57 protein-coding genes (1 of these 57 cut by a window edge) are annotated in these 56,377 nt (G+C 71.5%); 31 read left to right on the top strand and 26 right to left on the bottom strand.

The features are described from left to right. Together AB0E05_RS29815 and AB0E05_RS29820 are read left to right on the top strand one after the other, a co-directional pair. On the top strand, nt 1-803 hold an 803-nt coding region (locus AB0E05_RS29815; protein WP_361969109.1), incomplete at its 5' end, for a nucleic acid/nucleotide deaminase domain-containing protein. 19 nt (nt 804-822) lie between these two features. Beyond that, a complete protein-coding gene (locus AB0E05_RS29820; RefSeq protein WP_361969111.1) occupies nt 823-1,389 on the top strand; it encodes an SUKH-4 family immunity protein in 567 nt (188 codons plus the stop codon). Nucleotides 1,390-1,460: 71 nt separating this feature from the next. Here AB0E05_RS29820 and AB0E05_RS29825 read toward each other — a convergent pair whose 3' ends face one another. Both AB0E05_RS29825 and AB0E05_RS29830 read right to left on the bottom strand, forming a co-directional pair. Continuing rightward, nucleotides 1,461-1,928 carry a hypothetical protein gene (locus AB0E05_RS29825; RefSeq protein ID WP_361969113.1) on the bottom strand — a complete coding sequence of 156 codons (468 nt, stop codon included), beginning with the start codon at nt 1,926-1,928 and terminating at the stop codon, nt 1,461-1,463. Beyond that, nucleotides 1,894-2,136, bottom strand: a complete 243-nt coding sequence (locus tag AB0E05_RS29830) for a CU044_2847 family protein (RefSeq protein WP_361969115.1) — start codon at nt 2,134-2,136, stop codon at nt 1,894-1,896. Before AB0E05_RS29830 ends, AB0E05_RS29825 begins: the two co-directional genes overlap by 35 nt. 582 nt (nt 2,137-2,718) lie before the next feature. On the opposite strand from AB0E05_RS29830, the gene istB reads away from it, so the two are divergent. Both istB and AB0E05_RS29840 read left to right on the top strand, forming a co-directional pair. Further along, nucleotides 2,719-4,029 carry an IS21-like element helper ATPase IstB gene (gene istB, locus AB0E05_RS29835; RefSeq protein ID WP_361969359.1) on the top strand — a complete coding sequence of 437 codons (1,311 nt, stop codon included), beginning with the start codon at nt 2,719-2,721 and terminating at the stop codon, nt 4,027-4,029. 214 nt (nt 4,030-4,243) lie between these two features. Then, on the top strand, nt 4,244-4,945 hold the full coding sequence (locus AB0E05_RS29840; RefSeq protein ID WP_361969117.1) for a pyridoxamine 5'-phosphate oxidase family protein: 702 nt from the start codon (nt 4,244-4,246) through the stop codon (nt 4,943-4,945). A 31-nt stretch (nt 4,946-4,976) separates the two neighbouring features. Here AB0E05_RS29840 and AB0E05_RS29845 read toward each other — a convergent pair whose 3' ends face one another. After that, entirely contained in the window at nt 4,977-5,798 is an 822-nt protein-coding gene (locus tag AB0E05_RS29845) for an SAM-dependent methyltransferase (protein WP_361969119.1), read from the bottom strand. Nucleotides 5,799-5,973: 175 nt separating this feature from the next. On the opposite strand from AB0E05_RS29845, the gene AB0E05_RS29850 reads away from it, so the two are divergent. Continuing rightward, the gene (locus AB0E05_RS29850) at nt 5,974-8,388 is read left to right on the top strand and encodes a tetratricopeptide repeat protein (RefSeq protein WP_361969121.1); all 2,415 of its coding nucleotides are present in this window, start codon (nt 5,974-5,976) and stop codon (nt 8,386-8,388) included. A gap of 259 nt (nt 8,389-8,647) precedes the next feature. Here AB0E05_RS29850 and AB0E05_RS29855 read toward each other — a convergent pair whose 3' ends face one another. Beyond that, on the bottom strand, nt 8,648-10,015 hold the full coding sequence (locus AB0E05_RS29855; protein WP_361969123.1) for a hypothetical protein: 1,368 nt from the start codon (nt 10,013-10,015) through the stop codon (nt 8,648-8,650). Further along, complete coding sequence (locus AB0E05_RS29860) at nt 9,922-10,458, bottom strand: hypothetical protein (RefSeq protein WP_361969125.1); 537 nt, start codon at nt 10,456-10,458, stop codon at nt 9,922-9,924. The genes AB0E05_RS29855 and AB0E05_RS29860 overlap by 94 nt, the downstream gene beginning before the upstream one ends. A gap of 138 nt (nt 10,459-10,596) precedes the next feature. Here AB0E05_RS29860 and AB0E05_RS29865 point away from each other — a divergent pair, with 138 nt between their 5' ends. The 6 genes from AB0E05_RS29865 to AB0E05_RS29890 all read left to right on the top strand — a co-directional run bounded on the left by AB0E05_RS29865 (nt 10,597) and on the right by AB0E05_RS29890 (nt 15,177). Further along, entirely contained in the window at nt 10,597-12,087 is a 1,491-nt protein-coding gene (locus tag AB0E05_RS29865) for an FAD-dependent oxidoreductase (RefSeq protein ID WP_361969127.1), read from the top strand. Between the two features lie 197 nt (nt 12,088-12,284). Then, nucleotides 12,285-12,491 carry a hypothetical protein gene (locus AB0E05_RS29870; RefSeq protein ID WP_361969129.1) on the top strand — a complete coding sequence of 69 codons (207 nt, stop codon included), beginning with the start codon at nt 12,285-12,287 and terminating at the stop codon, nt 12,489-12,491. Next, a complete protein-coding gene (locus AB0E05_RS29875; protein WP_361969131.1) occupies nt 12,475-12,999 on the top strand; it encodes a DUF6879 family protein in 525 nt (174 codons plus the stop codon). Before AB0E05_RS29870 ends, AB0E05_RS29875 begins: the two co-directional genes overlap by 17 nt. Beyond that, nucleotides 12,983-13,819, top strand: coding sequence for a helix-turn-helix transcriptional regulator (locus AB0E05_RS29880; RefSeq protein ID WP_361969133.1), 837 nt, complete (start codon nt 12,983-12,985; stop codon nt 13,817-13,819). The genes AB0E05_RS29875 and AB0E05_RS29880 overlap by 17 nt, the downstream gene beginning before the upstream one ends. Nucleotides 13,820-13,944: 125 nt before the next feature. Continuing rightward, a complete protein-coding gene (locus AB0E05_RS29885) occupies nt 13,945-14,427 on the top strand; it encodes a hypothetical protein (RefSeq protein ID WP_361969135.1) in 483 nt (160 codons plus the stop codon). Between the two features lie 87 nt (nt 14,428-14,514). Beyond that, complete coding sequence (locus tag AB0E05_RS29890; RefSeq protein WP_361969362.1) at nt 14,515-15,177, top strand: class I SAM-dependent methyltransferase; 663 nt, start codon at nt 14,515-14,517, stop codon at nt 15,175-15,177. A 111-nt stretch (nt 15,178-15,288) separates the two neighbouring features. Here the strand turns inward: AB0E05_RS29890 and AB0E05_RS29895 are convergent, their stop codons facing one another. The 3 genes from AB0E05_RS29895 to AB0E05_RS29905 all read right to left on the bottom strand — a co-directional run bounded on the left by AB0E05_RS29895 (nt 15,289) and on the right by AB0E05_RS29905 (nt 16,752). Then, complete coding sequence (locus AB0E05_RS29895; protein WP_361969365.1) at nt 15,289-15,507, bottom strand: DUF397 domain-containing protein; 219 nt, start codon at nt 15,505-15,507, stop codon at nt 15,289-15,291. Between the two features lie 202 nt (nt 15,508-15,709). After that, entirely contained in the window at nt 15,710-15,925 is a 216-nt protein-coding gene (locus AB0E05_RS29900; RefSeq protein WP_361969137.1) for a DUF397 domain-containing protein, read from the bottom strand. Then, nucleotides 15,922-16,752, bottom strand: a complete 831-nt coding sequence (locus AB0E05_RS29905) for a helix-turn-helix transcriptional regulator (RefSeq protein WP_361969139.1) — start codon at nt 16,750-16,752, stop codon at nt 15,922-15,924. The genes AB0E05_RS29900 and AB0E05_RS29905 overlap by 4 nt, the downstream gene beginning before the upstream one ends. A gap of 612 nt (nt 16,753-17,364) precedes the next feature. Here AB0E05_RS29905 and AB0E05_RS29910 point away from each other — a divergent pair. From AB0E05_RS29910 to AB0E05_RS29950, 9 genes are all read left to right on the top strand, one after another. After that, nucleotides 17,365-17,640, top strand: coding sequence for a hypothetical protein (locus AB0E05_RS29910; RefSeq protein ID WP_361969141.1), 276 nt, complete (start codon nt 17,365-17,367; stop codon nt 17,638-17,640). Between the two features lie 312 nt (nt 17,641-17,952). After that, the gene (locus AB0E05_RS29915) at nt 17,953-18,498 is read left to right on the top strand and encodes a YciI family protein (protein ID WP_361969143.1); all 546 of its coding nucleotides are present in this window, start codon (nt 17,953-17,955) and stop codon (nt 18,496-18,498) included. A 216-nt stretch (nt 18,499-18,714) separates the two neighbouring features. After that, entirely contained in the window at nt 18,715-19,521 is an 807-nt protein-coding gene (locus AB0E05_RS29920) for an ABC transporter ATP-binding protein (RefSeq protein ID WP_361969145.1), read from the top strand. A gap of 48 nt (nt 19,522-19,569) precedes the next feature. Beyond that, nucleotides 19,570-20,571 (top strand): iron-siderophore ABC transporter substrate-binding protein, encoded by a 1,002-nt coding sequence (locus AB0E05_RS29925; RefSeq protein WP_361969147.1) that lies wholly within the window; start codon nt 19,570-19,572, stop codon nt 20,569-20,571. Next, nucleotides 20,571-22,664: an iron ABC transporter permease gene (locus AB0E05_RS29930; RefSeq protein WP_361969149.1), complete on the top strand. Its 2,094-nt coding sequence runs from the start codon at nt 20,571-20,573 to the stop codon at nt 22,662-22,664. The genes AB0E05_RS29925 and AB0E05_RS29930 overlap by 1 nt, the downstream gene beginning before the upstream one ends. Before the next feature lie 684 nt (nt 22,665-23,348). Continuing rightward, a complete protein-coding gene (locus AB0E05_RS29935; protein WP_361969151.1) occupies nt 23,349-23,840 on the top strand; it encodes a TM2 domain-containing protein in 492 nt (163 codons plus the stop codon). Further along, a complete protein-coding gene (locus AB0E05_RS29940) occupies nt 23,833-24,252 on the top strand; it encodes a DUF2752 domain-containing protein (RefSeq protein WP_361969153.1) in 420 nt (139 codons plus the stop codon). The genes AB0E05_RS29935 and AB0E05_RS29940 overlap by 8 nt, the downstream gene beginning before the upstream one ends. Nucleotides 24,253-24,549: 297 nt before the next feature. After that, nucleotides 24,550-24,813 (top strand): TM2 domain-containing protein, encoded by a 264-nt coding sequence (locus AB0E05_RS29945; protein ID WP_361969155.1) that lies wholly within the window; start codon nt 24,550-24,552, stop codon nt 24,811-24,813. Between the two features lie 153 nt (nt 24,814-24,966). Beyond that, nucleotides 24,967-25,845, top strand: coding sequence for an aminoglycoside phosphotransferase family protein (locus tag AB0E05_RS29950; protein ID WP_361969368.1), 879 nt, complete (start codon nt 24,967-24,969; stop codon nt 25,843-25,845). A 231-nt stretch (nt 25,846-26,076) separates the two neighbouring features. Here AB0E05_RS29950 and fabG read toward each other — a convergent pair whose 3' ends face one another. The 3 genes from fabG to AB0E05_RS29965 all read right to left on the bottom strand — a co-directional run bounded on the left by fabG (nt 26,077) and on the right by AB0E05_RS29965 (nt 30,758). Continuing rightward, entirely contained in the window at nt 26,077-26,859 is a 783-nt protein-coding gene (fabG, locus tag AB0E05_RS29955) for a 3-oxoacyl-ACP reductase FabG (protein WP_361969370.1), read from the bottom strand. A gap of 203 nt (nt 26,860-27,062) precedes the next feature. Next, a complete protein-coding gene (htpG, locus tag AB0E05_RS29960) occupies nt 27,063-29,003 on the bottom strand; it encodes a molecular chaperone HtpG (RefSeq protein ID WP_361969157.1) in 1,941 nt (646 codons plus the stop codon). Nucleotides 29,004-29,153: 150 nt separating this feature from the next. Then, a complete protein-coding gene (locus AB0E05_RS29965; RefSeq protein ID WP_361969159.1) occupies nt 29,154-30,758 on the bottom strand; it encodes an MFS transporter in 1,605 nt (534 codons plus the stop codon). A 250-nt stretch (nt 30,759-31,008) separates the two neighbouring features. Here AB0E05_RS29965 and AB0E05_RS29970 point away from each other — a divergent pair, with 250 nt between their 5' ends. The 3 genes from AB0E05_RS29970 to AB0E05_RS29980 are packed head-to-tail and all read left to right on the top strand — an operon-like array spanning nt 31,009 to nt 35,233. Further along, entirely contained in the window at nt 31,009-32,832 is a 1,824-nt protein-coding gene (locus AB0E05_RS29970) for an IucA/IucC family siderophore biosynthesis protein (protein ID WP_361969161.1), read from the top strand. Next, nucleotides 32,829-34,619, top strand: coding sequence for an IucA/IucC family protein (locus AB0E05_RS29975; RefSeq protein ID WP_361969163.1), 1,791 nt, complete (start codon nt 32,829-32,831; stop codon nt 34,617-34,619). The genes AB0E05_RS29970 and AB0E05_RS29975 overlap by 4 nt, the downstream gene beginning before the upstream one ends. Next, a complete protein-coding gene (locus AB0E05_RS29980; protein WP_361969165.1) occupies nt 34,616-35,233 on the top strand; it encodes a GNAT family N-acetyltransferase in 618 nt (205 codons plus the stop codon). Before AB0E05_RS29975 ends, AB0E05_RS29980 begins: the two co-directional genes overlap by 4 nt. Nucleotides 35,234-35,361: 128 nt before the next feature. Here AB0E05_RS29980 and AB0E05_RS29985 read toward each other — a convergent pair whose 3' ends face one another. The 9 genes from AB0E05_RS29985 to AB0E05_RS30025 all read right to left on the bottom strand — a co-directional run bounded on the left by AB0E05_RS29985 (nt 35,362) and on the right by AB0E05_RS30025 (nt 44,575). After that, nucleotides 35,362-36,570 (bottom strand): Ig-like domain-containing protein, encoded by a 1,209-nt coding sequence (locus AB0E05_RS29985; RefSeq protein ID WP_361969167.1) that lies wholly within the window; start codon nt 36,568-36,570, stop codon nt 35,362-35,364. Between the two features lie 81 nt (nt 36,571-36,651). Then, a complete protein-coding gene (locus AB0E05_RS29990) occupies nt 36,652-37,431 on the bottom strand; it encodes a L,D-transpeptidase family protein (protein WP_361969169.1) in 780 nt (259 codons plus the stop codon). Then, on the bottom strand, nt 37,431-38,270 hold the full coding sequence (locus AB0E05_RS29995) for a hypothetical protein (RefSeq protein WP_361969171.1): 840 nt from the start codon (nt 38,268-38,270) through the stop codon (nt 37,431-37,433). Before AB0E05_RS29995 ends, AB0E05_RS29990 begins: the two co-directional genes overlap by 1 nt. Further along, nucleotides 38,257-38,799 carry a SigE family RNA polymerase sigma factor gene (locus AB0E05_RS30000; RefSeq protein ID WP_361969173.1) on the bottom strand — a complete coding sequence of 181 codons (543 nt, stop codon included), beginning with the start codon at nt 38,797-38,799 and terminating at the stop codon, nt 38,257-38,259. Before AB0E05_RS30000 ends, AB0E05_RS29995 begins: the two co-directional genes overlap by 14 nt. Before the next feature lie 259 nt (nt 38,800-39,058). Continuing rightward, nucleotides 39,059-39,661: a dihydrofolate reductase family protein gene (locus tag AB0E05_RS30005; protein ID WP_361969175.1), complete on the bottom strand. Its 603-nt coding sequence runs from the start codon at nt 39,659-39,661 to the stop codon at nt 39,059-39,061. A 128-nt stretch (nt 39,662-39,789) separates the two neighbouring features. Further along, on the bottom strand, nt 39,790-41,133 hold the full coding sequence (locus AB0E05_RS30010) for an MFS transporter (protein ID WP_361969177.1): 1,344 nt from the start codon (nt 41,131-41,133) through the stop codon (nt 39,790-39,792). After that, nucleotides 41,130-41,786, bottom strand: a complete 657-nt coding sequence (locus tag AB0E05_RS30015; RefSeq protein ID WP_361969179.1) for a winged helix-turn-helix domain-containing protein — start codon at nt 41,784-41,786, stop codon at nt 41,130-41,132. Before AB0E05_RS30015 ends, AB0E05_RS30010 begins: the two co-directional genes overlap by 4 nt. A 122-nt stretch (nt 41,787-41,908) precedes the next feature. Further along, nucleotides 41,909-43,369: an amino acid permease gene (locus AB0E05_RS30020; protein ID WP_361969181.1), complete on the bottom strand. Its 1,461-nt coding sequence runs from the start codon at nt 43,367-43,369 to the stop codon at nt 41,909-41,911. Nucleotides 43,370-43,627: 258 nt separating this feature from the next. Then, nucleotides 43,628-44,575 (bottom strand): amidohydrolase family protein, encoded by a 948-nt coding sequence (locus AB0E05_RS30025; RefSeq protein ID WP_361969183.1) that lies wholly within the window; start codon nt 44,573-44,575, stop codon nt 43,628-43,630. A gap of 288 nt (nt 44,576-44,863) precedes the next feature. Here AB0E05_RS30025 and AB0E05_RS30030 point away from each other — a divergent pair, with 288 nt between their 5' ends. Next, nucleotides 44,864-45,724 carry a hypothetical protein gene (locus AB0E05_RS30030; RefSeq protein WP_361969185.1) on the top strand — a complete coding sequence of 287 codons (861 nt, stop codon included), beginning with the start codon at nt 44,864-44,866 and terminating at the stop codon, nt 45,722-45,724. 3 nt (nt 45,725-45,727) lie between these two features. After that, nucleotides 45,728-46,174 (top strand): signal peptidase I, encoded by a 447-nt coding sequence (gene lepB / locus AB0E05_RS30035; RefSeq protein WP_361969187.1) that lies wholly within the window; start codon nt 45,728-45,730, stop codon nt 46,172-46,174. A gap of 12 nt (nt 46,175-46,186) precedes the next feature. Here the strand turns inward: lepB and AB0E05_RS30040 are convergent, their stop codons facing one another. Continuing rightward, complete coding sequence (locus tag AB0E05_RS30040) at nt 46,187-46,927, bottom strand: serine protease (protein ID WP_361969373.1); 741 nt, start codon at nt 46,925-46,927, stop codon at nt 46,187-46,189. Nucleotides 46,928-47,272: 345 nt separating this feature from the next. On the opposite strand from AB0E05_RS30040, the gene AB0E05_RS30045 reads away from it, so the two are divergent. Both AB0E05_RS30045 and AB0E05_RS30050 read left to right on the top strand, forming a co-directional pair. After that, nucleotides 47,273-47,764 (top strand): excalibur calcium-binding domain-containing protein, encoded by a 492-nt coding sequence (locus AB0E05_RS30045; RefSeq protein WP_361969189.1) that lies wholly within the window; start codon nt 47,273-47,275, stop codon nt 47,762-47,764. A gap of 85 nt (nt 47,765-47,849) precedes the next feature. Continuing rightward, nucleotides 47,850-48,689, top strand: a complete 840-nt coding sequence (locus tag AB0E05_RS30050) for a formyltransferase family protein (RefSeq protein ID WP_361969190.1) — start codon at nt 47,850-47,852, stop codon at nt 48,687-48,689. A gap of 2 nt (nt 48,690-48,691) precedes the next feature. On the opposite strand, the gene AB0E05_RS30055 is transcribed toward AB0E05_RS30050, so the two are convergent. The 5 genes from AB0E05_RS30055 to AB0E05_RS30075 all read right to left on the bottom strand — a co-directional run bounded on the left by AB0E05_RS30055 (nt 48,692) and on the right by AB0E05_RS30075 (nt 53,176). Then, a complete protein-coding gene (locus AB0E05_RS30055; protein WP_361969192.1) occupies nt 48,692-50,515 on the bottom strand; it encodes a tetratricopeptide repeat protein in 1,824 nt (607 codons plus the stop codon). Beyond that, nucleotides 50,508-51,119: a DUF6879 family protein gene (locus AB0E05_RS30060; protein WP_361969194.1), complete on the bottom strand. Its 612-nt coding sequence runs from the start codon at nt 51,117-51,119 to the stop codon at nt 50,508-50,510. The genes AB0E05_RS30055 and AB0E05_RS30060 overlap by 8 nt, the downstream gene beginning before the upstream one ends. After that, the gene (locus AB0E05_RS30065) at nt 51,112-51,381 is read right to left on the bottom strand and encodes a hypothetical protein (RefSeq protein ID WP_361969197.1); all 270 of its coding nucleotides are present in this window, start codon (nt 51,379-51,381) and stop codon (nt 51,112-51,114) included. Before AB0E05_RS30065 ends, AB0E05_RS30060 begins: the two co-directional genes overlap by 8 nt. 238 nt (nt 51,382-51,619) lie before the next feature. Further along, nucleotides 51,620-52,654 carry a DUF1259 domain-containing protein gene (locus AB0E05_RS30070; protein ID WP_361969200.1) on the bottom strand — a complete coding sequence of 345 codons (1,035 nt, stop codon included), beginning with the start codon at nt 52,652-52,654 and terminating at the stop codon, nt 51,620-51,622. A gap of 132 nt (nt 52,655-52,786) precedes the next feature. Then, nucleotides 52,787-53,176 carry a MerR family transcriptional regulator gene (locus AB0E05_RS30075; protein ID WP_361969203.1) on the bottom strand — a complete coding sequence of 130 codons (390 nt, stop codon included), beginning with the start codon at nt 53,174-53,176 and terminating at the stop codon, nt 52,787-52,789. A gap of 65 nt (nt 53,177-53,241) precedes the next feature. Here AB0E05_RS30075 and AB0E05_RS30080 point away from each other — a divergent pair, with 65 nt between their 5' ends. From AB0E05_RS30080 to AB0E05_RS30095, 4 genes are all read left to right on the top strand, one after another. Further along, on the top strand, nt 53,242-54,168 hold the full coding sequence (locus tag AB0E05_RS30080; RefSeq protein WP_361969206.1) for an NAD(P)-binding domain-containing protein: 927 nt from the start codon (nt 53,242-53,244) through the stop codon (nt 54,166-54,168). Nucleotides 54,169-54,382: 214 nt separating this feature from the next. Beyond that, nucleotides 54,383-54,721, top strand: coding sequence for a hypothetical protein (locus tag AB0E05_RS30085; RefSeq protein ID WP_361969209.1), 339 nt, complete (start codon nt 54,383-54,385; stop codon nt 54,719-54,721). Nucleotides 54,722-54,887: 166 nt separating this feature from the next. Beyond that, complete coding sequence (locus AB0E05_RS30090; RefSeq protein ID WP_361969211.1) at nt 54,888-56,111, top strand: AAA family ATPase; 1,224 nt, start codon at nt 54,888-54,890, stop codon at nt 56,109-56,111. A 38-nt stretch (nt 56,112-56,149) separates the two neighbouring features. After that, nucleotides 56,150-56,377, top strand: the 5' portion of a protein-coding gene (locus AB0E05_RS30095) for a hypothetical protein (protein ID WP_361969214.1). The gene runs 405 nt beyond the window's last position; the window shows 228 of its 633 coding nt (coding positions 1-228); its start codon is at nt 56,150-56,152; the stop codon falls past the right edge of the window.

Raw genomic sequence — 56,377 nt, forward strand, 5'->3', positions numbered from 1 at the left:
TCGACGAGACGACCGTGAAGATGTCCAAGGAGATCGAGAAGAACGTCGAGGGCCTGGACAAGACGAAGAAGCAGAACGACCAGGACGACAAGAAGGCCAAGGACGACATCGACCAGTGCGAACCCGGCGACAAGAAGGACGGCGACGGGGACGACACCCCCATGTACCTCCTGAACCGCGACGGGACCGTCCAGGAGATCAAGTCGGACGGTACGCTCGGCCCGCCGATCACGAAGACGGGTTCCGACGGCATCAACGAGATCCTGCAACCCAACGGCAAGGTCTGGCGCGGGGATGGCGCGGGCGCGTTCCCCGGGAAACCGTTCGACGCGAATGCCACAGTCGACTCCCGTAAGCTTCAGCCGGGTGAGACGAGCGATCTGATGCACGCCACCCAGCTCGCGCGCTATGCCCGGCAGGACTACAAAGGAGGCAACTACGCCTCGGCGTCCTACGTGGGGGCGGACGGGAAGGAGATCATTCTCGTTGGCCACAGCGGCGGGCCGCACTCCGAGCGCAGCATCGCGTACCCCGTACTCGCCGCCGGCAAGAAGGACAATGTCCAGGCCATGTACACCGAGAGGGCGCCGTGCAACGGAGCGTCCCACTACTGTGAGAAATGGCTTGCAAAGCACTTCGATTCGGATCTGGACGTGACACACTCGGCCCGTTATGACCAGAACGAAAGCGATAAGACCAGGAATGCCGAGCACAGGCGGTACCGGGAACAGTTACAGGAGTGGCACAAGGCGAACGGGCCCACAGAGTTCCCGAACCCGGATGTGAAGCCGAAGCAGAAGTGACATCTCGAAGGAGAAGTGCGTGCTGTTTGACATCGGACACGACGAGCTCGTCGGTGCAGTGGGGGCTTCGCAGGTATCGCGGTTGTCTGCCGCGGACGCGGATCGCTACGGAATCCACGGCGAAGCGCGTGACTTCCTCGTCACGGTCGGGATTCCGAAGTCCGACAGTTTCTACTTCTGGGTAGAGCCGTTCAGCCCGGAGCGTTTGCTGAGTACGGATGAACTGATCGGACAGGGGTGGCAGTTGTCGGTGAACGTCGATGGCTGGCTGAAGTTGGGTTCCTTCCCGGTGACCCTGGTCGCACTGGCACCGGACGGTGTGGTGCATCAGCTCTCTGAGGAGACCCAGGACATGCTGGCCACCCACAGTGACCTGTCGTCCTTCGTGCGGACCGTCGTCGACGTGGAGACGTTCCTGCAGCAGTACGTGCCCCCGGCGGACGACGACGAGGCGTTCCACATCAGGGACTCCGCCATGGACGCCATCCAGGCCCGCGTTCGCTCCGTCGACCCCCTCCCCTTCGGCAGTGAGTACTCCGAGTGGCACTCCATCGTCGACGAGATCAAAGACGGCTCGTGGGTCTGACCCCATGAGGTCACCTGGACCTGCCGTTATCGGGCACCCGCGCTCCGGCGCCTGAGCCCGGTCGCGGCATGTCAGAACACCAGCGTCTGTATCCCCCGGTCCAGCCCCACCACCAGCCAGCCGCCCGCCCAGGTCAGGCAGTGGCCGGAGCGGTGCAGGGGGATCTCCATGACCTGGGTGAGGGTGTCGAGGTCCCACAGGCGGACCGTGCGGTCGAGGCCCGTGGAGGCGAGGAGGGGGCGGCCGGTCAGCGGGTCCCACCCGTGGACGCTGCGGCCCATGCCGGGACTCGCGGCGAGCAGGGTCCGGTCCGCGGTGGGGAGGGCGCAGAGGGCGTGCACGGCCGCGGCGTCCTCGACCGGTTCGATGGTCGGGTCCCACAGCCGTACGGTGTCCAGCAGGTCGAGGCTGGCCAGCAGGGTGCGGCCGTGGGTCTCGACCGGGTGCAGGCCGAGCATGTGGACGTCGTTCGGCAGGGTGACGGTGGCGGTCAGCTCGCCGTGCTCACGAGCCGTCGGCGCCCGTGCCTCCGTCGGCACCCGTGGTTCCGTCCGCCGCCGTGCTCCCGTCCCCCGCCGGCGTCGGGCGGGCCGGCCGCCACACCAGGCTGACCTCGAAGTTCGCCTCGGAAGCGGCCTTCGCCACCAGCCAGTTCGCGGTGCCGCTGACCTTGATCCCGAAGGTCACCGTGACCTCTTCGGGGCGCAGCTCGCTCGCGCTGTCCAGGACCGTACGGGCGGCCTGCACGGCCGGCCGGACCGCGTCCCGGACCCGGCTGACGACGTCGTCTGATCCCCCTACGCCCGGAGGGCGCGGGGGGACCCCCAGACGCGGTGGAAGTGGTCCGTCGGTTCGACCTCGAAGCGCACCACCGTCTCGTCGTCAAGTGCGTACGAAACCACCTCAGTCGCCATGCCGTCCCCCTTCGTGTCTCCCCAGCCGATGGGCCGTTGGAGCGCACAGCATAAGCACTGTCCCCGTCAGGAACGGCGGGGTCGCCGGCTCCGCCGCGCGGGCGGTGTCGTTGCGCCAGGCGGCGTACCGCCGCGCTGGTACGACACCGGCGGCACATGCGCCAACGACCCAGCCGCACGCCCCTGTTGTGCGCCCCGGCACGCACCCGCCGTACGCGCCGTGGCGTACGTCCGTGCGCCGGTGGCGTCCGTGACGGCTGCCTTCGTCGGCCGTTGTCAGCGTGTACGCGGACGCGTCCGACTGCGCCCGAACACCGCCACGCCATGTTTGGAGATGCCGTTGCACGGTCACGTCCCGCCCGCGTTCCCTCCGCACCCCCACCCGACCCCCGTTCCCCGCCCCAACAAGCCCGATCTGAAGGGGTACGCGGCCTCGTCCCTGGGCTACGCCCTCTTCGCCACCCGCTGGCTCCAGGCCCCGCTGTACTTCGGGCTGGTCGCGGCCCAGGGTGTGTACGTCTACAAGTTCTTCAACGAGCTGTGGCACCTGGTCCAGCACGTGATCACCGGGCAGGCCGACGAGACCATGGTCATGCTCGCGGTGCTCAAGCTGGTCGACGTCGTCATGATCGCGAACCTGCTGATCATGACGATCGTGGGCGGCTACGAGACCTTCGTCTCCCGCATCGGCCTCCAGGGGCACCGGGACCAGCCCGAGTGGCTTTCGCACGTCAACTCGAACGTGCTGAAGGTGAAGCTGGCGACGGCGATCGTGGGCATCTCGTCCGTGCACCTGCTCCAGATGTTCGTGGACGTCGCGCACACCTCGCACCACGCGCTGCTGTGGGGGACGGTCATCCACATGGCGTTCATCCTGTCGGCGGCGATCCTCGCGTACATGTCCGGGCCGATGGAGCGCCGCAGCCCGCACCACTCCCACCACGACCCCGCGCCCCGGCCGACCCCCGCGCCGCCGGCACCCGCGCCCGAGCCCGCGTCCCCCGCGGCGGAGGTCGTCCCCGTCCCCGCGCCGGCGCCGGTCGCGGCCACCGTCGCCAGCACGCCCCGGCTGGAGAGCGTGCCCGTGCAGCCGAAGACGACGGCGGTCGCCGCCGAGCGGGACCACGCGTCCGCCGACGCCCGCGTCCGCGCCGCCGGGCTGCCGGGCCGCAAGACGCTGGAGGAGTTCGACGAGGAGCACCTGCGCTCCTTCGACCGGGACGCCGTCGCCCGGCTCGGGGAACTCGACTTCGTGAACGCGCACCGCAACGTGGTCTTCCTCGGCCCGCCCGGCACCGGCAAGACGCACCTCGCGACCGCCCTCGGCGTCCGCGCCTGCCAGGCCGGCCACGACGTGCGGTTCGCCACCGCCACCGAGTGGGTCGCCCGGCTCGCCGCGGCGCAGTCCGCGGGTCGGCTCACCGAGGAGCTGGCCCGGCTCGACCGCCACGCGCTGCTGGTGATCGACGAGATCGGTTACGTGCCCTTCGACGCCGACGCCACCGGGCTGCTCTTCCGGCTGATCGCGCACCGCTACGAGCGGGGGTCCGTGATCGTCACCAGCAGCCGCCCGCTGGGCCAGTGGCCGGCGACCTTCGGCGACGGCCCCGTCACCTTCGCCCTCCTCGACCGGCTCGCCCACCACGCGGACGTGATCACGCTCAAGGGCGACAGCTACCGGCTGCGGGGCCAGGCGGCGTCCGCCCCGGCGTGGAAGGCGGGCTGAGCGCACCACCCTCGGGCGCGGTGTCGTACGGGCCGGGCGGACCGGTCCGTACGACACCGCGCCCACCGTTGTCACGGCGCGCGTACAGATTCATCTGCGGATCCGCGCGTGAGATCCCGTCTTCGCAACTAAATGCGCAGATCTATGGCGCTACGACGCCGATATCGTTAGCGTGCGAGATGTTCGGCGGGCGAGCACGAAAGGGCTGGGCGGCATGAGCGGTGACATCGGCAGTACGGGCCCGAGCGCTCCCTCGCCCCCGCTGTCCTCCCACGACCGCACCCGTCACCGCCGGCTGCGCGACCAGGGCCGTACCGACCGCGCCGCACTCGACGACGTCCTCGCGGCCGGGTTCGTCTGCCACCTCGGCGTCGTCGTGGACGGCCACCCCATGGTCGTCCCGACCGTGTACGGCACCGACGGGACGTGGCTCTACCTGCACGGCTCCGTCGCCAGCCGCAGCCTGCTGGCCGCGCCCGACGCGCCCGTCTGCGTCACCGTCACCCACGTCGACGGCCTCGTCCTGGCCCGCTCCGTCTTCGAGCACGGCGTCAACTACCGCAGTGCCGTGGTCTACGGCCGCCCCCGCCTCGTCACCGACCCCGAGGAGAAGCTCACCGGGCTGCGGCTGCTCACCGAGCAGTCCGCGCCGGGCCAGTGGGGGTACGCCCGCCGGCCCAGCCGCAAGGAGCTCGCGGCGACGGCCCTGCTGGCGCTCTCGCTGGAAGAGGCGTCCGTGAAGGTCCGCACCGGGCCGCCCGACGACGGCGACGGGCCGGACGCCGAGCTGCCGGTGTGGGCCGGCACGCTGCCCCTGGTGACGACCTTCGGGGCGCTCGTCCCGGACCCGGGCCTGCGACCCGGTCTCACGCCGCCGCCGCACCTCGCGGACCGTGGCGGCACCCGCGTCGGCTGACACCGGTCGAAGGGCGCCACCGTCGTACGCCCTACGGCTTGCGGGCCACCGCCCCCAACATCGCCACCTGCTCGTCGGCCACCCCCGCCTGCTCCTCGGTCGGCCGCCAGCGGTGCACCTGGGTGAGCCCGGGCTCCACCAGTTCCAACCCGTCGAAGAACGCGCCGACCTCGGCCTCGGTGCGGGTGACCATGGGGATGCCCCGGCTCTCGTACTGCTCCTTCACCCGCCCTATCTCGGCCGGCGCGTACACGTCGGTGGCGGTCGACACGGCCAGGAAGCTGCCCGACGGCAGCGGGTCGAGCAGCCGCCGCAGCAGCTCGTGGTCCGCCGGCGGGCGGATGAAGTGCAGGATCGCGAAGACCGTCAGCGCGACGGGCTGCTCCAGATCCAGCAGCTCCCGGAACACCGGCGATTCGAGGATCGATTCGGGCTCGCGCATGTCGGCGTCGAGGTACGCGGTGCGCCCCGGCGGCGCGCTGGTCAGCAGCGCCTCCGCGTGCGCCAGCACGATCGGGTCGTTGTCCACGTACACGACCGACGCGTCCGGCTGCTCCCGCTGGACGACCTCGTGCAGATTGGGCGACGTCGGCAGGCCCGTACCGATGTCCAGGAACTGGCGCACCCCCGCCTCCCGCGCCAGATGGCGGGCGGCCCGCTGCATGAAGAGGCGGTTCTGCCGCATGCTGACCCGCAGCGACGGCCACCCCTTCATCATCGCCTCGCCGGCGTCGACGTCCACCTGGTAGTGATCCTTGCCGCCGATCACGTAGTCGTAGATCCGTGCCGAGTGGGCCCGCTTCGTGTCGATGCGGTCGTGCGCCGGCCCGCCCGCCTGCTCGCCATGACCCATGGATCAACTCCCGTCGTTCCGCCGTGGGTTGAAACCTTAAGTGGTCTACACCGCAGGAACGAGCCGACCCGGCCGTGATATCACGCCAACGGCAGCGCCGGCCTCCGCGCCGCCCCGGCCCGTCCCGGGGGCGCCGCTATCGTGTGCGGCACGGCGCATGGGGGGTGGTGGACCGGTGGAACCGTTCGTGTCGGTGGTGTTGGCGGCCGTCAGCACGGCCACGTCCGGGGTGGTCGCGGGCGCGGGCGGCGAAGTGGGGCGGCGCAGCGCGGAGGCGCTGGCCGGACTGTGGCGCCGGGCCCGCGGCGCGGAGCCCGCCGCGGCGGACGGCGACGGTGCGCTGCCCGTCACCGAGGAGGAGCGGCGGGCGCTCGCCGACGACCTCGCTGCGTACGCGCGGCGCTCGCCCGATTTCGCCCGCGAGGTCCGCGCGTGGGTCGCCGAAGCCGAGCACCTGGCGGCCCGGCGGCCGGAGACCGCTGGCCCCGGGGCCGTACGACCCCGGATGCTTCCCCCGTCCACCGCCGTCTTCACCGACCGCGAAGCGCTCATCGCGGACGTCACCGGGCTCGCGGAAGCCGCCGACGCCACGGCGGGCGGCGGGGCGCCCAAGGTCGTCGTCCTGTCCGGCCCCGGCGGCATCGGCAAGAGCGCCACCGCCGTCCACTGCGCCCATCTGCTCAAGGACCGCTTCCCCGACGGACAGTTGTACGTGGACCTCGCCGGCGCCTCCGGCACGGGCGCGCTGCGGCCCTCGGACGCCCTCGTCCGCTTCCTGGCCGCGCTCGGCGTGCCTCCGGAGCGGACGCCCGCCGACGAACACCGGCAGACCGCGCTGTACCGCGACCGCACCGCCGACCGCCGGCTGCTCGTCGTCCTCGACAACGCCCACTCCGACGCCCAGGTCGAGCCCCTGCTGCCGGCGTCCCCGCACTGCCTGGTGCTGGTCACCAGCCGGCTGCGCCCGCACGGCCTCGTCCGCGACCTGGGCGCGGTCGCCCGCACCCTCCCGCCGCTCGACGCCGCCGACTCGCTGCGGCTGCTGGCCCGGATCGTCGGCGCCGACCGCATGGCGGGCAGCGAGACCAGCACCCGTGCGGTCGCCGCGGACTGCGGCGGCGTACCGCTCGCCCTGTGCACGACGGGCGCGCACGTCGCGGCCCGCACCCATCTGACGTGGGAGACGGTCGCCCGGCAACTGGCCGCGGGCGGGGGAGGGGGAACGATGGGCGCCGACGACGACGCCGTCGACGGCACGCCCCGCGGCGCCGTCCACCGCGCCCACGACGTCAGCTACGGCGAACTCGACCCCGTCGCCGCCCGCCTGTACCGGCTCGTCGCCGTCTGGCCGTGGCCCGCGATCACCGTGCCGCTGGCGGCCCGCGCCGCCGACGTCGACGAGCCCACGGCCCGGGCCCTGCTGGACCGACTCGCCCGGCTGCACCTGGTCGAAGAGGTCGCCGAGGAGCGCTACCGCTACCACGACCTCGTCCGCGACCACGCCCGCCGCAAGGCGGAGGACGTGGACGGCCACCGGGCCGTCGCCGCCGCCGTGGGCCGCTCCGTCCGCCACTGGCTCGGCTTCGCCGTCGCCGCCGACCACCGGGTCATCCCGGCGCGCTGGCGCCTGGGCCCGGCGTATCTGCGCCCGGCGCGCGACGCGGCGGAGCCCGGCAGCGCCCGGGACGCGCTCGACGCCCTGGCGCGCGAACGCGACAACCTCGCCGCCGCCGTGCGCGCCGCCGACCACTGGGGCCTGGACGACCTCGTGTGGCAGCTCTGCGAGGCGACGTGGGGCCTGCACCTGCGGCTCGGCTTCCACGAACAGTGGGTCGACACCCACGTGCTGGGCGTCGCCGCCGCCCGCCGCTGCGCCGAGGACGGCGCCGGTGACCCCCGCGCCGAGGGACGCGTCCTCGTCCAACTCGCCTTCGCCCACATGGGCCTCGGACGGCCGGAGGACGCCGAGGCCGACCTGGCGCAGGCCCTCGCCGCGGAAGAACGGGCCGGCCACCACCGGGGCCGGGCCACCGCGCTGGAGGTGACGGGCCTGCTGCGGCTGCGCACCTGGTGCTGGTCCGAGGCCGAGGCGTGCTTCGAGGCCGCACTGAGCGCCCTCGCCGACATCCGACCCGGCGACGACGGCGAACAGGACGTGCCGCGCGCCCGCGCCATCCTGGCCCACCACATCGGCCGCGCCCTGCGCGGCCAGGGCCGCCACACCGAGGCCGTACGCCGTCTGCACACCGCGCTCGCCGCCTTCCGCGACCTCGACGCCCCCGACCGCTACAACGAGGGCCGCGTCTACATGAGCCTCGGCGAAACCCAACTCGACGCCGATGAACCGGAGTTGGCCCGCGTCTGCCTGGACCGCGCCGTCGACGTGATGACGCAGGAGGGCGCCGCCCTCCAACTCGCCGACGCCGCGTATCTGCGTGCCCGCTGCGCCCGCCGCCTCGACGACCCGGCGGCCGAACGCGCCGACCTGACGGCCGCCGAGCGGCTGTACGAGCAGGCCGACGACTACGGCTCGTACGGCTCCCTGGCCGCGATCCGCGCGCGCCTGGTGGAGCTGACGGATACGCCTTAGGGCACGTCCAGGGAGTCCCGCGCGTCCCTGTGCGGCCTGGACGGAGGCGCGGCGGGCGCGGTTTCGCCGTGCGGCGGGCTGCGTTACGGCGTCTGCGGGCCGTCTGTAGCTTGTCGCGCAGTTCCTCCCCCCACACCCAGAGGGTGTGGGGGGAGGAACTGCGCGAACAACCACAACGCACCCGCAGGGACCAACGCTCCCGCGGGAAACGGTGGATTCGTCCAGCCGCACCGGAAACCCACGGCGCCCCCGCCGCGACCTAGCGCGGGGCGTGCTCCACCGCGACCTGGTGGTGGGCGCCGCCCGTCACCACGACCAGCCATGCCGGCAGCGCCGAAGCGCCCTGCACCACCAGCCAGCCGTACAGCGCCGACGCGTACGCGGCCGGGTCCGTCAGCGCGGCCCGGCCGTCCGCGCCCGGCTGCGCGCGCAGCCGTACGAGCCGGCCCGACCTGGTCCGTACGACACAGCGGTCCGGGCCGTCGACCCAGACCGCGAGCCGGCAGTGCGGGTGGCGCGCCAGCACCTCCGCCGTCCACGCGGCGGGCGGGCCGACGCGCGGGTCGTCCCCCGGGCCGTGCCGCACGATCACGTCCGCCACCCGCAGCCGGCCCGGGTCCTGAGTGTCCTCGTGCGCTGCGGTGTGCACGGCGTCCGCGTCGTCGTCGACGTCCCCGATCGGGTCGTCCGGCCCGGTCTCGGGGTGCCGGACGACGGCGACGCGCGCCGGGTCCGTCCCCAGGAGCCGGGTCAACACCCTTACGGGCGCGGTGCGTGCGGCCGGCTCGTACGCGGGCAGCGGCAGCGGGTCGAGCAGTGCGGGGCCGTGTCCGGGCTCGGGGAGTTTCAGCAGGCCGTAGAAGAGGCGGCGCAGCCGGGCCGCGGACTCGCCGGGCACGGAGCTGGTCAGCGCGGCGAGTTCGGCGTAGCGGTCCGGCGCGTGGGTGTCGATCGCCCGGTCGATCTGGGCCCGCAGGTCGCCGGCGCGGCCGGGGTGGCGCAGCACGGGCGCGGTGCGGCCGAGCGCGGCGACCGGTGACGCGGGGTCGAGCGCGGAGTCCGCGCCGGTGTCGTCGTCGGACGGGAAGGCGCCGAGGAGGACGGGGGTGCCGATGGCGGCGGCGTAGTACGTGACGCTGCCGTGGTCGCCGATGACGCAGTCCGCCGCGACGACCGCCTGCCGCCAGGCGTCCAGCGGCGGGACGGTGACCAGCCCGGCCCGGCGCGCCCGGTCCAGCCAGGCCCGCACCTGGCCGGGCCCGTGGCCGTACCAGATGTTGGGGTGCAGGACGGCGGCGGTGCGGTACTCGTCGGCGGGCAGTTCGGAGGCGAGCCGCGGCAGCAGTCGGGGCAGCGCGTCGTTGAGGAGCCCGCGGGTGGACCAGGTCGAGTTGAGGACGACGAGCCTTTGGTGCGGGGCGACGCCGAGGGCGCGGCGGAAGCGGTCCCGGTGCGGGAGCGCGGCGAGGATGCGGTCGTAGCAGGGGTCACCGGCGAGGACGGCGGTGGGCGCGGCCTCGGGGCAGGCGGCGGTCAGCCGGGCGAGCTGCTCGGGGTGGGACAGCACGGTCGCGGCGGCGAGGGGCCGACCCTGATGGAGCAGCCACTCGGGCGCGAGCCCGAACACGGGCGCGGCGTCCTGGCGTCCTGGCGTCCTGGCGTCCTGGCGTCCTGGCGTCCTGGCGTCCTGGCGTCCTGGCGTCCTGGCGTTGCCAGCCTCTTATTGTATCCAACGCCGTGCGAGAGGACCGCCAACTCCCCTCGCAACAGGTGGAGTTCACCGCCGTAACTCGCCGAGACGGCCAGGTCCACCGGAGTGTCCACGGCCTGCTCCCACGGGAGCACCGGCAGCCCCGTCCCGGCGAGCAGCTCCGACACCCCGCCCTGGAACGGCGAGGACCCCGTGCACGTGACCAGGAGCTGCACCCGCGAATCGCCGTTGAAGAGCGGGAGGACGTCCAGCAGCCGGGTCGCCGCGGTGACGTTGTGCACGACGAGGAGGACGCGACGACAGCCCTCGCGCGAGATCCACCGGTCCGCGTCGGCGCCCACCGGGACCCTCAGCCGCACTCCCCGTCCCCCACGTTCGCCTCTGCGTCCGCCACGCCGGCGGCGCGTCGCCCGATGCTACCTCCGGCCCCGGAGGGCGGCGGCTGGCAGACTCGCGCCTGTCAGTGCCTGTACCAGTGCGCGTACCGGAGGCCGTATATGACGACAAGTCATCCCCCTGCCGAAGACCGCGATCCCGCATCCGGACCGGAACCCGATCTCGACGCGGAGGTCATCGTCGTGGGCGCCGGGCCGACCGGGCTGATGCTCGCGGGCGACCTCGCCGCCGCGGGCGTACGGACCGTCCTCGTCGAGCGCCGCCCGCCCGGCCTGAGCAATCTGACCCGCGCGTTCGGCGTGCACGCCCGCACCCTGGAGCTGCTGGACGCGCGCGGCGTCGCGGAGGAACTGGTCGCGACCGGGCACACGGTGACCGGCTTCCGCCCCTTCCGCTGGCTGACCGTGGACCTCTCGCGGCTGCGGACCCGCTTCCCGTACCTGCTGATCACCCCGCAGTACGAGGTGGAACGCGTCCTGGAGCAGCGGGCGCGCGAGGCGGGCGCGGACATCCGGTACGGCACGGAGGTCACGGAGCTGCGGCACGACGGGCGCGGGGCGGTCGCCGCCCGCACGGCCGACGACGCCGAGCTGACCGCGCGCTACCTCGTCGGCGCGGACGGCGCGCGCAGCACCGTCCGCCGGGCGCTCGGACTGCCCTTCCCCGGCGGCTCGGTGATCCGGTCGATGGTGCTCGCGGACGTACGGCTCGACGAGGCGCCGGAAGGAATGCTGGCGGTGAACACCGACGGCGACACCATCGCGCTGGTCCTGCCCTTCGGCGACGGCTGGTACCGGGTCATGGGTTGGGACCGGGCGCACCAGCCGCCGGACGACGAGCCCGTGGACCTCGAAGAGATCCGCGCCCTCGCGCGGCGCGCGCTGGGCACCGACTACGGGATGGGCGAGCCGCGCTGGATCTCCCGCTTCCACTGCGACGAGCGGCAGGTGCCGTCGTACCGCAGGGGGCGGGTGTTCCTGGCGGGCGACGCGGCGCACGTCCACTCGCCCGCGGGCGGGATGGGCCTGAACACCGGCATCCAGGACGCGGCGAACCTGTCGTGGAAGCTGACGGCGGCGCTGCGGGGGCGGACGGACGATCCGCAGGTGCTGCTCGACAGCTACCAGCGGGAGCGGTATCCGGTGGGCCGGGCGGTGATCCGCAGCAGTGGCGCGATCATAAGGATGGCGATGGCGCACACCCCGGCGCAGCGGGCTGCGCGGCTCGCGGTGGCGGGCGTGGGGGCGTTGCCGCCGGTGACGCGGCGGGCGGTGGCCCAGGTGACGGGCCTGGGCATCGCGTACCCGCGCCGGTCGGGCGGGCACGCGCTGGAGGGCCGCCGGATCCCGGACCTGGCGCTCGCGGAGGGCCGCCTGTACGAACTCCTGCGCACGGGCGGCTTCGTGCTGGTGACGCCCCCGCACATGCCGCCGGTCGACCACCCGTCCGTGACCCACGCCCACTGGCGCGACGGCCCGTCGCCCCGCGACATGGAACTCCTGATCCGCCCCGACGGCTACGCGGCCTGGGCGAGCGAACACCCGGACGCGACGTCCCTGCGGGACGCGGTGGCGTGGTGGTGCGGGCAGTAGCGCCGGGGACCCCGACGTCCGCGACCTCATCTTGATGAGCGCAGGGGAGTCGGGCCGGCGCCCTCCGCCCACTGCCGGGCGTACGGGTTTATGCGACAACGCGCATAGTCGCGTCCCTGCATGGACGCCCGGATGGCGCCCCCGTACGGTCGTGGTCATCAGGGGCCGTCCGGTCCCAGCCACAAGGGAGTTCGGTCATGGCTCGTGAGGAACTGACCCGGCTTACCGGCAACGGAAACGGCACGTGCGGAGGGGAAGACTGCCCGAACGTCTACCGCACGCCGACTGGATCGTTCTTGGTTCAGGGCGACGTTTCCCAGGCATTCGACGCCCCGGTGGGGGAAGGGCTCGTGGAGATCCCGGAGGAGACGATGAGGGAGGCTGTACGTGCTCTTGGATGGTGAGAGCTGGAGCCGCCGATTCGCTGAGATCAAGCACGAGGCATGGCGGCTGGAAGCCCTCCCGCAGTACCTCGTACCGCAGGAAGCCGAAGAGTTCTCCGCCTTCCGCGAGGGGCGATCACCGACTCCGTACACGGCTTCCGCGTACACCGAGCGCGTCTCGCGTCAGCGAAACGAGGGGAAGCGCAACGGCCGCGTGCACATCGTGACGCAACCTCTCTCCGACTATCTGCGGTTCGAGTTCAGCCGCTACTACGGGGTGCACGTCCAGGCAGGCGACAACATCCGAATCCTCGACGTGACCAACCGGCCGAACCCCCTTGAGGGAGTCCAGGACTTCTGGATGTTCGACCAGTCCGAGGTAGTCCTCATGAACTATGAGGCGGACGGCACTCAGATCAACCGCGAGGTATTCGAGGGGGACGTTTCCCCGTTCGTCGAGTACCAGCGCATCGCCATCGCGGAGTCTGTGCCGTTCGAGGAGTACGTGAACGTTGGTCATCCAGCCTGATCAGCTTGGCCAGTCTGGGCTGGAACTGGCCGCCATGCTCAAGCATCTTCGCAAGCAAGCCGGACTCTCAGGAGTCCGGCTTGCCGTGCGTTGCAACATGTCGCAATCCAAGATCAGCCGTATTGAGGGCAGTAAAGTTCGTCCGTCTCTCGTGGATGTCGAGCAGATCCTCAAGGGGCTAGGGGTTTCTCCCGCTATTGCGGCCGAAGTGATGGCGCTGGCTCGCATCACTCAGACGGAATGGCAGGGCCGTAGGGCCCTGCACCGCAAAGGGCTGGATAAGAAGCAGCTAGAGCTGGCAGGAGTGGAGGCGGCTACCACAGACTTCCGGTACTTTCTTCTGTCCATGGTCACGGGCCTGTTGGCGACCCCGGAATACGTCAGGGAAAGTATCGTCGATGCGCCGCCCGCCCAACAGGCCAAAGCTGTGGCTATGAAACTGGAACGACAAGCCGTTCTGCTGGATCGACTCAAGAGCTTCACGTTCATTCTCACCGAGCAAGCCGTAAGGTATCCACTCGTAACCCCTGACGGTATGGCCATGCAGATTGACCGACTTGCCTCCCTTTCTCGGCAGGCAAATATCAAGATCGGAGTGCTGCCGCTAGGTGTGAAGTTCAGCAGCACTCCGCTCAGTACGTTCACGGTGTATGACGATCGCTTGGCGACCATTGAAGCAGACCTGGGCGCAGCGGTATTCAGAGATCCGAAGGATGTTCGTTCGCTCCTCGACCGGTTCAACAGATATGAGTCATATGCCGTCTTCGGAGATGATGCCAGAGAGTTGCTCACTCGGTGGGCATGGGAATTCCGGAGGTGATTTTTAGTCCACAACGCGCATAGTTTCGCCATGCTCGCTATATCCGGGGGATCATTACCACGACCTGGCCGGCCGGGCCCATGTAAGCGCAGTGCACCACTCCACACAGCAGGAGGTCATGCACAATGAGCACAGCAGTCCAGACGCGGACCCGTGATCCGCGCACCATCCTGAATGCTCTGGAGGAGCGCGTTCCCCACTTGGTGACCGATGCGGGTGTGGCCGATTTATGGGAGCGGGAGGTTCGTCTGCTCCTCCGGGACAGCGTGGCGGTGCGCAGCCTGGCGGAGCGCATCCTGGGGCAGGGCGTCTCCTACGTCGTCACCGCGATGGAGAACCCTGGCACGGACATGGGTGTCGGGTACACCGTGGACATCGGTGTCCATCAACTCATTCTCGACACGCCCCTGTACTTCGCTCTCTGCGACGCGCACAACGGCGGCCGGTGCAAGCACCACGCGCCGTTGATCGAGCGGCGCCGTGACGGCGTCGTGGCACGCACGGCCGAACTGATCCGCGCAGCCGGATTCGCCGTCGATGACGAGTTGTGGGAGACCGACGCGTCCGACTGCTCGCCGTGCAACGACAAGGTGCCCGACAGCCACTGAAGCGGCGCTACAGTTCCTGCCCCTGCCCTCCCTCCGGAGGGTGGGGGCGCAGCACTGCGGTACCTCCGACACGTGAAGGACGCTCCGTTGCCCGCACGACACGACCTCGACAACGAACGTGAACTCTGGGACACCTACGCCGAAAGCGCCCGGAAGGACGTGTTCGAATCGGAACCCGTCTTCAGATGGACGCAGTACGCCGGGCACGGGCCCGGCCCCGAACTTCTCGGTGAACCCGAGTCCGTCCTTGAAGTCGGATGCGGCACGGGCCGCGCCCTGGCGTACCTCGCCCAGCAGGGGGTCAAGGCAACCGGCGTGGACATGTCGCCCGTCATGGTGGCGAACACCACTGAACGATGGGGGCCCATGGGGGTCCAGTTCGTGTGTGCTGAAGTGCTCTCCCACCTGGCCGAGACGGCGGAGACCTACGACGCCATCTACTCGATGTTCGGCGCCGTGTGGTTCACCGACCCGGCCAAGCTCCTCCCCCTCGTCGCGGCCCGGCTGAACCCGGGCGGTGTACTCGTCTTCGCCCACCCGCCGGCCATTCCTGGCGCATACGGGCCGCAAGGAATGTACAAGGGCGGATTCGCGGGCAAGGCGATGTACACCTATCGGTACAGCTACACGCTCCGGAAGTGGGAAAGCCTTCTGCTCAAGGCCGGTTTCCGGGAAGTGGAAGTGCGTGAGTTGGCGGCACCGACGGAAGGGCACATCGGCACTCTGATCGGTCGCGCGGTTGTGGCCTGAACGCGACCGAGTTCATGGCGGTCGCGCTTCGTTGGGAGGGGTCGGGGGTCTCCGTGTCGTCCAGGTCCCCGCCCGACTCATTCAGCAGTCATCCAGGCTATAGGGCAGCCCCTAACCCGAAACCGGAGTGGTGCTCTCCGCGGTGGACCCGTCCTTGATGCCGGCGACGAAGGTGGCGAAGGCAGTGGTGGGGACGTGCAGGACGGGGCCGGTCGGGGCTTTGGAGTCGCGGACGGGGACGATGCCGTGCTCGGCGGTGAGGTTCGTGGCGACCTCTACGCATGCGCCGCCGTTGTTGCTGTAGGAGGACTTGAACCAGCGGGGGGTGATGTCATGAGGTGCCCTTTCGTAGCTGCTCGTTCAGGGCGAAAGGGACCGCCTGAGGCGGCGCCTCCCCGTTCGGCCGATCGTAGCCCGGTGCGTTGCATCGGCGGGCCGGGCGTACTCGCGCGAGGCGCAAAAGCGAGGGTGCCCCGCTGAGTCCATGTGGCTGGCTCGGCGGGGCACTCTCGCGTTGGTGCGGGGGCGGTCGTTAGACCGTGCCGTCCTTGATGCCGGCCACGAAGGTGGCGAAGGCGGTGGTGGGGACGTTCAGCACGGGGCCGGTCGGGGCCTTGGAGTCGCGGACGGCGACTATGCCGGTGGCGGACGCGTGTGCCGGGGCCCACTCGACGCATTCGCCGCCGTTGCCTTGGCTGTAGCTGGAGCTGGTCCAGTCTGTCTCTGAGGGAAGTTCGGGACGATTCATGGTGAATAGCAGTCCTTCACAATGGAGACGATCCGCTCTGCCGTCTCGTCCAGCGGTGCGGCCATGGTTTTCAGCAGATCATAGGCGTCCCGGGCGTCTGCAACGTCTGCCGGTTCGGCCAGGACGTAGCCGCGAGGGAACCCATCCACATGCACCACGTCTTCTCCCTCACGGAAGGACAGCAGCCCGAACGGGCTCGCCATCGGGCCGTGCTGCCGACCGTCGTCGGGGACGATCTGCACGCGGTGCGTGGGCCGCTCGGTAAGCTCCAGCAGGCGGGTGAGTTGTTCCCGCATCACCGTTCTGTCTCCAACGATGTTCCGTAGTGCGCGTTCGTGCAGTACAAGCCAGAGGCGGGCGGGTTGGTCTCGCTGCAGAATGTGCTGTCGTTCGAGGCGAGCTGTGACCAAGTCTTCCAAGTTCTCTGGACGACCCTCTTTGAGTACGGCCGTTGCGTACTTCCGTGTCTGGATCAACCCAGGCATGAGCAGCGGGTGAAACATGCTCACGACGGTGGCTTTCCATTCCAGTTCGACGTACCGGCGGAACCAGGGCGGGAACGCGTACCGAAGCGCCAACGGCCACATCCGGACGAACCGACCGCGCGCGTGTGGGAAGACCCGGTCGCAGGTCTCCGCGAATTCCAATTGCGGGACCCTGTCGCCATTCTCGATCTTGGCGACCAGTGAGTGGCTGCAGTGAGCCTGCTGGCCAAGGTCGCGACGTGACATGTTCAGCGCCTCGCGCTCGATCCGGACTTCGTTGCCAAAGTGCGCGAGAGGACTGGCTGTTGGGTCCGGGCGCTCGGACTCGGCTTCGACGGTCAAACAAACCTCCGAAGTGCTTTGGACAGGCGGCGCTGTCCAACTGGTGCGGCTATCGGAGCCTACGCTCCGCGCGTTCTCATTGCAGAAGAGCGAGTCAAACCGGAGTACCGGAGCGAGCGATGGATAACCCCACCAGGCACTCATTGAATACCCACACGACGCGATTGCCAGTCCCCGCACCGACAGTGGTTCAGGCGGCAGCGGGAGATGAAGGCGGCACCCTCATCGTCGGCGCACTCGCGTACGACACCGTGGAGAAGCGGTGCGGCGTGGTCATGGATGTCTACGGGTCGTTGGTTGCGCTGCGCCCACGGCACGGCGGGTGCGAGTGGGACGCGCGGCGCGAGCACGTCCGTACCGCGACGTTGGACGACCGGCTCGGGTCCGCGCTCGCCGAATTGAACGCATACAGCAGCAGACGCACTCCGTAACCACCCTCGACTCCGCTTTCGCGCATCAGCGTTTCCCTGGCGCTGGAGTGAAGTGCGCGCGAGCGGTGGGGATGAGGACCGCAGTCCCCTCTTCCCCTGGTCCCGGTCGCCCACGGGCACGCCCCTGCCCTGGGCGGCCGGGACCGAACACCCCCACCCCACCCTCCACGGGAGGATCACCATGATCGAGCGAGGTCGGTACAAGGGCTGGCGCTCCGTACGGGTCCTGGCTGAGGACGTCGTCGTGTCCGCCGTGTGCATCACCGGGAAACCGGAGTGCGGTGCGCAGATGCCGCCTCCGGAAGGCGGTGAGCGTCACGGGCATGACGACGTGGACGAGTGGATGGAGTTCCATCTCCGCCTCACCGGTCACGACCTGTTTGCTGAGATCCACCGTGAGCCCGTGCGCTGGGGGCCGCCGGCCCCGTACCCCGAGCCCGGGGCGACGGGCACATGACGCGCTTCGCCGTCGCGTTGTTCTTCGGGGCCGTCGGGGTCTGTCTCGGGCTGATGCTCCTCAGCCTGATGAGCCTGATCGGACAGTAAAGGACTCCCGCTGCCGCACCGCACGCAAGGCACACCGCGGCAGCGGGTCCCGTTCCCCTCCCGGCTGCCCGCCCTGCCCCGGCCGGCCGGGAGGGACGGGGGAGCGGGCTTGGTCTCCCCGCTTCCCGGCCCCGGTCACCTGCTCACTCACACCCAAGGTGACCGGGGCTCCATCTCGAAAGCGGGTTGAGACCGTGCTCGTGGTGCGGAAGGGTCCGTGGGCATGGAGTACTTCTGTTACCACCGAGACCGGCCGGGCTCCCTCCCACTACGCGAGGAGTTGCTGGAGGAGCACTGGTCCTACATGGACCGGTACGCCAAGGAGCTGATCGCTCGCGGACCGACCTTCGCCGACGACGGTGAGACGCCCACCGGAAGCGTGCACATCGTCGATCTGCCCGATGCCGCCGCAGCCCGTGCGTTCGCCTTCGACGAGCCCAACTACCAGGCCGGTGCGTACCGGGACGTGCTGCTGCGCCGGTGGCGCAACATGCTGGGGCGCACCATGTGGGACTTTCCCGGTGGGCTCAGCGGTGGCAACCGGTACCTGGTGCTCGGGCTCGGCGAGGGGCGGCCCGTGGATCTCGACCCGCCCCGTCGGGACGAGCTGATCGCGTACGGGCCGCTGCTGTCCGACGACGGCGACACCTGGCTGGGTACTGCGACGCTGCTCAGGGCTCCGAACCCGGACGCGGCCCGCGCCGTCCTGACGGCGGACCGGTACGCGGACATCGAGGTCCACGACTGGGAGTGCGGCGGGCGGCGGTGAACCACGGAGGCGCCGGGCCGATGTGACTCGGCCCACCACCGGGCCGCGGAGGGCCCACAGGCACCGTGTGACACCTCACGGCCGAAAGACAAGGGCAAGAGCTCCTCACGACATGGCCACGACGCAGTCCAGGATCCACCAAGTCCGTTAGGTGTGGCTTGCCTAAGTTGTATGGTGGCGCGGTCAGACCGTCCATGCGGAAGGAACGTGGTGTCCATGGGCGATGCCCGTCTGGTGGCGAAAGACCTGGAAGTGGGGCACGCGGGCCGCCCCGTGCTCACGGAAGTGGGTCTTGAGCTGCGGCCCGGCGGCATCACCGTCCTCGTCGGGCCCAACGGCTGCGGCAAGTCCACCCTGCTGCGCACGGTGGCCGGTTTGCTGCCCCCGATGCGCGGCGACGTCAGCGTGGACGGCGCCCCGCTCGCGTCCTTCTCGCGGCGCACCCTTTCGCAGCGGCTCGCCTTCCTGCCGCAGTCGTCGCACTCGCCCGCCGGCGTGACCGTGCGCGAACTCGTACGGCACGGGCGGTACGCGCACCGCGGCGCGCTCGCCCGGCACACGCCCGAGGACACCGAGGCGATCGACTGGGCGCTGACCGTCACGGACGCCGCGCCGCTGGTGGAGCGGCGGCTGGACGAGCTGTCCGGCGGCGAGCGGCAGCGCGCCTGGCTGGCGATGGTGCTGGCGCAGCGCGCCGGTGTCCTGCTGCTCGACGAGCCCACCACGTACCTGGACATGCGGCACCAGTTCGAGGTGCTGGACGTGGTGCGCCGGCTGGCCCGGGAGCACGACATCGCCTGCGGGGTCGTGCTGCACGACCTGATGCAGGCCGCCGCGTACGCCGATGACGTCGTGGTCGTGGCGGACGGCGGGATCACGGCCGCGGGCACGCCCGAGGAGGTGCTGACGCCGGAGGTCATACACCGGGCGTTCGGGCTGCGGGTGAACGTCGTGCGCGACCCGGCGACGGGCTACCTCGCCTGCTTCCCGCAGCGCACGGAAGAACCCCAGCACACCTCCTGACGGCCACGGCCGACCCAGTACATCCAGCACACAAGGAGAGTTACCCCCATGCGGAATTTGGTGCGCACCCTCGCGACGGGCAGTGCCGCCGTGGCCCTCACGCTGGTCGTGGCCGGTTGCGGCGAGTCCGGGTCGGTCGGCGACGCCGCGGGCGGCGACAAGGACGGCAAGAAGGACACCGGCAGCGGCGCGATAAGCATCGCCACCGCGCAGGGCGAGGTGAAGCTGGAGAAGCCGGCCACCAAGGTCGTCGCCCTGGAGTGGACGTACACCGAAGAGCTGATAGCCCTCGGCGTCACCCCGGCCGGCAACGCCGACAACAAGCAGTACGAGACCTGGATCACCGCCAAGGGCGCGAAGCTGCCGTCCGGCGTGACCGACGTCGGCAACCGCAACGAGCCCAGCCTGGAGAAGATCCGGGCCCTCAAGCCCGATCTGATCGTCATCGACAACGACCGCTCGAAGTCGAACCTCAAGCAGCTCCAGGACATCGCGCCGGTGCTGTCGTTCACGTACACCACCCAGCCCCAGCTCGACACGATGAAGAAGAACTTCACCGAGCTGGCGAAGGCCGTCGGCAAGACGAACGAGGCCGGCGAGGTCATCAAGCGCATCGACACCGCCGCCGCCGACCTCAAGGGCCGGCTGGAGAAGGCCGGCAAGGCCGGCACGACGTACACGATCGGCCAGGGCTTCACCGCCAACGGCACCGCGTCCGTCCGCATGCTCAACAACGACGCCATCGCGGCCCAGGTCCTCAACCTCGCCGGCCTGAAGAACGGCTGGACGGACAAGGGCGACACCTGGGGCATGACCACCGTCGGCGTCGAGGGGCTGACCGCCGCGCCGAAGGGCGCCACCTTCCTCTACGTCGCCGCCACCAACGACAACCCGTTCACCGGCGTCTTCGCGAAGAACCCGGTGTGGAAGAACCTGGACTTCGTGAAGAACAACCGGGTGAACCCGCTCGACCCGGGCACCTGGCTCTTCGGCGGACCGCTGTCCGCGCTCCACGTCCTCGACGAGACCGGCAAGGCCCTGAAGGTCTGATGTCCCTCTCCGTACGGCTCCCCGCCAGCCCGAAGGAAGACCGTCCGCGCGGCCCGCGCCGGCCGTCCGCCGCCCTGGTGGGCGGCGGCCTCGGGGTCCTCCTCGCCGTGGTCGCCGTGGTCCACCTCGGGCTCGGGTCGTCCGGGGTCGGCATCGGCGACATCCTCGCCTACCTCGTCGGCGACGGCACCCAGCACACCGAGGACGTGCTCCTCGGCAGCCGGCTGCCGCGCACCGTCACCGGGCTCGTCGTCGGCATCGCCGTCGGGGTCTCCGGCGTGCTCGTGCAGGGCGCCACCCGCAATCCGCTGGCGGCGCCCGACACGCTCGGCGTGAACGCGGGCGCGTACTTCGCCGTCGTCCTCGTCGCGTACGTCGGCCTCGACCTCGGGCCGCTGCCCTCCGGCGCCGCGGCCTTCATCGGCGGGCTGCTCGCCATCGGCGTCGTCTACCTGCTGAGCAGCGGCGGGGTCCTCACGCCGGGGCGGACGCTGCTCGCCGGCGCCACGGTCGCGCTCGCCGCGACCGCCGGGGCCGAGTTCCTCCAGATGATGGACGTGGAGAAGACCCGCGGCCTGTTCTTCTGGGGCAACGGCACCCTGATGCAGGCCGAGTTGGACAAGCCCCTGATCACGGGCGCCGTGGTGCTCGTCATCGCGTGCGCGGCGCCGCTGTTGGCCCGGCCGCTGGACCTGCTGGCGCTCGGCGACGAGACCGCGCAGGCCATGGGCGTACGGGTGGAACGCATCCGGCCCGCCGCGTTCCTGGTGGCCGTGCTGCTGTCGGCGACCGCGGTGTCCCTGGCCGGACCGATCGGCTTCGTGGGACTCATCGCCCCCGTCATCGTGCGCCAACTCGGCGTGCGCAAGCACGTGTTGCTGATGCCGCTGGCCGGGCTGCTGGCCTGCGCGGTGCTGCTGGGCGCCGACGCCGCGGGCCAGGTGGTGGTGCCGCCGTCGGCGGTGTACGCCTCCGAACTCCCGGTCGGCGTGGTCACCGCGCTGATCGGCGGGCCCATCTTCATGCTGCTCGCCCGCAAGGTGAGCACCGGGGACGCGGACACCGGCGCCGCCGTCGCGGTCGCCGGCCAACGGCGCACCCCCACGTACGCCCTCGCCCTCGGCGGCGGGCTGATCGCCCTCGGCGTCGCCATGGCGCTGTCGCTGCGGGTCGGGGACGTGTCGGTGAGCTGGAGCCAACTCGGCGCGGCGCTCACCGGCTCCGCGAACGAGGTGACCGAGGCGGTCGTGTCGTACCGGGTGCCGCGCATCCTGGTGGCGGCGCTCGCCGGTGCGTGTCTGGCCGTCGCGGGTGCCGCCGTGCAGTCCGTGGTCCGCAATCCGCTGGCGGAGCCGAACCTCGTGGGCGTCACGGGCGGTGCGTCGCTGGGCGCGGTCACCCTGATCGTGGCCGTGCCCTCCGCGCCGGCGATCGCGCTGCCGGCGGCGGCGGGGGTCGGCGGCGTGCTGATGCTGGTGCTCGTGATGCTGGTCGCCCGCGGCTCCGGCGGCGGACGCGCCGGGCTCGACCCGACGCGGGTCGTCCTCGTCGGCATCGGCGCGGCGGCGACCTCGATGGCCCTGGTCAACATCATGGTCGTCAGCGCGCAGATGAACATCGCGGCGTCGCTGAGCTGGCTGGCGGGCAGCACGTACGCCCGGGACTACACGGCGCTCGGCTGGCTGGTGGTGCCCGCGGTGGTCGCGGTCCTGCTGGTGCTGGCGGCCCGCCCGGTGAACCTGCTGGCGCTCGGCGAGGAACTGCCGCGCGCGCTGGGCCTGGAGCTGAGCCGCGCCCGGCTGTTGGTGCTGGGCGCGGGCGCGGTGCTCGCGGCGGGCACGGCGGCGGCGGTCGGCGCGGTCGGCTTCGTCGGGCTGGTGGCACCGCACTTGGCGCGCCGGCTGGTGGGAGGCAACAGCCGCCGGATGATCCCGATGGCGGCGGTGCTGGGGGCGGTGCTCGTCGTCGCGTCCGACGCGATCGGGCGTTCGCTGCTGGCGCCGACGGAGATCCCGGTGGGGATCGTGACCGCACTGGTCGGCGCGCCGTACCTGGTGTGGCTGCTGCGGCGGACGCGGGGCGCGGCGGACTGACGTGCCGGGGCGTGTCGTCGCCGTGCGGCGCGCGGTGTGGTCGCGCCTGCGGCCCGGTGGCGGGCTTGTCGCGCAGTTGCCCGAGCCCCTTGGCCACCTCGCCGTTGCCCTGCGTGAACGGCTGGCCTCTGCGGGCTGTCCGTGGCTGTTCGCGCAGTTCCGCCCCCTACGCCCAGGGGCGTGGGGGGACCCCCACCTACGCCCAGGGGCGTGGGGCCCCCACCTGTGCCCTGCGGGCACGGGGGGACCCTCAGCGCGACCTGTTGCGCTGCCCCTGTCATTTGTCTGCGGGCTGAGGGCAAGGTTTTTAGGGGCGCTGGGGGTCCCCCCAGCGCCCTCTGGGGCCGAGGGGGCGGAACTGCGCGACCAGCCCACCACCGGGCCGCAGAGGCCAACGCTCCCGCAGGGCAACGGTGGGCATGTCAGGGGCACAAGGGGCGGAACTGCGCGAGTAACGCACCACCGGGGCGCAGAGGCCAACGGCTCCCGCAGGGTGGCGGCGGCTTCGCCCGGACGCGCAGGGACCCGCACCGCACGCGGACCGCGCCATCCGGCGAAAGGATTTCGCCATGGGCATTCCATCCTGCAAGATGACGAACGGGGTGTCCCCGCGCTCTCCGTGGCCCGTCTCGTGTCCACGGGGGTGTCCCCCGTCCGATGCCACCGCTCACCGGAAGCAGGAACGTGACCGAGCAGCCGTCCCAGCCGCAGAACCCGTCCCAGCCCCAGGCGCCCAACACCCCGCCTCCGCCGCCCGGCTACGGCTACCCCGGCCCGGGGCCCGCCGCCGGTGCCGGCGCTCCGGGCGGTCAGCCCGGCTTCGGCGCGCCGCAGCCCGGCCCGGGCGCGTACGGCCAGCCCGGCCCCGGGGGCTACCCGACGGCGCCGCCCGTCGCGTACGTCCCGCCGGGCACGTACACGGGCGACCCCAACGCCCCGTACGGCTACGACGTCCACGGCCGGCCGTTCTCCTCGAAGTCGAAGATCGTCGCCGGTGTCCTCCAGCTCACCCTCGGCAGCTTCGGCGTCGGCCGCTTCTACATGGGCAACGTCGGCATGGGCGTCGCGCAGCTGCTGACCTGTGGCGGCCTCGGCATCTGGGCGCTCGTCGACGGCATCCTCATCCTCGCCGGCTCCAACTCCACCGACTCCGAGGGACGGCCGCTGCGTGGCTGACCTCCGCCGGCCCGCCGCACACCGCCTGGCGCGGGTGTGGCGCAACCCGGCGACGGCACCGGTCGCGGTGTTCGTCGCCGGGGCGGCCGGTGCGGCCTATCTCTACGGCACCAATCCGCACGAGGGCGGGCAGTGGCTGCCGCGCTGTCCGTTCCGGCTGGTGACGGGGCTGTTGTGCCCCGCGTGCGGCGGCACGCGCATGGTGTACGACCTGATGCACGGCGACGTCGCCGCCTCCTTCGCCGACAACCGCGCCCTGTTCCTCGTGGCGCCCTTCGCGCTCGGACTGCTGGCGTACTGGGCCGTCGAGGGCCTGCGGGGCCGACGGTGGCGTCCGCGGTGGAGCCGCCGGACCCAGGCCGTGGTGCTGTCGACCGCGGTCGCCTGGACCGTCGTCCGCAATGTGATGTGACCGGGACGTCTGGCCAGCCAAATAAGTTCCCTTAACACACGGTGATTTATCACGGTAAGGGCACGATCACCCCATCTGGCTTCCGTTGTTCGGGTTCATCTCCTTACGCTGCCTGCGTCGCAGGGGGGCGATGTGGCGACGTCTTGGCGTGGTTCTCACGACGCGCGTTTCGGCGCTTCCTCCCGTGTTGACACCGGGAGTGCGCTCCGGGTGACGGCACCCCGCTCCATCTGCACGACCGCTCGCAACCGTTACCGCTCGCGTACGGTTCCATCTGTTCGATCCAGGAGATCTCCCATGACCGTCCCCACCCCCGACGCTCCCTACGGCTTCGACCCGCAGGGCCGCCCGTACTCCGACAAGTCGAAGATCGTCGCCGGTGTGCTCCAGATCCTCCTGGGCGGTCTGGGCATCGGCCGCTTCTACGTCGGCAGCGTCGGCGTCGGTGTCGCGCAGCTGCTGACCTGCGGTGGTCTGGGCATCTGGGCGCTCGTCGACGGCATCCTGTTCCTCACGAGCAGCGACCGCACCGACAAGCACGGCCGCGTGCTGCGCGGCTGATCCAGTCGTCGAAGCGTGCCGGAGGTCCACGGGGTTCGGAGCCCTGCGGGCCTCCGCGCTGTGTGCGGGGTGGAGAAATCCGGTCGACAGGTGACCGGCGGGGGACTGTGATGGTCCCGACCGCCCGCCGCCCGAGCGGGCCCACCCCGGGGGCTGTTCCGCATCGATGCCGCACTGGCCAGGCGTCTGGTCGACACCCAGTTCCCGCAGTGGGCCGAACTGCCCCTCACCCTGCTCGACCCGGCCGGTTCGGATCACGTGATCTACCGGCTGGGCGACGACCTCTCCGTACGGCTGCCCCGCCACGACGGCGCGATCGACCAGGCGGCGAAGGAGTCCCGGTGGCTCCCCGCACTCGCCCCGCACCTGCCGCTGGCCGTGCCCGTGCCGCTCGCGGTCGGCGAACCCGACTTCGGCTACCCGTGGCGGTGGGCGGTCTCCCGCTGGCTGCCCGGCGAGGTGGCGACCGTCGACGCGCTGGCCGACTCGACGCCGGCCGCCGTCCAGTTGGCGCGGTTCCTCACCGCGCTCCGGGACGCACCCGGGGCGGACGCCCCCGACGGCCTGACGGGCGGCGGTTCGCTCGCCGACCGGGACCGTGCGACGCGCGCCGCGATCGCCCGGGTCACGCAGGGCGCGCGGGCTGACGGGGCCTTCGACGCCGCGGCCATGACCGCGCTGTGGGACGCGGCGCTCTCCGCCCCCGCCTGGGACCGCCCTCCGGTCTGGTTCCACGGCGACTTCCACACCGGCAACCTGCTGACCGTCGACGGCCGTCTCAGCGCTGTCATCGACTTCGGCGAACTCGGCACCGGCGACCCGGCCCGCGACCTGATCGTCGCCTTCACGCTGATGTCCGCCACCAGCCGGGCCGCGTTCCGCACCGCGCTCGGCGTCGACGACGCGACCTGGACCCGTGGCCGCGGCTGGGCCCTGGCGACCGGACTGAACGCGTACACGGCCTACGCCGTGACCAACCCCCGCGTCGCCGCGCAGACCACCCGCCAGATCACGGAGGCCCTGCGCGGCTGAGACCCGCGTGCTTCCTTGTGCCCGCTGGACGTAGCCGCCGTTTCCCTGCGGGAGCGTTGGTCTCCACCGGCCCGCTGAGGACCGATGCTTCCGAAGCGAAACGGTGGGGATGTCAGGGGCGCTGGGGATCCCCCCCCACGCCCTCTGGGCGTAGGGGGGAGGAACCGCGCGACAAGCCACAGACGGGCCGCAGGCGCCACAGCACAGCCCGCCGCACGGCGGGAGCGCGGCTCAGGCGAAGGAGTCGAGGGATTCGGGGAGCGTCTGACCGCCGTCGACGGTCAGGGTCTGGCCGGTGATGAACGCCGCCCCGTCGGAGGCGAGGAACGCCACCGCGTGCGCGATGTCCGCGGGCGCGCCCAGCCGGCCGACCGGGATGGACGCGGTCATCTGCCGCTCGTACTCCTCGCCCAGTTCCGCCAGGCTCTCGGTGCGCACGTTGCCGGGCAGGACCGCGTTGACGGTGATTCCGGCCGGCGCCAACTCCAGCGCCGCGCTGCGGATGAACCCGAGCTGACCGGCCTTGCTCGCCCCGTAGTGGGACCAGCCGACGTAGCCGGTGAGGGGTCCGGTGATGGAGGACGTCAACACGATCCGGCCGTGCCCGGCGCGCTCCATGCCGGGCAGGAACGCCTTCGTCACCAGGATCGACCCGCGGACGTTGACGGCCATCATGTCGTCGACGTCCGCGGCCGTCATCTCCCGCAGCCGCTTGGCCGGGAAGATCCCCGCGTTCGGACAGACCACGTCCACGTGTCCGTGCCGGCGCAGGACCTCCTCGGCCACCGTCTCGATCGCGTCCGGATCCCGCAGGTCAAGACCCAGCCCGATCACCCGCCCACCGGTGGCGGCGGCGATGTCGGATGCCGTCCGCCGCGCGCCCTCGTCGCTCCGTCCGGTGACGGCCACGGCCGCGCCGCGGGCCGCGAACAGCTCCGCGATCCCCCGCCCGATCCCGCGCGTCGCCCCCGTCACGACCACGGACCGCTGCTGCCAATCAGTGCCCAACTCCACGCTTCCACGCCCTCGCTCGGTGGCCCCTGCGCCCGTCAGCACGGACACGTTCGTGATCACCACGGTAGAGGGCCCGCACCCCGGCGGGACCGCCGATCGGCGCGGACCGACCGGAATCGACCCGCGTCGTCCGAGACCCGGGCACGAGCGGGCGGCGGCACCCCCAGGGCGCCGCCGCCCGTCGTCGAGGCGTCCGCGGACCGCTACAGCGTCCGCTCCATCCGGTCCGCGACCAGCTTCACGAACCGGCCGGCGTCCTTCGGCTGGCCGCCCTCCGCGAGGACCGCGAGGGCGTGGAGGAGTTCGGCGGTCTCCGTCAGGGTCGTGTGGTCGTCGCGGTCGCCGTGGGCCTGCTTGAGCGCGCGGACCAGCTGGTGTTCCGGGTTGAGTTCGAGGATGCGCTTGGTCTTCGGGACCTCCTGGCCCATCGCCCGGTACATGTTCTCCAGCGCGGGCGTCAGGTCGCTCGCGTCGGCGACCACGCACGCCGGGGAGACGGTGAGGCGGGCGGAGAGGCGGACCTCCTTGACGTCCTCGGCGAGGTGGTCGCTCATCCAGCCCAGGAGGCCGGCGTACTCCTCGCCCTGCTTCTCCTTCTTCTCCTTCTCCTCGTCCGTGGCGGACTGCTCGTCGTCGCCGAGGTCGATCTGGCCCTTGGCGATGGAGCGGAGCTGCTTGCCCTCGTACGGGCCGACCGTGTCGACCCACACCTCGTCCACCGGGTCGGTGAGCAGCAGGACCTCGATGCCCTTGGCGCGGAACGCCTCCATGTGCGGGGAGTTCTCGATGGCCTGCCGGGACTCGCCCGTCATGTAGTAGACGTCGTCCTGGCCGTCCTTCATCCGCTCCACGTACGCCGCGAGCGTCGTGGGCTCGTCGGCGTCGTGCGTGGTCGCGAAGGAGCACGCGGCGAGGATCGCGTCCCGGTTGTCGGAGTCGGTGATCAGGCCCTCCTTGAGGACCGTGCCGAACTCGCGCCAGAACGTGCCGTAGTCGTCGGGCGCCTTGGTGCGCAGGTCCTTCACCGTGGCGAGGACCTTCTTCGTCAGCCGGCGCTGCATCATCCGGATCTGGCGGTCCTGCTGCAGGATCTCGCGCGAGACGTTCAGCGACAGGTCCTGGGCGTCCACGATGCCCTTCACGAAGCGCAGGTAGGACGGCAGCAGCTCCTTGCAGCCGTCCATCACGAAGACGCGCTTCACGTAGAGCTGGAGGCCGCCCTGGTAGTCCCGGGTGAACAGGTCGTGCGGGGCGTGCGAGGGGACGAAGAGGAGGGCCTGGTACTCGAAGGTGCCCTCGGCCTGGAGGCGGACGATCTCCAGCGGGTCGCGCCAGTCGTGGCTGATGTGCTTGTACAGCTCGTGGTACTCGTCGTCGGACACCTCGTCGCGCGGGCGCGCCCACAGTGCCTTCATCGAGTTCAGCGTCTCGGGTTCCGGCGCCGCCTCGGCCTCGGCGGCCTGTCCTTCGGGGGCGTCGGCTGCGACGGCCGCCTTCGGCGTCATCCGGATCGGCCAGGTGATGAAGTCCGAGTACCGCTTGACGATCTCCCGCACCTTCCAGGCGGCGGTGTAGTCGTGCAGCTGGTTCTCGGGGTCCGCGGGCTTCAAGTGGAGCGTGACGGAGGTGCCCTGGGGCGCGTCCTCGACGGATTCCAGGGTGTACGTGCTCTCGCCGCGCGAGGTCCAGCGCGTGCCCTGGGCCTCGCCGGCCCGTCGGGTCACCAGGGTGACCTCGTCCGCGACCATGAAGCTGGCGTAGAAGCCGACGCCGAACTGGCCGATCAGCCCGTCCGCCCCGGCCGCGTCCTGCGCCTCGCGCAGCTCCTTGAGGAACGTGGCCGTGCCCGAGTTCGCGATGGTGCCGATGAGTCGGGTGACCTCGTCGTACGACATGCCGATGCCGTTGTCCCGCACCGTGACGGTACGGGCGTCCTCGTCGGTCTCGATCTCGATGTGCAGGTCGGACGCGTCGACGTCGAGCGCGTCGTCCCGCAGCGTCTCCAGGCGCAACTTGTCGAGTGCGTCGGAGGAGTTGGAGACGAGTTCCCGCAGGAAGACGTCCTTGTTCGAGTAGACCGAGTGGATCACCAACTGGAGGAGCTGACGCGCTTCAACCTGGAACTCAAACGTTTCGGTCGGCATAGCTCGGAAGTACCTCACAGATGCTCTGTCGCGTGAACTGGTGTGGAGACGTCACTTTATGGCAGCGACCAGCGACGCAGCAGAGGGCAACGGGGGCGCCCGGGCGTAATAGGGGGTGCCCCGGCCGCGGAGGGGGTCCCGGGCCGGTGCTCAGCCCGTTTCGGCCGACGGTCGCAGGGTGCGGGCCGCCAGCACCCCCAGCGCGCACACCACCGCTGCCGTCAGGCACACCGTGGTGAAGGCGTCCGAGAACGCGTCCCGCGCCGCGGCCCGCGACGCCTCCGGCACCAGGTCGAAGCGGGCCGTGGCGACCGCGGCGCGCAGCTCCTCGTCCGGGCCCAGGCGCGCCGCCAGGTGCGCCGAGAACGCCGCGCCGAAGACCGCGACTCCCGCGGCCGTGCCCAGCGGGAGGCAGGCGTTCGTCAGCCCGGACGCCATGCCCGTACGGTCCGCGGGGACCGCGCCCACGGCGATGCCCATCAGCGGCGGGAAGACCACGGCGCCGCCCGCGCCCAGCAGCAGCAGGCCGGCGAAGGTGACCGCCGGCGGTGCGCCGCCGCCGGCCGCGGCGAGGGCGAGCAGGCCCAGCGCCTTGAGGGCGAAGCCGGCGGCGACCAGGGCGTGCGGCGGGAAGGCCCGTTGCAGCCGGGCCACGAAGAGGCCGACGACCAACAGGCCCCCGGTCAGCGGCAGCAGGTGCAGCCCGGTCTCCAGCGGGGAGTACGCGTACGCCGTGGCCAACCACAGCGTGATGAACGCCAGCGAGCCGAGGCCCGCCACCCGGGCCAGGAAGCCCAGCACCGCGGCGCCGGAGAAGGCGCGGACCCGCAGCAGCGCGAGGTCCAGCAGGCCGTCGCCGCGCCGTTGGCTGCGGATCAGGGCGGCGACGAGGGCGAGGCCGACCACCACGGAGCCGAGGACGCCCGGCGTGGTCCAGCCCTGCTCGGGACCGGCGACCAGGGGGTAGTGGAGGGCGAGCAGTGCCCCGACGGCGAGCAGCGCCCCGGGCACGTCGACCCGTCTCGCGGTCGCGCCGCGCGCCGAGGACTCCGGCATCCGGGCCAGCGCGCCCACCACGATCAGCACGCCGATGGGGATGTTGACGAGGAAGATCCAGCGCCAGCCCGGGCCCTGGACGAAGACCCCGCCGACGACCGGGCCGAGGGCGCCGGCGCCCGAGGAGATCGCCGCGAAGGCCGCGATCGCCGCGCGCCGCCGCGCCTCGTCCTCGTACACCGTCGCGAGCAGCGCCAGTGCCGGGGCGAACATCAAGGCGCCGCCCAGCCCTTGGACGGAGCGGGCGACGATCAGGGTCGCCGCGTCGGGGGCGAGTCCGCACGCCGCGGAGGCGAGGGTGAACAGGCCCGTGCCGGTGACGAAGACGGCCCGTCGGCCCACTCGGTCCGAGAGCGCGCCGCCGGTCAACAGCAGTGCGCCGAAGGCGAGGGAGTACGCGGAGATGACCCACTGCACCTTGCCGAGGCCGGCGTCGAGGTCGCGCGCGATGTCGAAGAGTGCGATGTTCACCACGGTCACGTCGAGCGTCATGACCACGCCCGCGGCGCTGACGAGCGCGAACGTCCACCAGGGGGCGCGGGGCCGTGCCGGTGGCGACGGCTGCGGCAGCGCTTTCGCGCGCGAGCCCGGTGAGACGGGTGCACCCGGTGAGCTGGGTGAGACGGGTGAGTCCGAAAAGCCCGTGGACTGCGGGGCGTTCGGGGCGGACGAGGCGTTCGACGGCACGGCTGACACCACTGCTGGCTACACCTCACAGAGACGCACGGGCACGACAGGACCGCTGGGCACGGCGAGACCGCCGGGACCGCGAGTACGACAAGACCACAGGTGGGCGAGTTTGGATAGGCTAACCTCAATTATCATCTGACGCGACGTCAGATAGACGCGGTGGCCGAAAGTCGTACTTGCACATTAGGCAAGGCTTACCTAAGGCTTGCTCAAGCCTCTGTGTAGTGCCCAGTGATCACCCCGACCTCGGAGCCGCTCGATGCCCGACCACCCCGTACCCGACCTCCCCGACACCGACCCCGCCGCCTGGCGCGAGGCCAATCGCCAGCTCCTCGCCAAGGCGATCGGCGAATGGTGCTTCGAGGACATGCTCAAAACGGTCGAGACCGGCGACGGCGGCTACCGCGTCGACCTCGACAGCGGTACGACGTACGCCTTCACCGCCACGGTCGGCGCCTTCGGCTGGCTGCGTGTGGACCCCGCGTCCATCACCCGCACCGCCACCAGCATGCTCGGCAACTCCGTCGCCGAACCCGCCTGGGACGCCCAGCAGTTCCTCTTCGAAGCGGCCTCCACCCTCGGCACGGACCCCTCCACCGTCGCCACCTACTTCACCGAACTCTCCGCCACGCTCGCCGTCGACGCCGCCCGCCTCACCCACGGCGGCGAGAGCGTCGCCGAGCTGCGCGCCCTCGGCCACACCGAGCTGGAGTGCCGGATGCACGGCCACAACCTGCTCGTCGCCAACAAGGGCAGGATCGGCTTCTCCGCCTCCGACGTGCGCAAGTACGCCCCCGAGGCCGCCCAGCCGCTCGCCCTCAAGTGGGTCGCCGTGCACCGCGGCCTCGCCGAGTTCCGCGGCACCTCCGAGCTGTCCGAGCACACCATCGTCGAGCGCGAACTCGACGAAGCCACCCGGGCCCGCTTCACCGCCGTCCTCCAGGGCGCCGGCGTCGACCCCGACGCGTACGTCTGGATGCCCGTCCACCCCTGGCAGTGGGACCACGCCGTGCAGATCCTGCACGCCTCCGACGTGGCGCAGCGCCGCATCGTCCCGCTCGGCGACAGCCCCGACGCGTACCTGCCGGGCCAGTCCATCCGGACCATGGCGAACGTCACCACGCCCGAGCGGTACGACGTGAAACTGCCGCTGAAGATCCTCAACACCCTGGTGTGGCGCGGCATACCGCCGCACTGCACCAAGGGCGCGCCCGTGGTCACCCAGTGGCTGCGCGGCCTGGTGGAGCGCGACCCCTTCCTGACCGGCGAGTGCCGCACCGTCTTCCTCGGCGAAGTCGCGTCCGTGACCGTGCACCACCCCTATCTCTCCAAGCTCGACCAGGCGCCCTACCAGCACCTGGAGACCCTGGGCTGCATCTGGCGCGAGTCGGTCTCGGAGCGCAAGGACGAGAACGAGCGGGTGCGCACCTTCGCCTCCCTGCTGCACGTCGACGCCGTCGGGGACGCCTTCGTCGCCGAACTCGTGCGCTCCTCCGGCCTGGGGCCGGAAGAGTGGCTGCGCAAGCTCTTCGATGTGCTCCTGGTGCCGCTGATGCACGTGCTGTACCGGTACGGCGTCACCTTCAACCCGCACGGGCAGAACACCCTCATCGGCTACGACGAGAACGACGTCCCGACCCGGCTGTACCTGAAGGACTTCGTCGACGACGTCTGCGTCTCCTACACCGACGTGCCCGAGCGCGGCCCCGAGCCCGACGGCCACGACCACGTGCTGCCCCGCAAGCACCCCTCCGTCATCCGACAGCACGTCGTCGACCAGGTCTTCGTCGGCCACTTCCGCTATCTCTCGCCGCTGTGCGAGGCGCAGCTGGGCGTACCGGAGAAGCGGTTCTGGCAGCTCGTGCGGCAGACCATCCTCGACTTCCAGCGGGACTTCCGCCGTCGCTTCCCCGACCTGGAGGGCAGGTTCGCCGAGTACGACCTGCTCAGCCCGCAGATCCCCCGGTACGGGCTGAACCGCGACCGGATCGTGGTCACCCGCTACGGCGACCGGGCGCTGCGGCACGCGCTGTACCCCAACGGCACCCACCCCAACCCGCTCGCCGAGGAGGGCGGCGCATGACCGTCACCACCGAACCGACGACCGGGGTCGGGCACGCGGACCCGCTGCACGAACTCGACCCCCGCGGCGCCGCGGAACACGCCCACGTCGAAGCGCTGCTGCGCTGCTGGCTGCGGGAGACCGGCCGCGAGGTCGAGGCCGGCCCGCTGCGCGTCGAGCTGCCCACCGCGGGGCTCGCGCTGGTCACCGAGGTCACCCACCGCTCCCCGACGGGCTGGCACCGCTTCGCCCCGGTCCGCCTGGAGGGTCCCGGCGGGCCGCTCGGCACCACCGCCGACCCGGTGACCGCGGTCGCGCTGCTGTCCACCGAGGCCGCGGCCCGCACCGTCGCCGCCGGCCGCACGATCCCGAGCGCGGAGGTCGCCGACCTCGTCGAGCGGACCGCGGAGTCCGTACGCCGGGTGGCGACCTTCATCGCCGACCGGCGTGCCCGGCCCGAGCCCCCGGCCGGTACGGACGCCTTCCTCGACGCGGAACAGGCGCTGCTCCTGGGCCACCTCAACCACCCGGCGCCCAAGAGCCGCGACGGCATCTCCGACCACGACACGGCCGCCTTCTCGCCCGAACTCCGCGGCTCCTTCAAGCTGCACTGGTTCGCCGCCGACCCGTCCGTGGTCTCCCACGACGCGGTCGCCGGCGCGCCCTCGCTCGCCGGCCGGGACACCGTCGACCTGCTCGCCGACCTCGCGGGCCGGCCCGACGTCGGCGGCCGGATCCTGGTGCCCGCACACCCCTGGCAGGCGCGGGACGTCCTGCACCGGCCGCGGATCGCGGCGCTGGTGGCGTCAGGCGCCCTCGAACCCCTCGGCGAGCTGGGCCCCGAGTGGTGGCCCACCTCCAGCGTCCGCACCCTGTACCGGCCGGACACCTCGGTGATGCTGAAGCTGTCGCTGGGGCTCCGGCTCACCAACTCCCGCCGCGAGTCGACCCGTACGGAACTGCTGCGCGGCCTGGAGATCAACCGGCTCCTCGACGCCGGCCATGCGGACGCCACCTTCCGCGCCCACCCCGGCTTCGCCATCACCCGCGACCCGGCCTGGCTCGCCGTCGACGAACCCGGCCGCGCCGGCGGCCCCGAGGTGACCGGCCTTGACGTCGCCGTCCGCGAAGCGCCCGAAGGCATCGCCCAGATGCGCTGCCTCGTCGGGCTCGTCGCGCCGCGGCCCGGCCTCGGCCGCAGCGTCCTCGGGGAACTCGTCGCCGCGCAGGGCCCCGACGCCGCCGAGCAGTGGACCGCCGACTACGTCGACCGGGTCCTCGTGCCCATGCTGCACCTGTACGCCACCACCGGCATCGGCCTGGAGGCGCACCAGCAGAACACCCTCGTACGGCTGGACGCCCAGGGCCGGGTCGCCGGCTCGGCGTTCCGCGACAACCAGGGCTACTACCTGGCCGCGTCCCACCTGCCGGCGCTGCGCGACCGGCTCGGGGTGCGGGAGTCCACGCTCGCCGTCGTCGAGGACGCCCTCGTCGACGACCGGCTCTCGTACTACCTGCTGCGCAACCAGGCGCTGTCCGTCGTCGGCTGCCTCGCCGTCGACGGCCTCGCCGACGAGCGCGACCTGCTCGCGGTGCTCGCGGACCGGCTGTGGCAGGCGCTGCCCGCGCTCGCGGACGCGGCGCCCGACGGCGACCGGCTGGCCCGGCGGTGGCTGACCGCGGACACCCTGCCGTGCAAGGGCAACCTGCTGACCCGGCTGCACGGCATCGACGAGGTCCTCGCCCCGCTCGACGCCCAGTCCGTGTACCTCGACGCCCCCAACCCCCTCCAGGAGGCCGCCGTATGACGTCCCCGCACCAGGACGGCCAGCCGGACGCCGACCCGGCCGCTGGCGTGCCCGGACCGCCGCTGCCCCGCCTCGACGGGCGCTGGACGGCCCGGGTGGCCCGCTCCCACGGCACGGACCTGGACCTGGTGCACGGCTGGATGCAGTCGCCCCACATCGACGCCTTCTGGCACCAGGCGTGGCCCAAGGACCGCTGGCAGGAGGAGATCGCCGGGCACCTCGCCGGGGACGCGATCCTGCCCGTCCTCGTCGCCCTCGACGGCGAGCAGTTCGCGTACGTCGAGGTGTACCGGGTGCTGCGGGACCGGCTCGGCGAGCACTACCCGCACCGCCCGCACGACCTCGGCGTGCACATCGCGATCGGGGACCGCGACCGCACGGGCCAGGGCCTCGGCCGCGCGCTGCTGCGGGCGCTCGCGGACGGGCTGCTCGCGGTGGACCCCGACTGCACCAGGGTGGTCGCCGAGCCGGACGTCACCAACGGCCCCTCGCTGCGGGCCTTCGCGGCGGCCGGGTTCCGGGAGGCCGGCGAGGTCGTCTTCCCGGACAAGAAGGCGGCGCTGGTCGTCCGCGCGCGCACGGACGCGGACATGGTGGCGGCCGACCGCGTCTGAGGCGTGCGGTGCGGTGGGTCGGGGGCGGTCGAGTCGGCCGCCCCCTGGCCCGCGCGCGTGTACAGCCAGCCTCGTCGGAGTGTAGGCGCTGGGGGACCCCCAGCGCCTCGAACGCCGGCGAGGCTGGATCAGTCAAGCGCGCTCAGCTTCTGCCACTCGGGCCACGACAGGTTCCAGTTGCTGTAGCCGTTGCCCAGCGGTGCCTTGCCCTTGGCGTCCTTGCCGGTGACCGTGAACGGGTCGCCGACCTGCACGTCCTGGTAGAAGGACGAGGCGTTCGCGGTGCTCATGCCGATGCAGCCGGAACTCTTGTTCGCCTTGCCGAAGTACGACGCGTTCCACGGCGCCGCGTGCGCGTACGCACCGGAGTACGTCAGGTGCATCGAGTAGTCCACCATCTTGTCGTACGCGTCGCCGAGGCCGACGGACTGCGACGTCATGCGGATCGTGCCCGCCTTCGCCATCAGCACGCTGGTGCCGCTCCAGGACCGCTTGTCGGCGCCGGGGGTGGGGTCGCCGCCGGAGATAGGGATCGTCCGCGTCGGCTTCCCGGCCCGTACGAAGTCGAGCCGCTTGGCGTCGAGGTCGACCTTGACCTCCTGGTGGGCGCCGATGGTGAAGGACTTGTCGTAGTCCTTGGCGAAGAAGCCGCCCTTGGCGCCGGAGTCGGTGCCGTTCAGCAGCGCTTGCAGCCGGACCTGGGTGCCGGGCTTCCAGTACTCCTTGGGGCGCCAGTCGACCCGGTCGCGTCCGTCGTAGTGCTTCAGCCAGCCCCAGGAGCCCTCGGTCCTGGTGGAGGCAGTGACCTTCAACTGCCGTTCCACATCCGCCTTGTTGGTGACGGGCTCGTCAAAGACGATCGACACCGGGTGGCCGACGCCGACGGTCTTCGCCGTCGGCCACAGCTCCAGCTTGTTCTTCTTCGCGGCCTGCGCGGTGGTGAAGGACGCCTCCTGGGTGCCCTTGGTGCCGCCGGAGCCCTTCGTCTCCGCCGCGACCTTGTACGTCTTCCCCGGCAGCGCCTTGCGGTCCGAGGTCCACACCGTGCCGCCCTTCGACAGCGTGCCGGTGAGGGGCTCGCCCGTGCCGTCGGTGACGGTGACGGCGGTGATCGTGCCGCCGCTGGCCGTCACCTGGACCGGCTGACCGGCCTTCACGCCACTGCCGTTGGGCGTGACGGCGACGGTGGCGGGCTTCCCGCCGTCCTTGACCGAGCCCGACTTCCCGTCCGCGGAGTCGGACGAGCAGGCGGTGAGGGCGAAGGGCGCGAGCACGGCGATGGCGGTCGCGGCGGCGGTGCGCACGGATATCCGGCGTCTGGTGCGCGAGGAGCGCAAGGGGTTCCTCCATGAGGTGTGTCGGTGTGTCGGTGGTCTCGTCGCGGTAGCGACGGGCGGAGGGCCTTGAAAGCAGGGGCCCTAGCGGGCCAGGGACTCCGCGGGACCCATCACGGTCACGGGCTTCGCGCCCGGCTTCAGCTTGCGCAGGAGTTCCTTCATCTGGCCCCGGGGGAGCCCGACGCAGCCTTCGGTGCCGCCGTGGTGGCTGACGTGGAACCAGATCCCGCCGCCCCGAGCGGCGCCCATGGGCCGGGAGAAGTCGTACGGCGGGCGCCCCGTGATGCGGTTGTAGTTGATCGCGACGATGTAGTCCAAGGCCCCGGCCTTGGGCTTGTTCTCGAAGTTCGTGCCGCGGGCGGTGTAGAGGATGCCGCGGTTGCGGTCGTAGGGGAGGGCGGTGCCGGGGTTCGCGAGCCTGCCTCCCGCGTCGGTCAGGCGGTACGTGCCGACGGGGGTGCGCAGATCGCCCCGTACGTGGCGCTCGGCCCAGCCCTTGTGCCCGTTGCGGCCCGCCCACTCGTCGGCGGCGGGGCGCCAACCGAGGTCGGGGTGACGCTCGTAGAGCCTGACCCGGGAGCGGTTGGAGTCCTTGCCCTCGCCGGTGACGAGGACGACCTGCTGCACTTCGGCCCCTATGGTCGCCCGGGTGCGCGGCCCGAGGCCGGGCAGTTCGGCGGGGGGTGCGGGCGTGGCGGCGGGCGTTTCGGCGGGTTTCGGGGACGCGCCGCCGGCCGGTGCCTTCGCGACCGGGGCCGCGGGCTCCTCGGCGCTGCACGCGGCCGTGCCCAGCAGCAGCCCGGCGACCACCGCGACCGCGGCGCCCGCGCGCAGGGGTATGTGGGGACGTATGTGAGTCACTACTTGCCCCCGGGCTGCTTGGCGCGCTCCGGCGCGACGAAGGTGGCGTTCTCGATGAGGTTCATGGTGTCCACGAAGGTCTTCTTGGGCACGTCGGCCCCCAGGCAGATGTTGGCGCTGACGATGGTGTCGGGCTCGGGCGCGTTGCCGATCGAGGCGGAGTACGAGGTCGAGCCGCCCGCCCCCTGGCACTCGATGTCCACGACGTCGTCGACCTTCGGCTTCTCGCCGTGGCGCAGCACCTTCTCGGGGAGGGTGTCGACCTGCCAGCGCACGAAGGTGATGACGACGCCGTCGGGCGGCAGGTCCTGCACGGGCTGGCAGGGCTTCCAGCCCACGCCGTCGCACGGCCGCGGCGGGGCGGTGATCGGCACGTTCGACACGAAGGTCTCGGGCCGCATGCCGAGCCTCGGCTGCGGGGGCAGGGCCAGGCTGTGCCAGCCCGCGGGCACCTGGAGCACCAGCCCCGACAGGTGCGGGTAGCGCTCCTTGGTGGGCCGGTCCACAGCCGGGGGGGAGGTCCGGTCCGAAGGAGGGGTCGGAGCTCCGCTGGTGCCGGGGCTCGCGGAGGCCGCGGCCCGGTCGGCCGGCCGCGCCTCGACGTTCTCGGGCCGTACGACACTGGGCAGCAGCGTCGAGGAGAGCGCCACCAGCACACCGGTCAGCAGCGCGGCGCCCGCGATCCGGCGCCGCCGCCGGCGCTGGATGCGCTCCCGCACCTGCCCCAGGCGCCCGTCCGGCGCGACCGGATGCGGAGTGATCCGCTCCAGCAGTACGCGCAGCTCCTGCTCCGCCGCGTCGCCGTCCGGGGCCGAACGGCCCTCGTCAGGCCCGCGCATAGCAGTCACCGCCCTCCTCCACGGCGGAGGACGGCAGCAGCGTCCGCAGGGTGCGCAGCGCCTTGGCGGACTGGCTCTTCACCGTGCCCGGGGTGCAGCCGAGCGTGGCCGCGGTCTCCTCGACGCTCAGGTCCTCGAAGTACCGCAGCACCACCACGGCCCGCTGGCGCGCCGGCAGCGCCCGTACGACGGCGGTCAGCGACTGCTCCAGGTCGACGGAGGCGTACGGGTCGTGGTCCTGCGCCGACCGGCGTCCGAGCAGTTCGGGCAGCTCGTCGTGCGGGACCTCGCCGCGCCAGCGCCGGCGCCACCAGGAGGTGTGCGTGTTCACCAGCGCGGCGCGGATGTACGCCTCGGGGTGGTCGTGCGCGATCTTGTCCCACTTGGGCCAGACCTTCGCCAGCACCGTCTGGAGCAGGTCCTCCGCGAGGTGCGCGTCTCCGGTGAGCAGCCAGGCGATCCTCAGCAGGCGCGGGCCGCGGGCGGCGACGAACGCCTCGAAGTCGCCGTTGCCGCCCAGGGAACCCATCCCGCCGTCCTCGTCCTCGTCGCGCTCGTGTTGCGTCGTCCACGTAGGAGGAACACGTCGGGCGGCGGATCGGGTTGCCTCGGTCGAAGAACTTTTCCCAACGGGTGTGCCGTTGTCCTGGCGGGCGCGGTGGCACCGTGGGCGACTCGGCGATCATGGCGCCCTCGGCCCGGTGGTGGCCAATGCTCCCGCAGGATTACGGCGGCTCCGTCCACAGCACGGGCGAGCGCGCGCGGACTTGCCGCACGCGCCCCGGGCGCTACGGCAGGTGCTGCTTGGCGTCCTCGTACGTCGCGTCGCCGGCCGCCGTGGCCGGTGCGTACACCAGGTACACCACGCCGCTGTCGAACCGCTGGTTCGTCAGCAGCTTCAGCGGGACCGTGGTGTCGGCCTCGGCGAAGAGCCGCATCCCCTTGCGCACCGCGATCGGGTGCACCAGCAGGTGCAGCTCGTCCAGCAGCCCGGCGTCCATGAGCTGGCGGATGACGGAGATGGAGCCGCTGACGCTGATGTCCTTGCCGGGCTCCTGCTTCAGCGCGGTGACGAAGGTCGCGAAGTCGCCTTCGAGCTGCTCCGAGTTGCGCCAGTGGAAGTCCAGCTTCTGACGGGACAGCACGATCTTGCGGGAGTCGCCGAGCAGCTTGGCGAAGGCGTGGTCCTCGCCGCCGGCGGCCTCCCGGTCCGGCCAGGCGCCGGCGAAGCTGTCGTACGTCCTGCGGCCGATCAGGAGGGTGTCGCTGCGTTCGAGGAGTGCGCCGACGGCGGCGCCCATGTCGTCGTCGAAGTACGGGAAGTGCCACTGGTCGGGCGCTTCGACGACCCCGTCGAGGGAGATGAACAGACTGGCGAAGATCTTCCGCATGCGGTTCTCCGGGTGGGTGCGAGATGGGGCAGCAATGCGTGGACCGGGAGCGCGTTTCGAACTCATCGGCGAATGCGCGGCGTTTTTGCCGAGGGACGGGACGCGGGGGACGAGGGGCGTACAGGTCGTCATGCTCCCGCATCGGGGCCCAGTCGAGCAGGCCGACCGCGTCCGTCTCGGTGACGGGGGCCCGGGGCCGGGCCGTCCGGCGGGCGGCGGGACGTCGGCAGGTCCCGTGCCCGGCGGACCGGGGAGAAGAAGAGGATCAGCGCGGCGAGCGGGACCCCCGCCGCCATGACGGCGACCGCCGCGCGGGTGCCCAGGACGGTGCCGAGCGTGCCGCCGAGCAGCGCGCCGAGCGGGATCGTTCCGTAACTGAGGAACGCCGCGGTGGCGGTCAGCCGGCCCAGCAGCTCCGGCGGGCAGTAGCGCTGCTGGAAGCTGGACTTGATGACGTTGCCGGCGACGACGCCCGCGGAGACGAAGAAGCCGCCCGTGACGAAGAAGAGGACCCCGGCCCCGCCCGCGGTCAGCGGGATGAGCAGGGCGGAGCCGGGCAGGCCGAGTTCGAACAGCAGCATGGCGCGGGCCGTGCCGATCCGGTCGGCGACCCGACGGGCGACGAAGGCGCCGGCCACGCCGCCCGCGCTGGTGGCCGCGACGAGCGTGCCGACGGTACCGGGGGCCAACCCCACCTCCCGGACCAGGAAGTCCACCTGGATCGACTGGTACCCCATCAGGGCCAGGTTGGAGGCGGCCCCGAAGAGGGTGAGGGTGCGGAACCAGGGGTCGCCCGCGATCAGCCGCACCCCGGCGCGGACGTCGCCGACGAGGGTTCCGGCGCTGCGGCCCGCCCTGGCCGCGGCGGTGGCGCGCGGCTCGCGGTGGCGGATGCCGGCCAGGCACAGCAGGGAGACGAGGAACGTGGCGGCGTTTGCGAACAGCCCGTTCACGGCCCCCGCGAGCTGCGCGATCAGCCCGCCGGAGCCAAGACCGGCGATCTGCGCGGCGGACGCGCTGCCGTGCAGCTTGGCGTTGCCCTCCGGCTGGTCCTCGGGCCTCAGGATGCTCGGCAGATAGGCGGTGTACGCGGTCTGGAAGAACACGGCCGCGGCGCCCGTCAGCAGGGCGACCGCGAGCAGCAGCCCCATGCTCAGCTGGCCCAGCCGGGCGGCGACGGGCACGACGGCGAAGAGCACGAGGGAGACCGCGGCGGCGCCCAGCATGATCGGCCGGCGCCGCAGCCGGTCCACCCAGACGCCGACGGGCAGCCCGATGAGCAGCCAGGGCGCCCAGGCGCCGGCGCTCAGCAGACCGACCTCGAAGGTGCTGGCGTCCAGGGTGGAGACGGCGACCAGCGGCATCGCCACCCCGGTGACGGACGCGCCGAACTTGCCGGCGGTCTCGCCGCACCACAGCAGGCGGAAGTCGCGGTGGCGGCGCAGCAGACCGCCGCGTGTCGCCCCGCTCACTCCGGGCCCCGCTCCTTGGGGCTCTGCTCCTCGGTGCCGTGCTCCTTGGCGTTACGCTCCCGGGTCTTCTGCTCCTTGCGGGGGAAGGACTGGAGCTGCACCACGACGGGGAGCGCGTCGGGGCCGGGCTCGGCGTCCGGGGCGGGGGTGTGGCGGGCGACGACGGCCGCCAGCTCCGCGTTGAGCGCCTTCAGCTGGTCGGGGGTGAGCCGCAGGTCGAGCCAGTCGGCGACGGTGCCGGCCTCGCGCCACGCGTCGTCCCAGTCCTCGTTGACGTACGTCGTGACGCGGTTGGAGAGCTGGTGGAGCAGTTCGTGCAGATAGACGCCGAAGGCGCCCCGCGAGTCGGGGTCGTCGCGGAAGTCGGCGGTGTTCAGCTCGTTGGTGACGTCCGCCCGGCGCCACCAGCGCTCGCGTTTGGTGCCGCGTCCGGCGTCCTCCTCGATGAAGCCGTGTTCGGCGAGGTGGCGCAGGTGCCAGCTCACGGTGCCGGTGTTCTCGCCGAGGCGTTCGGCGAGCCCGGTGGCGTTGGCGGGGCCGTCCAGCGTGAGCAGTTCGAAGATCTTCATCCGGAGGGGATGGGCCAGTCCGCGCAGGGTGCGGGCGTCGATGCGCCGGGTGGGCCTCGGCGTGCGTGCGGTCTCGTCGGGCATGCCGGAAGCGTATGTTGCAGAGACTCCTCTGCAAAGAGTTCAGTGCAGAGAATCCTCTGCGGTTTGGGTGTGCGGGCTCCGTCCAAACGCACAGGGGTGCGCGCGGGACCTTCCACCGTGCCCTAAGCCAGGCCCTGGCTCCGCGCCGCACGCGCTCCGCGGCGCCCGAACACCCGGTACGCCACCGCCAGCACGACCAGCGCCGGCCCGCCGACGTAGCACGCCAGCCGCATCTCCGGCACGAAGACGCCCGTCGCGTACACGGACAGCAGGGCCGCGACCCCGAGCAGCGGGGTCAGCGTCCCGCCGCGCAGCCGCAGGGTGGACGCCGGCCGGCCCGCGTCCTTCCGGAACGCCAGCAGGGTGAGCAGGATGACGATCCACACCGCGATCACGCCGAACGTGCCCAGCGACATCAGCACCGCGAAGACCCGCGCCCCGAACAGCGCGGTGAGCCCGGCCGTCGCCAGGAAGCCGAGCGAGGTCACGAGGACGGCGCGGCGCGGCACGCCCCGCCCGGTCGTGGTGCCCAGCGCGCGCGGCGCGAGCCCGTCGTCGCCCAGCGAGTGCAGCATCCGCCCGGCCGCGTACAGGTTCGCGTTCGCCGCCGACAGCGCGGTGACCAGCACCACGAAGTTGGTGACGGACGCCGCCGCGGGGATCCCGGCCGCCGCGAACATCGTCACGAACGGGCTCGACTCGGCGGAGTGCCCCGGCGCGTACCGCGTCCACGGCAGCACCGCGAGCATCACGGCGATCGCCCCCAGGTAGAAGAGGGCCAGCCGCAGGACGAGGGTGCGCAGGGCGGTGCGCAGCGCGGACCCGGGCTCCTTCGCCTCCGGCGCGGTGACGGCGACGAGTTCGATCCCCGCGAAGCTGAACAGCACGATCGCCATGACCAGCCAGATCGAGAGCGCCCCTGAAGGGACGAAGCCGCCGTGCGCGGTCCAGTTGGACACCCCGGTCGCCGGGTGGTCCGGCAGCCCGAAGACGATCAGCACGACGCCGATGACGACGAACGCGACGACGGCGAACGCCTTGATCGCACTCAGCACGGACTCCGCGGTGCCGAAGGTGGCGACCCCGGTCAGATTGACCGCGGTCACGGCCGCCGCGAAGACCAGCACGGCCAGCCACAGCGGCACCTCGGGCCACCAGAAGCGCAGATATATCGCGGCGGCCACGACCTCGCTGCCGATGCCGACGATCAGCGCGACCCAGTAGATCCAGCGGACCGAGAACCCGGCGAAGGGCCCGAGGTAGCGGCCGGCGAGCGTGCCGAAGGAGCCCTGCACGGGCAGCGCGCTGACCATCTCGCCGAGCGCGTACGCCACGACGAGGGCGATCAGCGCGCCGGCGGCGTAGCTGATCAGCACGGCGGGGCCGGCGGTGGAGATCGCCGCGCCGGCGCCCAGGAAGAGGCCCGTCCCGAGGGCGGAGCCGAGCCCGAGCAGTGCCATCTGCTGCTTGCCGAGCCCGCGCCGCAGCCCGCCGCCGCTCTCGTCGCTGCTCTGTCCGGTGCCGCCGCTGCCCTCGTTCCGCTCGGCGATCGCCGTCGGCGGACGTCGGGAGGCGGTGGTCACGGCGGTGGTTCCTCTCTACGTGCCCGGGCACGCGCCCTGGGCCCGCGCACGCGGGACGCCGACCGTCGCGGGTGACGGCCGGCGTTCGACGGGGCGACGCGGCGGTGTCGGTGGGCCCGGGCGCTACGGTTGCGCGGCTGCGGCTGCGGCTGCGGCTGCGGCGGCAGGGCTCATTGCCCGGGTCTGCCCTATACCGTACCTTCTAGCCCTTGCCCCCGGAGACGGCGTACGCCCAGGTCAGGGCAGTTGTGCAACGGGTCACAGCGCGGCGAGGCCGAGCAGCGCGGGCGCGTTCGTGTCGAGGATCCGCCGCGCCTGGTCGGCCGGCAGCCCGGAGTGCTCGACGTACGTCACGGCCGTACGGAACAGGTCGCCCGCCTCGTACGGAAAGTCCGTCCCCAGCACGATCCGGTCCGCCCCGAAGGACTCCACCGCGGCCCGCAGCGCGGGTACGTGCCCGTGCCCGACGCTGTCGAACCACATCCGACGGGCCGCGGCGGACGGCTTCTCGGGGGTGTCCGGCGCCTCCCAGCCGACCTGGTTGTCCGCCCGCTGGAGCAGCATCGGCAGGGCGCCGCCGAGGTGGGACGCGAGGATCCGCATCCGCGGATGGCGGCTGGGCACCCCCGCCAGGATCAGCCGCATGATCGCCACGGTGTCCTCGATGGGCGCCCCGATCGACCAGGTCAGCCGGTGTTCGGTGATCAGCTCGGAGCCGGCGCCGACGCCCGAGGGGTGGACGTACAGCACGCTCCCGCGGCGGTCCAGCTCGGCGAAGACCGGGTCGAAGGCGGGGTCGGCGATGGACCGGTCCAGCACGGTCGTGGTGGCGCAGGCGCCGACCATCCCGAGTTCGTCCAGCCCGCGCGCCAGCTCCGCCAGCGCCAGGTCGACGTGCGGCAGCGGCAGCGAGACGAACGCCAGGAACCGCCCCGGCCAGCGCCGCACCACCTCCGCGTACTGGTCGTTCACGAACCGCGCCGCGTGCAGCGCGTGCTCGGGGTCGGCGAAGTGCGGCGACTGCGGGGCGGGGGAGAGGACCTGGTGCGTCACCCCGACCGAGTCCATCAGCTCGAAGCGCGCGTCCAGCTCGCCGCCGAGCCCGGCGCCGGTGCCGCGCTGGGTCGCGGTGTCCGTCTTGCCGTAGCGGTCGAGCAGGTCGAGGTAGTCGTCGGTCCAGACGTGGGCGTGGACGTCGATCCGCACGGTGGCCTCCCGGGTCTCGCGCTGGCCCGCCCCGTGACGCCTCCCAGTGTGGGAGGACCCCCGTCCGCCCACCCCGGTGATTACGCCGTTCGGGTGACACATGCGGAGGTCGACGACCATGGCTACGGTGGAAGGAGAGGGGTTTGGCGCACCGAGAGAGGCCGGTGCCGATCCTCCTTCTCCACGGCAGGTCCTCCCAGGCGTCCCTCGCCGTCTCCGGTCTCCCGTCTCCCGGCCGATCCCGACCCCGACCAGGGGGGATCACGACCGTCAGGAGGCGCAGGAACCATGCTCATCGTCCTTGTCACCGCCCTCGCCGTGACGTGCGCGGCGCTCGTCCTCACGGGCCTGCGGATCGGCTTCGCCCGACCCGTGCACGCCGACCTGAAGTGCGGTGACGCACCCATGTACTTCGACGGCGGACTCGTCGTCACCTGGTCGGGGCCCGCCCCCGCCGAAGCGCGCGTCAAGCTGGGCAACGGCGAGATCTTCGAGCGGGTCGAGCAGGTGACGGGCCGGGGGGTCCCCGACGCGTACCCGAAGAAGTACCTCGACAACCTGCGCGCGTCCGAGGTGTTCAACGCGAGCACGGCGTGGACCACCGAAGAGCTGGTGCGCTGGCAGGAGCGCCACGGCATCGAGATGGAACGCGAAGCCCTCGCCGTGTACGAGGACTACCTGAACAAGGGCAACACCATCTTCATGGCCCTGGTCGACCACCCCGTCGTCGCCGAGCCCGCCGCGTACGTGGCGTGCAGCCTGGTGCTCCAGCGCGCGGTGGTCGTCTTCAACGGCGGGCGCGAGGAGCTGTTCCTGCGCTCGTACTTCCACAGCGCGCGGGACGACTCGTCGGAGTACGTGAACTTCGCGCCCAGCGGGAGCGTCCACTACTCCTTCAAGACGGACGCGGCCTGGTTCCCGCTGGAGCTGACCCGCTTCATCGCCGAGCCCGCGTCGTACGTGGAACTGGACGTCGTCACCCCCGAGGACTTCGACGAAGCCCTGCTGCCGCAGCCGTTCGCCGCGCACGACGCGGGCTACGTGCTGCTGGGCGACGTCAAGTACGAGGTGCGGCGGGCCTCCGCGGTGCTCCCGGTCGAGGACCCGGGCCGGGCCATCCCGGACTTCCGCCTCGCGCTGCCCGGATAGCCCGTGCGCCTCGCGGCCCCCGCCCTCCTCGCGCTCGTCGCGTTCCTCGCGCCGGCGCTCGCGCTCGTCGCCCTCCTGTGGTCGACGTCCTTCGTCCGCGTGGCGACGGAGTCCATGGCGCCGACGCTGCTCGTCGGGGATCGACTGCTGGTGGTCCGGCGGGCCGCGCTGTCGCGGCGCTTTCCCGACCGCGGCCAGGTGGTGGTCTTCACCGCGGCCGGCGATCGGCGCCGGCGGCTGGTCAAGCGCGTGGCGGCGGTCGGCGGTGACACGGTCCTCGCCGACCGCCGCCACGCGCTCGCCGTACCCCCGGGAGGACTCTTCGTGCTGGGCGACAACGGCAGGGTGTCGCACGACTCCCGGGAGTACGGCTGCATCGACACCGACCAGGTGACGGGCCGGGCGCTGCTGGTGGTGTGGCCGCCGAGGCGGGTGCGCAGGGTCAGCTGAGCCCCGTACGGCTCAGGACACGTTCTTCGCGATCCACGCCCGGAACGCCGGCACGTTCGTCCAGACCCCCGGCCCGGTGGAGCACGCCTCGTCGCCGTCGCCGTCCCGGGACGTGGCGCCGATCAGCTCCCACCGCTTGCCGTCCCTGGTGCGTTGGAGCAGCGGCCCGCCCGAGTCGCCCGCGCACGCCATCGTCCCGGCCACCTGCCCCCGCTGGCACAGCTCGGTCTTCGCACCGATGCCCTTGCAGTCGCGCGTCGGGACGGTGCGCAGCCCCACCTGCTGAAGCCGCTGCGCCAGCACGAACGCGTCGTCCTTCGTCGTCCCCCAGCCGATGGCGCGGGTCGCGGTGCCCACGGGCCCGGCCTTGGCGGCGATGCCCACCGGCTTCTGGGTGACCGGCCGGTCGAGCTTCACGAGCGCGATGTCGTACAGGGCCCTCCTGCCGTCCGGGTTGAACTTCGGGTGGGCCACGGTCTTCGCGATGGTGCGCACGGTCCCCCCGGAGGTCCGCTGCTCGCTGCCGATGCGGACCTTGCCGGTGGGCTTGCTCCCCGGCGCCTGTGGATCCGGTACGACGCAGTGCGCGGCGGTGACGACCCACTGCGGGGCGATCAGCGACCCGCCGCAGTGCCCGTTGTCGTTCGCCATCGGTATGGACACCATGAACCCGTACCGCTGGGTCGAGTCCTTTCCGCCGACGATCGCCCCGGCGGTCCCGGTCGTCGCGGTCGCACAAGCCGCGGTGGCCATCAGCACTGCGGCGCCCCGCGCGGCCCGACGGGTACGGGGGCGCCGGCGGCCGGTGGGCGGACGTTTTTCCGTGGTGCGGTCGAACACAGGGGTTCCCCTCGGTAGGTGTCAACAGGAGAGACGGCATAACCGGGCGCCCCGTGCATTCGGTTGGGCCATGCATTCGTCCTCCGACTCCCCGCCTACCGCGAAGAAGCGGTACGCATGCCCGTCATCGGCGCGTTGCCGCTCAGGTAGCCCGGGAGGCTCCGGTTCCGCGAAGTTCTCGGATTCGCCCGCAAGGTCCCGGGTTGAGCGCTACGGTGGCCCTTCACGAAATCTGCACATCTGCACCAAGGGGGGACCTTGAGCTACCCGTACACACCCGCCCCACCGCCACCGCCCGTGCCTCCGGCGCCCCGCCCCCTGCTGAAGATGAAGCGGATCTGGGCGGGCGGCGCCCTGCTGATGTCCATCGGCTTCGGCTGCGGCGCCGTGGGCGACTCCGAGAACGACAAGTCCCCCGCGGCAGCGTCCAAGCCGAGCCCGGCCCCGACGGTCACGGCCACGGTCGCCCCCACGGCCACGGCCACGGTCACCGCAACCCCCCAACCGGCTCCCACGGTCACCGTCACCAGGAACGTCACGGCCCCGAAGCCCCCCAAACCGGCGAAGGCCCCGGACCCGGCCCCGCCGGCGGACGTCACCGAAGACCGCAGCGACGCCGGCGCGAACGTCTACTACGACAACTGCACCGCGGCCCGCAACGCTGGCGCGGCCCCGGTCAGAAAGGGCGAACCGGGCTACGGCCGCCACCTGGACCGCGACGGCGACGGCACAGGCTGCGACCGCGGCTGACGCTCGATGCCGCTCCGGCGGGCTGTTCGGGCGATCACGCACCTTTGCGACATGGCCTCGCCATGATGGTGGGGGAGGCTGACGCATGCGTGTCGTGTTGATGTCCTACGGAGCTGAGGGCTTTGAGGACCTCCAGGCGGCGTGTGAGACGGCCGGCCACACCCCGGTCGCGTACGTGTGCCCGGCAACGCGGGGTGCGTCCACCATGAACGAAGTGGTGGACGCGCTGCCGCCCGGTCTCGATCTGCTGACTCCGGACGGTCCGCAGGGCCTCGCGCTCAGCATCGCCGGATACGGACCTGACGTGGTCGTCTGCAACGGCATTCCGTGGCGACTTCCCGCGTCCGTGCTGCGTGCACCACGGCTCGGGGTGTTGAACGTGCATCCGTCGCTCCTTCCTCGGCACCGGGGACCCATGCCGATTCACTGGGCCGTTCGGCAGGGCGATGCGGAGACGGGGGTGACGGTCCACTGGATGGACGAAGAGTTCGACAGCGGTGGGATCGTGGCACAGCGCGGTGGCGTTCCCCTGCCGGACGATCTGGAAGGTGACGCCGTCTTCGCACAGGTGCGGGACACGATTCGGGCTCTGCTGCCGGAGGCGCTGGCTCTGGCGGCAGAAGGGTTCGAGGGGACGCCGCAGGACGATTCGCAGGCGTCGTACGAGGGACCCATGGGCCCGGAGACCGCGGTCATCGACTGGAGGCGACCAGCCCTGGAGATCCACGACCTCGTGCGGGCCTACCGCTTCGGGCTGTTCCCCGTGCCGGGCCCGCTGGCGGCCGTTCGGAGCAAGTGGGTCAGTGTGCTGCGGACCAGCACCACCGAGGCGAACGGCGTGCGGATGCGGTGCGGGGACGGGCCGCTGTGGGTCACGGAGTCGGTTCCCGTGCCGGTTCGTGATTGCTGGGTGACCTCGTCATGAGGTCACCGGCGCGCGGCGATGCCTTCACGTAGCCGCGCCGCACGCGGATCGGTGAACGACGCGAGCAACTCGGCCGCGTCTTCCCGTGCGCCAGTGGCCTCCTGCGCCGCCCCGGCCCGGTCCAGCGCATCCGCCAGGTGCAACAGTGCCCCCGCCGTCCCCCACGACTGCCCGAGTTCGCGATGGGCGTCCACCGACCGGCGGTGGCAGTCGACGGCTTCCTGCACACGACCGAGTTGCAGATGCGTCCGTCCCTGGCCGTCCCATGCGGCGGCCGGGCGGGCCCGGTCGCCCAGCCGCTCCTGAAGCGCGGCGGCGCGTTCGTACGAGGCCAGGGCCTCGGCAGGGCGTCCGGTGGCACGTTGGGCATCGCCCAGGGCCAACAGCCAGTAGCCTTCGGCGGCTTCGCTGCGGATCCCGGTCGCGATGGCCACGCCTGCTCGGCGTGCGCCAAAGAGGCGTCCGCGTCGCCGCCGTCGAGTTCTGCGGCGGCGAGGAGCCGAAGGGCGTTGCCCTCGGCGCGGCGATCGCCGTGGGCCCTGAAGACCTCGACGCCTCGGGCACCCCTTCATCGGCGGGCACCAGTTCCACCCGGGTTCCTGCGGTGCGACGCTGGCCTGGACCGCGTCCGCGGCATGCAGGTACCAGGTCAGCACCCTGCGGAGGGCGTCCTGGCGCTCCTGGGCGGTCTGCTCCAACCGCGCCTGGTCGGCGGCATAGGCACACAGCAGGTCGTGCAGACTGAAGCGGTCGGAGGCGGTCTGCTCGACCATGTGCGCAGCGATGAGCACATCGAGCAGACGTCGGGCAGTACGGACGTCGACTGCCGCGAGTGCCGCCGCTGCCGTGTCGCTGAAGTCCGGCCCGGGGTGCAGCCCGAGCAACCGGAAGAGCCGGGCAGCAGCCGGAGGCACGTCACGATAGGACCACGCGAACACAGGACGCACCGCCTCGGAATCTTCGTCGTCCTCCGCGGAGAGGACTTCCCAACGACCGGACTCGTCACGCAACTCGTCGAGCAGATCCACCAGGTGCATCAACGGTCGACCTGCCGCCCGCTCGGCGGCAACCCTCAGCGCCAACGGCAGGCATGCGCACAGCGTGGCGAGTTCCGCCATGTGAGCCGTGTCGTCATCGTCCCGGTAGCCCGAGGTGACGCTGCGCAGCAGGGCGACCGAGTCCTCCTGGTCGAGCACGCCCAACTGCAACCGCCGCGCCCCTTCCCGGATCGCCAGACCGGGCAGTCGGCGCCTGCTGGTGACCACGGCCAGGCAGTCCGGCGTTGCCGGCAGCAGGGGTCTGACCTGTGAAGCACTGGCGGCGTTGTCGAGCACGACCAGCAACCTGCGACCGGCGAGACACGAGCGGAAGGCCGCGGCCATGTGCTCGCCGACGGTGTGGACCGTGTCCGCGGGGGCCCCGAGGGCCCGGAGGAAGCCTTCAAGGACCCGTTCGTACGGGACCGGCGCCTGCGGTCCGTAGCCGTGCAGGTCCGCGTACAGCTGACCGTCCGGGAAGTGCTCGCGTACGGCATGCGCCCAGTGGAGGGCCAGGGACGTCTTGCCGACTCCCGCCGTGCCGGTCACCAACAGCACGCGTACGCCGGCAGAGCCGTCGTCGAGCAGTCGGTCAAGAGCCTCGCGTTCGGCGCTGCGGTTGACGAAACCCCTGCTGGGCATCGGGAGTTGGTACGGCACCGGCAGCCGTGTGGTGACGTTCGCAGGAGCGTGGTGGTAGTGGATCCCGCCTCGCACGTCGCGGGCCTGCACGACGTCGCGGGCCGTGCCGGAGAGCGAGGATTCGACCACCTCGCGGGACTCAGTCACCCGTCGGAGGGTCGAGAGGTGCCACTTCGCGCTCGAAGAACGTGTCGATGTCCTCGCCGAGCCCGTAAAGCGTCTCGACGCGCTCCGCCACGCGATCCCTCAACTGTGCGTCGAGGTGCCGCACGCCTCCAGCGGCGGTGCCTCCGGCGTCGTAGAGGATCTCGTACACCGTGTCGTCGTTCAGCGTGATCACCTCCGGGACCGGGCCCTCGTGCTCGTAGGCACCGATGTGCTCGGGGCCGATGACGCGGATCAGCTCACCGCACTCGGCGCGCACGCGCAGCAGATGCAGTTCCCACTGCACGTACGGGGTGAGGGGCTGCTCCACGACGCGAACACGCAACAGCCGGCACCGATGGCGCGCGGCGAGACGTGCCAGGTCGACCAACTCGGGGCGATTGGCCTCGATGAGCTCCAACGCTTCCTTCCACTCGCCGCGGACGAAGGCGTTCCAGCTCGCGTCGCCGGGCTCACGGAAGTGCTGACGGCGTTCCAGCTTCCACGAGTCGTATCCATCCACAGCGAAGTCCCTGCTGCGGAAGTCCGCGCGGTAGGCATCCCGCCCCAACCGCTCGCCGGGCGAGGCTTCGAGCAGGTCACGCATCCGGAATCTGGTCCTTGGCCGCTAGAAGAGTGACGCGCGGGATGACGACGAGGCGCTCGCGGCTGCCGATCACCGCGTCATCGGGCAGGCCGTCCGAATGGGCAGCTGTGAGATCGCGGCCGATGAGCGCGAAGTCGCCGTTGTCGAGTTCCCAGATGTCCGGGCAGCCGTCACTCCCGCCCGTCGTGCCCAGCTCCGACGGCGCGACGCCGATGAGTCGGACCAGCCGTGCGTGTGGATCGGCATTCCATGCGTCTTCCACGTGCCACTCCCAAGCGTGTTGTTCGGGCTGGCCCACAGAGTGTATGGATGCGCTGACGGACCGTCCACGTTCGCTTGGAGGAAATGCGCCGCCTTGGGATCAGGCCCGGCCTGATGCAACAGGTGCTGGCGGACCGGGTGATCACGACGCGTCCGTAGCGGCGTGAAGCCCAGCGAGCCCGTGTGCACACGGAACAGCCGGGCCGAAGGGGACGCCCTGGCCCGGCTGTTCGGCCGTGTCAGTCGAGCTTCCTGTCACCCGCGTTCGGCGGGGCCATCACGTTCGTCACGTCCACCGTCCGCCGCAACCCCTTCGCGATCTTCACCGCGTCACCCACCGCCCAGAAGTGGATGAAGAACAGCCGGGGCGTGTCCTGGAGGTGGTGGTTGTGCAACTCGACCAGGTCGATGCGGCCCTGTCGCAGCGCGCCGATCACGTCGTCCACCTCCGAGGCGATCACGGCGCAGTCGCCGTGCAGCGCGGCCCGGCCGCCGCCCAGGGGCTGGAAGACGAACGCGCTGGTCGAGCCCAGCCCCGGCGGCAGCACCAGGTGTCCGTCGACGATCGTCTCGCGGCGGATGAAGGCCGCCTTGTAGATGCCGTCCACGCTCGACCCCTTGATGCCCAGCGCGGCATCGATGCCTTCCGTGTCCAGGTCGACGGGGTCCGTCGGGCTCGGCACGGGCTGGTCCGGGGTCGACGTGCGGTCCAGGCCGGCGCGCAGGCCGCGGGCGAGGGCCACCGCGTCCTTGCCGTGGCCGTGGACGTGGGTCCACCACACGTCCGGGCGCTGGGCGAGCAGGTGCTTGTGGATGGCGGTCTGGCCGATCCCGTTGGCGTGGAAGGCTTCGCTCACGCCCTGGAGTTCGCGTTCGGTCACCACCACGTCGCCCATGACCATCGTGGTGCCGTCCTCGTACCGCACGAAGCCGACGTGCGAGCCGAGCGCCAGCCCGGGGGTGATCTTGACGCCGTAGGAGACGACGTGGAGGTCGTCGCGGTTGAAGGCGGTGTGGTACGTCGTGCCCCGCAGCACGCTGCCCTCGCGCCCCAGCGCCTTGGCCACCTCGGTCCAGTCGGACTCCTTGCTGGGCAGCGGCTTCACCAGGGCGTGGCCGCCCCTGCCGCCTCCGGTGGGCGCGGCCCTGGTCAGGGCGGTGGCGATGCCGCCGCCCGTCCCCGCCAGCACCGGGGTCAGCGCGCCCACGGTCAGCAGGCGCCGTCGTGAGGTGACGGCCCGCGCGGCGGTGCTCTGAGGTCGGTCTCCAGCCATGACGTGATCGCCTCCACGGGGACGGGTGAAGAAGAAGCCCTGGGAAAGCGAACGTAACACCGTGAAATACAGCTAACCGGATAAATATCCGCCATTCGAGCTTCCTACCCGAATGGCGGTTATGTGGGCCGTTCAGGTTGCCACGCAGACGATGCCCCCGTCCGACCGGGCCTCGGGCGTCACGGCGATGAGCGCGTCCAGCGCGGTGCGCGCGGTCAGCAGGTCGGCCATGGCGCGGTCGATCCGCTCGCGCTCGCGGTGCAGGTCGGGCAGGAGCCCGGAGCACGCCGGCACCAGGTGCTCGCCGTCGTCGACGGTGCACGGCAGCAGCTCCGCGATGGTGCGGGTGCCGAGCCCCGCGGCCAGCAGCATGCGGATGGCGCGGACGGTGTCCACGTCCTGCTCGTCGTACTCCCGGTACCCGCTGGACCCGCGGCGCGGTGCGAGCAGGCCCTGTTCCTCGTAGTAGCGCAGCAGGCGCTGGCTGACCCCGGTCTGCCGGGACAAGTCACCGATGTGCATGTGAGCGTCACCATCCGTCCTCGCGTTTGACCTTCACACCGATGTGAGGCCCTAGCGTCCGCCCCATGACAACACCCCACTCCCCGAACCCCATTTCCCCGGCCCCCGTCTCCCTGCTCGGACTGGGACCGATGGGCCTCGCCCTCGCCGATGCCCTGCTCGACCGCGGCCATCCGCTGACCGTCTGGAACCGCACCCCGGCGAAGGCGGACGCGGTCGTGGCCCGCGGCGCCCACCGCGCCGGCACCGCCGCGGACGCGGTCGCCGCGGCCCCGCTCACCCTCGTCTGCCTCAAGGACTACGACGCGATGTACGAGGCGCTCGCCGAGGCACCGGCCGGGCCGGGGCGCGTGATCGTGAACCTCAACTCCGGTACGCCCGCGGAGGCGCGGGAAGCCGCGGCGTGGGCGGCCGGGCGGGGGTACGCGTATCTCGACGGCGCGATCATGGTGCCCCCGTTCCTCGTCGGCAAGGAAGGCGCGGTCTTCCTCTACAGCGGCCCCCGCGCCCCCTTCGACGACCACCTCCCGACCCTCCGCTCCCTCGGCGACCCCCGCCACCTCGGCACCGAACCCGGTCTCGCGGTCGTCCACAACACCGCCCTGCTCGGCATGATGTACGCCCAACTGAACGGCTGGCTCCACGCCGCCGCCCTGGTCGAGTCCGCCGGCGTCCGCGCGACGGACTTCGCCGACCTCGCCCTCGGCTGGTTCGCGCCCGCGGTCCTCTCCCCGGCCTCCCTGCACGAGTCGGCCCCCGCCCTCGACCGCGGCGACTACCCCGGCGACCTCGGCACCCTGGAGATGAACCTCACCGCCCTCGACCACATCGTCCGCACCAGCGAAGAACAGGGCGTCCGGGCCGACCACCCGCGCCTGATGCACGACATCGCCCGCGCGGCCGTGGACCTGGGGCACGGGCAGAGCAACTACTACGCGGTGTACGAGGCGTTCAAGGCGCGCCGCCAGCCGACGGGTCCGGCCAGGCCCTAACGGAACCCTTGCGTCCACCGAGGGCGCTCAGTGCGACCGGGCCACCAGCCCCGCCTCGACGCGAGGACCACGAGCTGCACCCGGTCGGTGATGCGCCCGAGTTCCTGTCGTTGCGGCGGGGCGCGGTCGGGCGGGCGGCGAACTCCCCGGTCAGCCTGCGGGTGACGCTCGGTGCGCCTTCAACGCGAACGCGGCCCTTCTCATGGCGCTCGCCATGAGCGCCGTCGGCGCCCTCGCGATCGTCGACGAGTACGCCACGGGCACCGTCCTGACGACGTTCGCGGCGGTCCCGTCCCGCCGGTCGGTGATGGTGGCCAAGGCGGTCGTCGTCGCCGTGGTCACCACCGTCTTCGGCGCGTTGGCCGCCGGGCTCTCGTTCGCCGTGACGCAGGCGATCCTCGACCTGCCGTTCCCCGCATGGCTCCGCCTCGCGGAGACCACCGCCCCGATCCCCTTCCCCTGGACCACCGGCAGAGCCTGGACCGTCTACGCGGTGTGGGCGTGCGCCGCCTGCGCGATCGCCGTCACCGGTGTCCATCGGCGGGACCAGTGAGCGCGGCGGACCGTCTGCACCACGTGCGGAGACGGACTCATCACCGGGGACGGGCCATGTGTCAGTCGCGGCCTCTACGCTGCGAACACGAGAGCGCGTCAGAATTGCTGCCCCAGCTCCGGGCATATGTGTCACCAGGTGATCTCCCACCCGATAGGTTCATCCCATGCCCGGCCGCCTTCTGGAACTACACGTCGAGAACTTCCGCAGTCTTCGAGACGTGACCATCCCCCTGGGGCCGCTCACCGTCCTGGTGGGCCCCAACGGTGTGGGCAAGTCGAATGTCCTCAAGGTGTTCGACTTCCTCGCCGCGATCATCCGGACGGACCTCCAGCCCGCGCTCGACGAGCGCGGCGGGTTCGACGAGGTGGGTTTCTGGGGCGGTGACAAGCCGCCCACGTCGATGGTGATCCGCCTCAAGGCGGACTGGACGACGCATGCGAGTGCCAAGGCACCGGACGAGTACTCGCTGACGATTCGCCGGCGTTCCACGCCGGGCAAGCGTGACTCCTACACGCTGTCACGCCAGGAGAGTTTCACGTTCAAGCGGACCCAGGGACGGGGGCGGCGCATCACGATCTCTGGCGATGCGGCCCGCGTGGTGAACGAGAGGGCCGGTCGGGTCTCCGACGGCGGGAGTTTCGGAATTCAGCGGCTGAGCAGTGGTCTTTCCACCCTGCCCAGGCTGGGGCGGTCGGACGGTGGTGAGGAGGTCGCCAGGGTCGCCGAGCGCTTGTCGTCCTTCCGGGTCTTCGACGTGGACGTCACCGCCGCTCGACAGCCGACGCGCCTCCGTTCGATAAGAGCCGGCCGCTTAGACTCCCATGCCGAGAACCTGGCGGCGTTCCTCGTCCAACTCAGTACGGACGAGAAACGCTGGGAACATCTGACGCAAGATGCCCGCCGTATTCTTCCGCAACTGGAATCGATCGAATTCGAGCAGGTCGGTGGCTACGCGGACAGGCTCGCTGTCGTGCTCCATGAACGCGGTCTGCGCAGAGCCACCCCGCTGGCTGACGCCTCTTTCGGAACGGTGCGTCTCCTCGGGTTATTGGCCATGCTCTACGACCCCAAGCCGCCTGCCCTGACGTGTGTCGAAGAGATTGATCACGGTCTGCATCCACAAGCCCTCGAACTCATCGTGGAGCGGATGAGGGAGGCGTCGAAGCGCACGCAATTCATCGTCGCCACCCACTCGCCCGCGCTCGTCGACCGATTGAAGCCGAACGAATTCATTGTGTGCGACCGGGAAGACGACGGCGCTTCCGTGATCCCCGCACTGTCGACGGAAAAGATCAGGGAGATCGTCGCGGAAACGGGTGACCAGCCCCTCGGTGAGTTGTGGTTCTCCGGCGTGCTCGGCGGCGACTTGACGGAGGACGAGCTGTGAGCCGTCGGCGCATATCCAAGTCCGGGAGCCGGGGTGTCGTGGTACTCGCCGGAGAGAGCGCCAATGACCGCCGAATTTTGGCCGCGTTCATCAAGGCGGCCCGTCCCGACCTCGCGGCTGCCGTCATCCTGACCGAGATCAACGACCCGGTGCGGCTGCGCGCGAAATCCGGCGCAGATCTGCTTGCGGCAGCGGACACACTGGTGGGCAAGGCGCGCGGCAAAGCGTTAGCGAAGTCCGGTGAATTCGTGGGTATTGCCGTCCAC

Source organism: Streptomyces sp. NPDC048057, assembly GCF_040653095.1.
In the GTDB taxonomy this organism is placed as follows: Bacteria; Actinomycetota; Actinomycetes; order Streptomycetales; family Streptomycetaceae; genus Streptomyces.

Coding starts and splice junctions, on each gene's coding strand:
- AB0E05_RS29920 (WP_361969145.1), top strand. CDS start 18,715: ATGGGCGATGCCCGTCTGGTGGCGAAAGACCTGGAAGTGGGGCACGCG.
- AB0E05_RS29980 (WP_361969165.1), top strand. CDS start 34,616: ATGACGTCCCCGCACCAGGACGGCCAGCCGGACGCCGACCCGGCCGCT.
- AB0E05_RS30030 (WP_361969185.1), top strand. CDS start 44,864: ATGCTCATCGTCCTTGTCACCGCCCTCGCCGTGACGTGCGCGGCGCTC.
- AB0E05_RS29840 (WP_361969117.1), top strand. CDS start 4,244: ATGAGCGGTGACATCGGCAGTACGGGCCCGAGCGCTCCCTCGCCCCCG.
- AB0E05_RS30080 (WP_361969206.1), top strand. CDS start 53,242: ATGACAACACCCCACTCCCCGAACCCCATTTCCCCGGCCCCCGTCTCC.
- AB0E05_RS30070 (WP_361969200.1), bottom strand. CDS start 52,654: ATGGCTGGAGACCGACCTCAGAGCACCGCCGCGCGGGCCGTCACCTCA.
- AB0E05_RS29930 (WP_361969149.1), top strand. CDS start 20,571: ATGTCCCTCTCCGTACGGCTCCCCGCCAGCCCGAAGGAAGACCGTCCG.
- AB0E05_RS30085 (WP_361969209.1), top strand. CDS start 54,383: ATGAGCGCCGTCGGCGCCCTCGCGATCGTCGACGAGTACGCCACGGGC.
- AB0E05_RS29970 (WP_361969161.1), top strand. CDS start 31,009: ATGCCCGACCACCCCGTACCCGACCTCCCCGACACCGACCCCGCCGCC.
- AB0E05_RS29975 (WP_361969163.1), top strand. CDS start 32,829: ATGACCGTCACCACCGAACCGACGACCGGGGTCGGGCACGCGGACCCG.
- AB0E05_RS29925 (WP_361969147.1), top strand. CDS start 19,570: ATGCGGAATTTGGTGCGCACCCTCGCGACGGGCAGTGCCGCCGTGGCC.
- AB0E05_RS30050 (WP_361969190.1), top strand. CDS start 47,850: ATGCGTGTCGTGTTGATGTCCTACGGAGCTGAGGGCTTTGAGGACCTC.
- AB0E05_RS30005 (WP_361969175.1), bottom strand. CDS start 39,661: ATGCGGAAGATCTTCGCCAGTCTGTTCATCTCCCTCGACGGGGTCGTC.
- AB0E05_RS29945 (WP_361969155.1), top strand. CDS start 24,550: ATGACCGTCCCCACCCCCGACGCTCCCTACGGCTTCGACCCGCAGGGC.
- htpG (WP_361969157.1), bottom strand. CDS start 29,003: ATGCCGACCGAAACGTTTGAGTTCCAGGTTGAAGCGCGTCAGCTCCTC.
- AB0E05_RS30060 (WP_361969194.1), bottom strand. CDS start 51,119: ATGCGTGACCTGCTCGAAGCCTCGCCCGGCGAGCGGTTGGGGCGGGAT.
- AB0E05_RS30075 (WP_361969203.1), bottom strand. CDS start 53,176: ATGCACATCGGTGACTTGTCCCGGCAGACCGGGGTCAGCCAGCGCCTG.
- AB0E05_RS29885 (WP_361969135.1), top strand. CDS start 13,945: ATGAGCACAGCAGTCCAGACGCGGACCCGTGATCCGCGCACCATCCTG.
- AB0E05_RS30015 (WP_361969179.1), bottom strand. CDS start 41,786: ATGCCCGACGAGACCGCACGCACGCCGAGGCCCACCCGGCGCATCGAC.
- AB0E05_RS29845 (WP_361969119.1), bottom strand. CDS start 5,798: ATGGGTCATGGCGAGCAGGCGGGCGGGCCGGCGCACGACCGCATCGAC.
- AB0E05_RS29900 (WP_361969137.1), bottom strand. CDS start 15,925: ATGAATCGTCCCGAACTTCCCTCAGAGACAGACTGGACCAGCTCCAGC.
- AB0E05_RS29995 (WP_361969171.1), bottom strand. CDS start 38,270: ATGCGCGGGCCTGACGAGGGCCGTTCGGCCCCGGACGGCGACGCGGCG.
- AB0E05_RS29915 (WP_361969143.1), top strand. CDS start 17,953: ATGGAGTACTTCTGTTACCACCGAGACCGGCCGGGCTCCCTCCCACTA.
- AB0E05_RS29910 (WP_361969141.1), top strand. CDS start 17,365: ATGATCGAGCGAGGTCGGTACAAGGGCTGGCGCTCCGTACGGGTCCTG.
- AB0E05_RS29870 (WP_361969129.1), top strand. CDS start 12,285: ATGGCTCGTGAGGAACTGACCCGGCTTACCGGCAACGGAAACGGCACG.
- AB0E05_RS30040 (WP_361969373.1), bottom strand. CDS start 46,927: ATGGCCACCGCGGCTTGTGCGACCGCGACGACCGGGACCGCCGGGGCG.
- AB0E05_RS30090 (WP_361969211.1), top strand. CDS start 54,888: ATGCCCGGCCGCCTTCTGGAACTACACGTCGAGAACTTCCGCAGTCTT.
- AB0E05_RS30000 (WP_361969173.1), bottom strand. CDS start 38,799: ATGGGTTCCCTGGGCGGCAACGGCGACTTCGAGGCGTTCGTCGCCGCC.
- AB0E05_RS29865 (WP_361969127.1), top strand. CDS start 10,597: ATGACGACAAGTCATCCCCCTGCCGAAGACCGCGATCCCGCATCCGGA.